51 protein-coding genes, 5 pseudogenes and 2 other annotated features are annotated in these 56,986 nt (G+C 60.7%); of the genes and pseudogenes, 22 read left to right on the top strand and 34 right to left on the bottom strand.

Features of this window, described 5'->3' with window-relative positions; genetic code table 11:
- The first annotated feature begins 334 nt into the window (after positions 1–334).
- Complete coding sequence (locus OKW41_RS25805; RefSeq protein WP_429452226.1) at positions 335–1,462, top strand: porin; 1,128 nt, start codon at positions 335–337, stop codon at positions 1,460–1,462.
- Between the two features lie 99 nt (positions 1,463–1,561).
- Here OKW41_RS25805 and OKW41_RS25800 read toward each other — a convergent pair whose 3' ends face one another.
- Positions 1,562–2,941 carry an IS4 family transposase gene (locus tag OKW41_RS25800; RefSeq protein ID WP_429443705.1) on the bottom strand — a complete coding sequence of 460 codons (1,380 nt, stop codon included), beginning with the start codon at positions 2,939–2,941 and terminating at the stop codon, positions 1,562–1,564.
- Positions 2,942–3,080: 139 nt separating this feature from the next.
- Positions 3,081–4,318, bottom strand: a protein-coding gene (locus OKW41_RS25795; RefSeq protein WP_246530497.1) for an IS3 family transposase whose coding sequence is annotated in 2 segments (ribosomal slippage) — positions 3,081–4,015 and positions 4,015–4,318 — 1,239 coding nt in all. Because the reading frame shifts where the segments join, the coding sequence is not laid out codon by codon here.
- Positions 3,912–4,028, bottom strand: a sequence feature (AL1L pseudoknot). Its footprint overlaps the gene before it by 117 nt.
- Positions 4,319–4,731: 413 nt before the next feature.
- Between OKW41_RS25795 and OKW41_RS25790 the strand changes: the two are divergent.
- Positions 4,732–5,995: pseudogene (locus OKW41_RS25790) on the top strand (IS110 family transposase).
- 403 nt (positions 5,996–6,398) lie between these two features.
- On the opposite strand, the gene OKW41_RS25785 reads toward OKW41_RS25790, so the two are convergent.
- A complete protein-coding gene (locus OKW41_RS25785) occupies positions 6,399–7,358 on the bottom strand; it encodes a GlxA family transcriptional regulator (protein WP_429576478.1) in 960 nt (319 codons plus the stop codon).
- Positions 7,359–7,467: 109 nt separating this feature from the next.
- On the opposite strand from OKW41_RS25785, the gene OKW41_RS25780 reads away from it, so the two are divergent.
- From OKW41_RS25780 to OKW41_RS25770, 3 genes are all read left to right on the top strand, one after another.
- Positions 7,468–7,773: a putative quinol monooxygenase gene (locus OKW41_RS25780; protein WP_429574427.1), complete on the top strand. Its 306-nt coding sequence runs from the start codon at positions 7,468–7,470 to the stop codon at positions 7,771–7,773.
- Between the two features lie 89 nt (positions 7,774–7,862).
- Positions 7,863–8,621, top strand: a complete 759-nt coding sequence (locus OKW41_RS25775; protein ID WP_184070408.1) for an alpha/beta fold hydrolase — start codon at positions 7,863–7,865, stop codon at positions 8,619–8,621.
- Positions 8,622–8,792: 171 nt separating this feature from the next.
- Positions 8,793–10,517, top strand: a complete 1,725-nt coding sequence (locus OKW41_RS25770; protein ID WP_429574426.1) for a cytochrome c biogenesis protein DipZ — start codon at positions 8,793–8,795, stop codon at positions 10,515–10,517.
- Between the two features lie 407 nt (positions 10,518–10,924).
- On the opposite strand, the gene OKW41_RS25765 is transcribed toward OKW41_RS25770, so the two are convergent.
- Together OKW41_RS25765 and OKW41_RS25760 are read right to left on the bottom strand one after the other, a co-directional pair.
- On the bottom strand, positions 10,925–11,134 hold the full coding sequence (locus OKW41_RS25765; RefSeq protein ID WP_429571784.1) for a hypothetical protein: 210 nt from the start codon (positions 11,132–11,134) through the stop codon (positions 10,925–10,927).
- A gap of 553 nt (positions 11,135–11,687) precedes the next feature.
- A complete protein-coding gene (locus OKW41_RS25760) occupies positions 11,688–12,005 on the bottom strand; it encodes a DUF4148 domain-containing protein (RefSeq protein WP_429443982.1) in 318 nt (105 codons plus the stop codon).
- A 740-nt stretch (positions 12,006–12,745) separates the two neighbouring features.
- Here OKW41_RS25760 and OKW41_RS25755 point away from each other — a divergent pair.
- Positions 12,746–13,090 carry a BON domain-containing protein gene (locus OKW41_RS25755; protein ID WP_429452238.1) on the top strand — a complete coding sequence of 115 codons (345 nt, stop codon included), beginning with the start codon at positions 12,746–12,748 and terminating at the stop codon, positions 13,088–13,090.
- Between the two features lie 804 nt (positions 13,091–13,894).
- Here the strand turns inward: OKW41_RS25755 and OKW41_RS25750 are convergent.
- The 8 genes from OKW41_RS25750 to OKW41_RS25715 are packed head-to-tail and all read right to left on the bottom strand — an operon-like array spanning position 13,895 to position 23,754.
- Complete coding sequence (locus OKW41_RS25750) at positions 13,895–14,830, bottom strand: electron transfer flavoprotein subunit alpha/FixB family protein (protein WP_429452240.1); 936 nt, start codon at positions 14,828–14,830, stop codon at positions 13,895–13,897.
- 13 nt (positions 14,831–14,843) lie between these two features.
- Positions 14,844–15,593: an electron transfer flavoprotein subunit beta/FixA family protein gene (locus tag OKW41_RS25745; RefSeq protein ID WP_429574425.1), complete on the bottom strand. Its 750-nt coding sequence runs from the start codon at positions 15,591–15,593 to the stop codon at positions 14,844–14,846.
- On the bottom strand, positions 15,590–17,230 hold the full coding sequence (locus tag OKW41_RS25740; protein WP_429574424.1) for a GMC family oxidoreductase: 1,641 nt from the start codon (positions 17,228–17,230) through the stop codon (positions 15,590–15,592). Before OKW41_RS25740 ends, OKW41_RS25745 begins: the two co-directional genes overlap by 4 nt.
- A complete protein-coding gene (locus OKW41_RS25735) occupies positions 17,227–18,450 on the bottom strand; it encodes a CaiB/BaiF CoA transferase family protein (protein ID WP_429574423.1) in 1,224 nt (407 codons plus the stop codon). The genes OKW41_RS25740 and OKW41_RS25735 overlap by 4 nt, the downstream gene beginning before the upstream one ends.
- Positions 18,443–20,221: an FAD-binding protein gene (locus tag OKW41_RS25730; protein WP_429574422.1), complete on the bottom strand. Its 1,779-nt coding sequence runs from the start codon at positions 20,219–20,221 to the stop codon at positions 18,443–18,445. The genes OKW41_RS25735 and OKW41_RS25730 overlap by 8 nt, the downstream gene beginning before the upstream one ends.
- Before the next feature lie 12 nt (positions 20,222–20,233).
- Positions 20,234–21,415 carry an acyl-CoA dehydrogenase family protein gene (locus tag OKW41_RS25725; protein WP_429452250.1) on the bottom strand — a complete coding sequence of 394 codons (1,182 nt, stop codon included), beginning with the start codon at positions 21,413–21,415 and terminating at the stop codon, positions 20,234–20,236.
- A 20-nt stretch (positions 21,416–21,435) separates the two neighbouring features.
- The gene (locus OKW41_RS25720) at positions 21,436–22,260 is read right to left on the bottom strand and encodes an HpcH/HpaI aldolase family protein (protein WP_429452252.1); all 825 of its coding nucleotides are present in this window, start codon (positions 22,258–22,260) and stop codon (positions 21,436–21,438) included.
- A gap of 12 nt (positions 22,261–22,272) precedes the next feature.
- Entirely contained in the window at positions 22,273–23,754 is a 1,482-nt protein-coding gene (locus OKW41_RS25715; RefSeq protein ID WP_429574421.1) for an NAD-dependent succinate-semialdehyde dehydrogenase, read from the bottom strand.
- A gap of 247 nt (positions 23,755–24,001) precedes the next feature.
- Here OKW41_RS25715 and OKW41_RS25710 point away from each other — a divergent pair, with 247 nt between their 5' ends.
- The 4 genes from OKW41_RS25710 to OKW41_RS25695 are packed head-to-tail and all read left to right on the top strand — an operon-like array spanning position 24,002 to position 28,668.
- Positions 24,002–25,030, top strand: coding sequence for a TRAP transporter substrate-binding protein (locus tag OKW41_RS25710; protein WP_429574420.1), 1,029 nt, complete (start codon positions 24,002–24,004; stop codon positions 25,028–25,030).
- A 35-nt stretch (positions 25,031–25,065) separates the two neighbouring features.
- Positions 25,066–26,979 carry a TRAP transporter large permease subunit gene (locus tag OKW41_RS25705; RefSeq protein ID WP_429574419.1) on the top strand — a complete coding sequence of 638 codons (1,914 nt, stop codon included), beginning with the start codon at positions 25,066–25,068 and terminating at the stop codon, positions 26,977–26,979.
- 31 nt (positions 26,980–27,010) lie between these two features.
- Positions 27,011–27,721: a GntR family transcriptional regulator gene (locus OKW41_RS25700; RefSeq protein WP_429452260.1), complete on the top strand. Its 711-nt coding sequence runs from the start codon at positions 27,011–27,013 to the stop codon at positions 27,719–27,721.
- 17 nt (positions 27,722–27,738) lie between these two features.
- Positions 27,739–28,668 (top strand): D-2-hydroxyacid dehydrogenase, encoded by a 930-nt coding sequence (locus OKW41_RS25695; protein WP_429574418.1) that lies wholly within the window; start codon positions 27,739–27,741, stop codon positions 28,666–28,668.
- A 132-nt stretch (positions 28,669–28,800) separates the two neighbouring features.
- On the opposite strand, the pseudogene OKW41_RS25690 reads toward OKW41_RS25695, so the two are convergent.
- Positions 28,801–29,047, bottom strand: a pseudogene (locus OKW41_RS25690) (hypothetical protein); the annotation flags it as partial.
- 316 nt (positions 29,048–29,363) lie between these two features.
- On the opposite strand from OKW41_RS25690, the gene OKW41_RS25685 reads away from it, so the two are divergent.
- Both OKW41_RS25685 and OKW41_RS25680 read left to right on the top strand, forming a co-directional pair.
- A complete protein-coding gene (locus OKW41_RS25685) occupies positions 29,364–29,690 on the top strand; it encodes an HdeA/HdeB family chaperone (protein ID WP_429452264.1) in 327 nt (108 codons plus the stop codon).
- Between the two features lie 321 nt (positions 29,691–30,011).
- A complete protein-coding gene (locus OKW41_RS25680) occupies positions 30,012–30,338 on the top strand; it encodes a hypothetical protein (RefSeq protein ID WP_429574417.1) in 327 nt (108 codons plus the stop codon).
- 636 nt (positions 30,339–30,974) lie between these two features.
- Here OKW41_RS25680 and OKW41_RS25675 read toward each other — a convergent pair.
- Positions 30,975–31,172 (bottom strand): annotated as a pseudogene (locus tag OKW41_RS25675) (hypothetical protein); the annotation flags it as partial.
- 104 nt (positions 31,173–31,276) lie between these two features.
- Between OKW41_RS25675 and OKW41_RS25670 the strand changes: the two are divergent.
- A protein-coding gene (locus OKW41_RS25670; RefSeq protein ID WP_246530497.1) for an IS3 family transposase occupies positions 31,277–32,514 on the top strand; the annotation gives its coding sequence in 2 pieces (ribosomal slippage) (positions 31,277–31,580 and positions 31,580–32,514; 1,239 coding nt in all).
- Positions 31,567–31,683: a sequence feature (AL1L pseudoknot), on the top strand. Its footprint overlaps the gene before it by 117 nt.
- A gap of 59 nt (positions 32,515–32,573) precedes the next feature.
- On the opposite strand, the gene OKW41_RS25665 is transcribed toward OKW41_RS25670, so the two are convergent.
- The 5 genes from OKW41_RS25665 to OKW41_RS25645 all read right to left on the bottom strand — a co-directional run bounded on the left by OKW41_RS25665 (position 32,574) and on the right by OKW41_RS25645 (position 39,261).
- On the bottom strand, positions 32,574–33,953 hold the full coding sequence (locus OKW41_RS25665) for an IS4 family transposase (protein WP_429443705.1): 1,380 nt from the start codon (positions 33,951–33,953) through the stop codon (positions 32,574–32,576).
- Between the two features lie 128 nt (positions 33,954–34,081).
- On the bottom strand, positions 34,082–36,112 hold the full coding sequence (locus tag OKW41_RS25660; protein WP_429574416.1) for a filamentous hemagglutinin N-terminal domain-containing protein: 2,031 nt from the start codon (positions 36,110–36,112) through the stop codon (positions 34,082–34,084).
- A 487-nt stretch (positions 36,113–36,599) separates the two neighbouring features.
- Entirely contained in the window at positions 36,600–37,244 is a 645-nt protein-coding gene (locus tag OKW41_RS25655; protein WP_429574415.1) for a hypothetical protein, read from the bottom strand.
- A gap of 298 nt (positions 37,245–37,542) precedes the next feature.
- Positions 37,543–38,346, bottom strand: a complete 804-nt coding sequence (locus OKW41_RS25650) for a transglutaminase-like domain-containing protein (RefSeq protein ID WP_429452282.1) — start codon at positions 38,344–38,346, stop codon at positions 37,543–37,545.
- Between the two features lie 42 nt (positions 38,347–38,388).
- Positions 38,389–39,261, bottom strand: coding sequence for a transglutaminase family protein (locus OKW41_RS25645; protein ID WP_429452284.1), 873 nt, complete (start codon positions 39,259–39,261; stop codon positions 38,389–38,391).
- 813 nt (positions 39,262–40,074) lie between these two features.
- Here OKW41_RS25645 and OKW41_RS25640 point away from each other — a divergent pair.
- Entirely contained in the window at positions 40,075–40,230 is a 156-nt protein-coding gene (locus OKW41_RS25640) for a hypothetical protein (protein ID WP_429452286.1), read from the top strand.
- Positions 40,231–40,497: a DUF1488 domain-containing protein gene (locus tag OKW41_RS25635; RefSeq protein WP_429452287.1), complete on the top strand. Its 267-nt coding sequence runs from the start codon at positions 40,231–40,233 to the stop codon at positions 40,495–40,497. It abuts the gene before it with no gap.
- A gap of 681 nt (positions 40,498–41,178) precedes the next feature.
- Here the strand turns inward: OKW41_RS25635 and OKW41_RS25630 are convergent.
- A complete protein-coding gene (locus tag OKW41_RS25630; RefSeq protein ID WP_429574414.1) occupies positions 41,179–42,084 on the bottom strand; it encodes a lipid A biosynthesis lauroyl acyltransferase in 906 nt (301 codons plus the stop codon).
- Positions 42,085–42,546: 462 nt separating this feature from the next.
- Complete coding sequence (gene ltrA, locus OKW41_RS25625; protein ID WP_429574413.1) at positions 42,547–43,884, bottom strand: group II intron reverse transcriptase/maturase; 1,338 nt, start codon at positions 43,882–43,884, stop codon at positions 42,547–42,549.
- Positions 43,885–44,452: 568 nt separating this feature from the next.
- Between ltrA and OKW41_RS25620 the strand changes: the two genes are divergently transcribed.
- Positions 44,453–45,223, top strand: a complete 771-nt coding sequence (locus OKW41_RS25620; RefSeq protein WP_429574412.1) for a tyrosine-type recombinase/integrase — start codon at positions 44,453–44,455, stop codon at positions 45,221–45,223.
- Positions 45,224–45,262: 39 nt separating this feature from the next.
- Here the strand turns inward: OKW41_RS25620 and alc are convergent, their stop codons facing one another.
- The 8 genes from alc to OKW41_RS25580 are packed head-to-tail and all read right to left on the bottom strand — an operon-like array spanning position 45,263 to position 51,298.
- Complete coding sequence (gene alc / locus OKW41_RS25615; protein ID WP_429574411.1) at positions 45,263–46,267, bottom strand: allantoicase; 1,005 nt, start codon at positions 46,265–46,267, stop codon at positions 45,263–45,265.
- Positions 46,268–46,316: 49 nt separating this feature from the next.
- Complete coding sequence (locus OKW41_RS25610; protein ID WP_408147280.1) at positions 46,317–46,985, bottom strand: DUF1989 domain-containing protein; 669 nt, start codon at positions 46,983–46,985, stop codon at positions 46,317–46,319.
- Positions 46,982–47,785 (bottom strand): amino acid ABC transporter ATP-binding protein, encoded by an 804-nt coding sequence (locus OKW41_RS25605; protein WP_429574410.1) that lies wholly within the window; start codon positions 47,783–47,785, stop codon positions 46,982–46,984. The genes OKW41_RS25610 and OKW41_RS25605 overlap by 4 nt, the downstream gene beginning before the upstream one ends.
- The gene (locus tag OKW41_RS25600; protein ID WP_429574409.1) at positions 47,782–48,465 is read right to left on the bottom strand and encodes an amino acid ABC transporter permease; all 684 of its coding nucleotides are present in this window, start codon (positions 48,463–48,465) and stop codon (positions 47,782–47,784) included. Before OKW41_RS25600 ends, OKW41_RS25605 begins: the two co-directional genes overlap by 4 nt.
- Entirely contained in the window at positions 48,462–49,145 is a 684-nt protein-coding gene (locus tag OKW41_RS25595; RefSeq protein ID WP_429574408.1) for an amino acid ABC transporter permease, read from the bottom strand. Before OKW41_RS25595 ends, OKW41_RS25600 begins: the two co-directional genes overlap by 4 nt.
- Positions 49,146–49,163: 18 nt before the next feature.
- On the bottom strand, positions 49,164–49,799 hold the full coding sequence (locus OKW41_RS25590; RefSeq protein WP_429574407.1) for an urea carboxylase-associated family protein: 636 nt from the start codon (positions 49,797–49,799) through the stop codon (positions 49,164–49,166).
- A gap of 12 nt (positions 49,800–49,811) precedes the next feature.
- Complete coding sequence (locus OKW41_RS25585; RefSeq protein WP_175164613.1) at positions 49,812–50,429, bottom strand: DUF1989 domain-containing protein; 618 nt, start codon at positions 50,427–50,429, stop codon at positions 49,812–49,814.
- Positions 50,430–50,449: 20 nt separating this feature from the next.
- Positions 50,450–51,298, bottom strand: coding sequence for a transporter substrate-binding domain-containing protein (locus OKW41_RS25580; protein ID WP_429574406.1), 849 nt, complete (start codon positions 51,296–51,298; stop codon positions 50,450–50,452).
- Positions 51,299–51,517: 219 nt separating this feature from the next.
- Between OKW41_RS25580 and OKW41_RS25575 the strand changes: the two genes are divergently transcribed.
- Positions 51,518–52,462, top strand: coding sequence for a MurR/RpiR family transcriptional regulator (locus tag OKW41_RS25575; RefSeq protein WP_429574405.1), 945 nt, complete (start codon positions 51,518–51,520; stop codon positions 52,460–52,462).
- 184 nt (positions 52,463–52,646) lie between these two features.
- Here the strand turns inward: OKW41_RS25575 and OKW41_RS25570 are convergent.
- Positions 52,647–52,829 (bottom strand): annotated as a pseudogene (locus OKW41_RS25570) (transposase); the annotation flags it as partial.
- Here OKW41_RS25570 and OKW41_RS25565 point away from each other — a divergent pair.
- Positions 52,817–53,287, top strand: a pseudogene (locus OKW41_RS25565) (transposase); the annotation flags it as partial. The pseudogenes OKW41_RS25570 and OKW41_RS25565 sit on opposite strands and share 13 nt — an antisense overlap.
- An 18-nt stretch (positions 53,288–53,305) precedes the next feature.
- Positions 53,306–53,611 carry an IS3 family transposase gene (locus OKW41_RS25560; RefSeq protein WP_429574404.1) on the top strand — a complete coding sequence of 102 codons (306 nt, stop codon included), beginning with the start codon at positions 53,306–53,308 and terminating at the stop codon, positions 53,609–53,611.
- Positions 53,612–54,122: 511 nt separating this feature from the next.
- Here the strand turns inward: OKW41_RS25560 and OKW41_RS25555 are convergent.
- Positions 54,123–54,539 (bottom strand): DUF4279 domain-containing protein, encoded by a 417-nt coding sequence (locus OKW41_RS25555; RefSeq protein ID WP_429574403.1) that lies wholly within the window; start codon positions 54,537–54,539, stop codon positions 54,123–54,125.
- Between OKW41_RS25555 and OKW41_RS25550 the strand changes: the two genes are divergently transcribed.
- Positions 54,538–54,780 carry a hypothetical protein gene (locus OKW41_RS25550; protein ID WP_429574402.1) on the top strand — a complete coding sequence of 81 codons (243 nt, stop codon included), beginning with the start codon at positions 54,538–54,540 and terminating at the stop codon, positions 54,778–54,780. The two genes, OKW41_RS25555 and OKW41_RS25550, sit on opposite strands and share 2 nt — an antisense overlap.
- Positions 54,781–54,811: 31 nt before the next feature.
- Positions 54,812–55,213, top strand: coding sequence for a VOC family protein (locus tag OKW41_RS25545; protein ID WP_429574401.1), 402 nt, complete (start codon positions 54,812–54,814; stop codon positions 55,211–55,213).
- A gap of 2 nt (positions 55,214–55,215) precedes the next feature.
- Here the strand turns inward: OKW41_RS25545 and OKW41_RS25540 are convergent, their stop codons facing one another.
- Together OKW41_RS25540 and OKW41_RS25535 are read right to left on the bottom strand one after the other, a co-directional pair.
- Entirely contained in the window at positions 55,216–55,515 is a 300-nt protein-coding gene (locus OKW41_RS25540) for a hypothetical protein (protein ID WP_429576569.1), read from the bottom strand.
- Positions 55,516–55,718: 203 nt separating this feature from the next.
- Complete coding sequence (locus tag OKW41_RS25535) at positions 55,719–56,219, bottom strand: GAF domain-containing protein (RefSeq protein ID WP_018419924.1); 501 nt, start codon at positions 56,217–56,219, stop codon at positions 55,719–55,721.
- 290 nt (positions 56,220–56,509) lie between these two features.
- Between OKW41_RS25535 and OKW41_RS25530 the strand changes: the two genes are divergently transcribed.
- The coding region (locus OKW41_RS25530) for a lysozyme (protein WP_429574400.1) at positions 56,510–56,986 on the top strand (477 nt) is incomplete at its 3' end.

Genomic DNA, 56,986 nt, shown 5'->3' with positions numbered 1-56,986 from the left:
CGCGGGGTTTGTGCGATAGGTGCGAGACCGTGCGCGATTCGTGCACCTTCGGCGCACAGACGCGCGAAAAATTAGTTCACCCGGAGTCAAATTCAGTGCTAGGCGGCGCGAATTTTGTTCCGCAAGAATCTGCTCGAAGACGGTGGAAGCGCTGATTTTTGCCCACCGAGTTGCAAGCCGCGTTCACATTCAAGCCGCAGTGACTCAGGCGTGCAGCGGAGCAGGATGAAGTTCGCAGAAGCGTCTTTCAGCCAGCCATTCACTTCGTCATCCTAATTTACTGAGCGGTTCACATACTAATTTTCACGTTTGCATACAAGCACCCAGGGGAATCATGAATCGACGTGTCTTTGTTGCCGCCGTAACCGCACTTGCCTGCCAGGTCGCATCCGCCCAAAGCAGCGTGACGCTGTATGGCCTGATCTCTACCGGCATCGTCTATGCGAACAATCAGAAAGGAACCGACAAGCAGGGGCACGCCACGTGGCAGTTTGCAAGCGGGCCGATGCAGACGCCTCGCTGGGGCATGAAAGGCGTGGAAGATCTCGGCGGCGGCCTGAAGGCGATCTTCACGCTGGAAGGCGGCTACAACGTGGGCAACGGCACCCTGTCGCAGGGCGGCCGGCTATTCGGGCGGCAGGCTTTCGTCGGTTTATCGTCGAACGCGTTTGGCACGGTGACATTCGGCCGCCAATACGACGAAGCCGTCACGCTATGTGTGTTCTCATCGGCCTGCCAGTTTGCCGCTTACGGCGCGCCTATCGGCGACAGCGACAACGTGTTCGACACCTTCCGCATCAACAACGCAGTGCAGTACAAGAGCGTCGAATACCGTGGCCTCCAGTTCGAAGGGCTGTACGGTTTCTCGAACAAGGCAGGCGGCTTCTCGGACAACAGCGCGTACAGCGCGGCCGCGCAGTATAAGAACGGACCGCTGTCGCTTGGGGTGGCGTACCTTCAGGTCGATATGCCGAATGACCCCAACAATCCCAACGGCGCGGTGGTCGGCGATTACGGGTTCTCATCACCGTTCGTCACGAATCCGGCTACCGCTGCCGGCGTAAGCAAGCAACGGATGTTCGGCGCGGGCGGCGCATGGGCGTTTGGATCAGCGAACCTTTCGCTGCTCTATACCAATGTGCGATTCGAATATCTCGATGCCTCCCGCCTCACGCTTCAGAACGCTCAGATTTCATTGACCGATTACGTGCGTCCCGATCTGATGCTCGGCGCCGCGTACATCTTCACGACTGGACAATATCATCCGCAGGACAATAGTCCGAAGTGGCACCAGGTGAACGCCGGTGTCGACTACCTGCTAAGCAAGAGGACCGATTTGTTCCTTGTCGGCATTTACCAGAAGGCAGCCGGAGACGCGCAATACGCGCAGATCTACACGCTGTCGCCGTCCACCACCAAGACGCAGGTTTCCGCGGTGATCGGCATGAGGCATAAGTGGTGAGCTTCGGACCAAACGGAGAGCGAGCCACCGCGCCCTTCCCCCGCGAACTGAACCGCCCCGGGTTTCCCCTCAGGATTACCCACAAGTAATGTGATGGTGCTATTCGTTTTGCCTGAATATTCGGTACATCATCGTGATTTCGTGCAGGACAAGAAATCCACGCCAGATGACGGTAGGACCAGGTGGACGATCATGCTTTCGAGCGAGATATCCGCCGAGTCTGGCGATCCACAAGATGACCTGCGCGAGTGACGGCGGTTTATCAGGTATTTCGGTACTGCCATGCGTACGACAGTAGAGGGCTCGCCACTCGATTGGCTGCAGCAATACTTCGCATGGCAGGTTGCCATCAAGCCTGGCAAGCAACATGGAGTACAGGATCCTCCAGCTTACGACGGCGAACAATGCGGTGGCGCGGACGAATCGATCGAGATTGCCAAATTGGCGGGCTTCAATGCGACAGCCACTTTTAAGCACACGATGCCACGATTCAATCGTCCATCGGCGCGCATACCATGCAAGACGCTCGAGGGCCTCTGCGTGTGTTTGCGTAGGCACCGAAGTCAGTAGAAGCCATTCCAATGGCTCTGCTCCTTCGTCCAAGTTCGTTTCCTGTGCATGAATTGCAAACACTTCAATTTCGGGAAGCTTCTCGCGACGACGATTTTGCGGCGGACGAAGGCGTACGGGCATGCAGCGCACAACCAGCCGTGCGGTGCGTGCCTGGCGGTTTTCGCGTGCAGGCACCTGCAGTTGCGCCTCTCCAAGCACTGGCGAGGCCAGCACGGTTTCCCACAAATATCGATCGGGGTGAGCAACGCGTCGGTTCCACGACGCGCGCACCAACCAGTCGACACCGGCAGGCCGCTGCGCCAGGAACACGTCATAGACATCGCCTTCACGGTCGCTCACGCCGATGACATGCGTGCACGGACAGTGCGTCTTGAGTACGCCCAGTTGCTCGATGCCTTCGAGCCATTTCGCGCTCTCTTTCTGTTGTACGGTTCGTTGCCCACGCAGATGTTTCTTGCCCAACTCCTCGTGCCTGCGTATCCAGGTCTTCATCCCGATCACCCCGAGTGGCAGCCCCTCTGGCGTGAGCGCAAGCAGACTGTGTATCAGGAAACCACGCACATGTGGATCGGAGCCATATCCCAGACCTTCGGTTGCCCGCAGATGAGACAAATTGAACTCGGTGGTGTCCTGAACAGCAAGGACGACTGGCACCTGTTGCATACGACACAGCGTTTGACCGATGTGCCCACCCAGCACGCCATCGACATCCACGTGCGGGTTGTCGAAAAAACGATATGCCGCCTTCAGCTCCGAACCATTGAACGACTGCGGAAAAGAGCAATGTGGGCCCAACGAAAGCTTGCGTGCCAGCGTCACGAGCCGTCTGGTCAGGCGAGCGTCGCCGAGCTCGGCGGCGCCAAACTCTTCATTTGCCCAATCATCAAGGTCAGATGTGTCCGACAATGCCCGACATCACAGATCACGAACCGGATCAAAGTTAACATCGGTCGTCACCGTTTACAAGCCATCGCCCTTCAATCGCACAGTCGCGAGCGACTTATGGGTAATCCTGAGGGGTTTCCCGGAGGCTGTTTTGCTTGAGTCACGCCGCGATGGCGGACCCAGCGAGTTTTGAATAATAAGCGGCTTCTGCCTCAGCAGGTGGAATGTTGCCGATGGGGCCGAAGAGCCGACGATTGTTGAACCAGTCGACCCATTCGAGCGTCGCAATTTCAACGGCCTGCGGATTGCGCCACGGTCCGAGGCGATGGATCACCTCTGCCTTGTACAAGCCGTTGATCGTTTCCGCCAGTGCGTTATCGTAGGAGTCGCCCACGCTGCCCACTGACGGCTCAATGCCAGCCTCGACCAGCCGATCCGTATAGCGGATCGATACGTATTGCACGCCGCGGTCGCTGTGATGTATCAACCCGTCCTGCTGCGCCGGCTGTCGCTCGTACAAGGCCTGCTCCAGTGCGTCCAGAACGAAGTCCGTGCGCGCCGAGCTCGACACACGCCAGCCGACAATGCGTCGGGCGAACACGTCAATGATGAACGCGACATAGACGAAGCCCTGCCAGCTCGATACATAGGTAAAATCTGACACCCACAGCGCATTGGGCCGTTCGGCGGTGAATTGCCGGTTCACGAGATCCTTCGGGCACGGCGTCGAACCATCGCTCACTGTCGTGCGTACCGTCTTGCCCCGCACCACACCGCGCAGGCCCATCTGCTTCATCAGCCGCTCGACCGTGCAGCGCGCCGCGACAATGCCTTCCCGCTTCAATTGCGTCCAGACCTTGTCTGCGCCATACACCTGGAAATTTTCTTCCCACACGCGCCGGATCTCATCCTTGAGCATCCTGTCGCGCTGGGCCCGCGGCGGCACCAGGCCTGGATTGACGCGGCGGGCCACATGCGTGTAGTACGTCGACGGGGCAATTGGCAGCACCCTGCAGATCGGCTCGACCCCGTAGACGTGCCGGTGATCATCGATGAACGTGATCATCACTTCGGTCGGCGGTCGAGCTCCGCCTGTGCGAAATATGCTGACGCCTTGCGCAGGATTTCATTAACCTGGCGCAGCTCACGGTTCTCCCGCTCCAGTTCCTTGAGCCGATCCTGCTCCTGCGTGCTTGTGCCCGGGCGCAAACCCCGATCCCGCTCTTCCTTGCGCACCCAGCTACGCAGCGTTTCACCCGAGCAGCCAAATTTCGCTGCGATCGACGCGATCACTTTCCATTGCGATTCGCGGTCGCCCTGGTGTTCCAGCACCATTCGCACAGCCCGCTCACGAACTTCCGGCGAGTACCTTGGGGACTTCTTCTTGGTGTTTTCCATAGCTCCATTTTCTCAAGAAGTGGAGCCTCCGGAAATCCCGGGCCGGTTCAGTGGGCTAGCCGAGATTACATGTTATTGGCGATCGTGGCACCTGTCCGGACGAGCGCTCATGACCGACTACTGCCCGATGCCGAAGGCCGTGATCGACCCGATATAGATAGTCCGTTCCGCTTTCATTGATACTGGTGGGACTGGCAGCTCGCTGCCAGTCAATGCGGAACATGCACCCGTGGACTACGAATAAGTCGACCCAAACGCCTGGACGATTGCCGCTTTAGCTTCGAGTCCACGGGTGCGCTTGCGTCCGATAACGAATACTCAGGGTTCGCCGTCGCAGCGGCTCACTATATTGCCTTCGCTGAACGCAAGCATGCATGTCCCTACCGGGTAATCTATCACTTGCGGAGGTTCGCATGGCGCCGCTATCGAATCAGCATTTCAAGGCTTTTGTCGGCATCGACTGGGCCGATACCAAACATGACATCTGCCTGCAGCAGGCTGGCGACGACAGGCGCGAGTTCGACTGCATTCCTCACCAGGTTACACGCATCGATGAATGGGCAAAGGTATTACATCGGCGCTTTGGTGGCCCCATCGCGATCGCGCTTGAGCTGGCCAGAGGGCCGATCGTCTCTGTGTTGCAGAAACATACGTTCTTCACACTGTTTCCCGGTCAATCCCGCAATGCTTGCGAAGTACCGTGAGGCGTTGAAACCGAGCCGGGCCAAGGACGATCCCACCGATGCCGAGCTGGCACTCGACCTGCTGCTGCGCCATCCTGAGCGGTTCAGCCCGCTCAGGCCGCAGAGCGCCGGCATGCGTTCCTTGCTGAGCCTGATCGAACAGCGTCGTGAACTGGTCGGCGACAAGACCCGGTTCACCAACCGGCTAACCAACGCACTCAAGCAGTATTACCCTCAACCCCTGGAATGGTTCGACGATATCGACACGGTACTGTTCTGTGATTTCCTGACCCGCTGGCCAACTCTGCCAGCAGTCAGGCGCGCGAGCAGAAAGACCCTTGAAACGTTCTTCCATGCGCACAACTGTCGGCGGGCCAAACTGATTGAGGGACGTCTGGAATCGATCCGTTGTGCTGCATCGCTCACTGATGATCCCGGGATCGTTGCGCCTCACCGCTTGCTCGCATTGATGTTGGTTTCGCAACTGCGCACAGCGCTCGCTGCGATCGACGTGTTCGACAAGGAGATCGCGGCAGTCGCACGCACGCTGCCCGACTTCGACCTGTTTGACAGCTTGCCCGGCGCAGGTCCGCATCTGACACCGCGCCTGCTGGCTGCATTCGGTGAGCAACGTGACCGCTTCAGCGGCGCTGATGAACTGCAGAAGTACTCCGGCATCGCGCCGGTCACCGAGCGCAGCGGCAAGAAGTGCTGGGTGCACTGGCGCTGGCAATGCCCGACCTTGCTGCGCCAGACCTTCGTCGAATGGGCCGGCCAGACCATCAACAAATCGTTCTGGGCCGGCGCCTATTACCGGCAACAGCGGGCGAAGGGCAGCTCGTATCAGGCCGCCGTGAGGGCGTTGGCGTTCAAGTGGATACGGATCCTCTACCGCTGCTGGCAGACCGGCACACGATACGACGAGAGCGTCTACCTCAACGCCCTCAGGAAGCGTGGCTCGTCACTCCTCAGGAACCTCGAACTTCCGGGGTAACCCGTTCCGGTCGACGATTACGCAGCTGGTTCCGGGGCCGTGGGTTGCCTTCATTTGACGTGATGTCGCGAGTTGTCCACGGCCGGCCGGCGGGTCGCCTGTTATGACCATGACGCTGGCCGGCGGTGGGCAACTCGCCAGGTGGCGTGCGACGTTTCTTGGACATACGCCGTTTCATGAATGAGCGACACCCGAGACTACAGGGTCAAGGATGTGGGCTGCACATGCCCCCGGAAAAACCTTGACGGACCGCCTCAGGGCGTGAAGCGGTCTTACCTGCTTACTCTGAATGACGGCCGTTTCCAGGGCGAAGCCGTCATTCGACCCCTCGCTTCAGCTGGCAAATCCTCCCGGTGGGATCGGTCGAGCACGACCACCGGCATACTCCATTGGTCGATAAGACTCATGACGCCCGCAACTCACGGACCCCCTTACCTATACGCCGCCGCAGCAGCGTGCGCAAGGTGACGCCGTCGGCGTAGCCGACCTGCTCGGCGATGCGATCCACGCTGGCCTTGCTCGTTTTCAGCAGATGAACGGCGCGCTCGACCCGCAGATCCTGGATGTACTCGATGGGCGTTTTACCGAGCACTTCATTCAGACGTCGCGTCAATGTCCGCTTGCTCGTCGCCAATGCGTCCGCGACGTCGTCGAGTGCGATTGCCGTGGCGAGGTGTTCGCGCACCCAGCGGTCGAAACGCTCGACGAGCGGGTCCGAATGGGACAGGTGATCGGAGATCGCATAGGCAGACTGCGACAGCCGCGAATCGAATACGAGGTAACTGGCCACGAGCGCCGCAAGCTCAGGGCTGTTGTTGCGGATCAGCCAGAGCGCAAGGTCGAGATGGCTCAGGGCGGCCCCTGCCGTCACCGTGCTGCCGCTGGGAACGATAATGCGATGCGCATCCAGGTGCACTTCAGGGTAACGCTGCCGGAACATCGGCGAGAGCCACCAGGTGGTGGTGGCTTCACGCCCATTGAGCAAGCCGCTTTCGGCCAGCACGAAGGTACCCGTACAGGCGGCCCCGATATGTGCGCCGGCACTGTGCCACGCGCGCAATGCGCCAAGCGCATCGATCACGTCGGCCCGGCCGAGCGAAGGCACGAGCAGGTCCGTCGTCGTCCTGTTGAGAGCCGGTACAACAACCCAATCCGGGGCGGGTCCGTCTGTCGTGTCGCGGACGGGAACCTGCAGCCCGAGCGCGGTGCGCACCTGTGGCCGCATCCCCGCAACGGTGATTTCGAAGCCCGGTGTGGCCATCCCCGTCGCGCGCGCCAGTTCGTTGGCCGTCGTCAAGGCATCGAGCACGGTGGAGAGGCCGGTGTCGAACACCCCCTCCAGCGCAAGGACAAAAATCCGCATGGCAGGATCGATACCAAAATTGTCGATTGAGACAGTATCTCCAAGGACGCTCTGTTTGTAAAGTCTGGACCAACGCGCGAACTCGTCGCGCGCAAACTGGAGAGCAAAGATGATCAAGAAAGCACTATTCGTACGACTTGAAGCCAGGCCGGGAAAGGAGCAGGCGGTAGCAGACTTCCTCGACGCCGACCTGGAGATGACGAATCGGGAGGCGACCACACCGATCTGGTTCGCCCTGAAGCTCTCGGCGACGACGTTCGGCGTCTTCGACGCCTTCGCGAGCGAAGAGGATCGCCAGGCACACCTTGCCGGCGACATGGCCAACTCGCTGATGACGCGAGTCGGGGAGATGCTCGCAAGTCCACCGTCGGTCGAGCTGATCGACGTTCTGGCTATGAAGCACGAGCTGGCCTGATTCCCGGTTATCTATCACCGATCAATCCTCGCCCGTCAAGTGTGATTGCGCGAAACGACGGGCAACTACAGACAATCCTGGAGAGTAAAATGTTTGCACTACGAAAGAACCTGGCGATCGCCGCCCTGATTGCCCTGGGCGCCACGATGGCTCACGCCGAGGCAAAGGCGGCTGCGAAAGATGTTGTCATTGTTCACGGCGCACTGGTGGATGGCTCCGGCTGGCGGGCCGTCCACGACATCCTGGTCAAGGATGGTTACCATGTGGCGATCGTGCAGGAGCCGCTCACGGGCCTTGCAGAAGACGTCGATGCCGCCAGGCGCGTCATTGATCAGCAGCAGGGCCCGGTTGTGCTGGTCGGCCATAGCTATGGCGGCTCCGTGATCACGGAGGCAGGTGCGGACCCGAAGGTCAGCTCGCTCGTCTATGTGGCCGCACTGCAACCCGACGCCGGCGAAGCCAGCGGTCAGCTGTTGCAGAAGTTCGCCGCGCCCAACGATGCGATGCGGGCGACGCCGGACAAGTATTTCTTCCTCCCGCCGGCGAAATTCCGTGAGAACTTTGCAGCGGACGTCTCGCCATCGGACGCGCAATTCCTGGCGGACTCGCAGGATCAACTCGCCGAGAAAGCGTTGGGCGCACCGGTCTCTGTGGCGGCATGGCGAACCAAGCCCAGCTACGCCATCCTGACTACCCAGGATCATATGGTGAGCCCCCAGCTTCAGCGCTGGATGTATCAACGCTCGGGTGCCAAGGTGACCGAAGTGAGCGCAAGCCACGCTGTCTTTATCTCGCAGCCGGCCGCGGTCGCGCGAGTGATTGAGGTTGCCGCGAAGTCGACGAACTGACCGGTAATCGTCTCGATGGGGCACCTGTCGGCTTGGCGCCGACGGCCGACACCGTCGCCAGTCGGCCCGCCCCCATCGCAGATACCCACGTGGGTTGTCAAATCGCGGCAATCGCGGCTGGATGTCGCTCAGCTCGGCACATACCCCTAACCCTTCACGGATGTCGCCACCATGCTCTTACTGATCCTTGCCTACCTCGGCGGTGCACTGACCATCCTCAGTCCGTGCATCCTGCCGGTGCTGCCTTTCGTATTTTCGCGAGCCGACCGCCCGTTCGCGCGCAATGGACTGCCGATGCTGGTGGGCATGGCGCTGACTTTCGCCGTGGTCGCCACGCTGGCCGCCGTCGGCGGCGGCTGGGCCGTCCGCGCCAACCAGTACGGCCGCTTCGTCGCCTTGGCGGTGCTTGCCGTGCTTGGCCTGACGTTGCTCTCGGAGCGCGTCGCGGAATGGATCACCCGTCCGTTCGTGGCGCTCGGCAACAAGCTCACCGAGCACACCGGGAGCCAGGACGATTCGGTGCTCTCGGCGGCCGGGCTGGGCGTGGCCACAGGGCTGCTGTGGGCGCCCTGCGCCGGCCCGATCCTGGGCCTGCTACTCACGGGCGCCGCTCTCAAGGGCGCCAGCGTCCAGACGACGCTGTTGCTGCTCACCTACGCGGCGGGCGCGGCGACCTCGCTCGCGCTGGCGCTGCTGATTGGCGGACGCGTCTTCGCCTTGATGAAGCGCTCGCTGGGCGCTGGCGAATGGGTGCGCCGCGCCTTGGGCGTGCTGGTGCTGGCAGGTGTGGCCGCCATCGCGCTGGGGCTGGATACCGGGCTGCTGACACGCGTGTCGCTGGCCAGCACGGGCGGCATCGAACAGAAGCTGATCGACGCGGTGCGTCCTCCACCTCTCGTGCAGATCGCTGTGAAGGCCGGCGACACGCTGCCGGTGGAAGGCGATCTGCCCACGCTCGATGGCGCCACCCAGTGGCTCAATAGCCCGCCGCTCACGGCGCAGTCGCTGCGGGGCAAGGTGGTGCTGGTCGATTTCTGGACCTACTCCTGCATCAACTGCATCCGCGCGCTGCCCTACGTGCGGGGCTGGGCTGACAAGTACAGGGATTACGGCCTGGTGGTGATCGGCGTGCACGCACCCGAGTTCGCGTTCGAGAAGGATCCGGGCAACGTCATCCACGCCGTGAGGGACCTGGGCGTGGACTACCCGGTCGCAATCGACAACGGTTACGCCATCTGGAAGGCCTTCGGCAACGAGTACTGGCCCGCGCATTACTTCATCGACCCGCAGGGGCATATTCGTCACCACCACTTTGGCGAAGGCGACTACCAGCAAAGCGAGGACGTGATCCGCCGGCTGCTCACCGAGGGCGGCCAGAAGGACCTGCCGGGTGGCTACGTGCAACCGAACGCGCAGGGCGCACAGGCCGCCGCCGGCTCAGGCGATGCCAGTCGCTCGCCGGAAACCTACGTCGGCTACGCACGCGCGCAGAACTTCGCCGGCGGCCAGATGACGCAGGACACGACCTCGACGTATCATGCGCCCCCGACATTGATGGCCAACCAGTGGGCGCTCGACGGGCGCTGGTCGGTGAGCGACGAAAATGCGCGGCTCGACAGCCCCAACGGACGTATCGTCTATCGCTTCTGTGGCCGCGACTTGCACCTGGTGCTGGGCCCCGGTCGCGACGGCCAGCCCGTGCGCTTTCGCGTGCTGATCGACGGCAAGGCGCCGGGCGCCGACCGCGGCACGGACATCGATGCGTATGGCAACGGCACGGTCACCGCGCAGCGCCTCTACCAGCTCGTGCGGCAGGCCAGCGGCAGCGGCGAACGCACCTTCGAGATCACGTTTCTCGACCCTGGCGTGCTGGCTTACGCGTTCACGTTCGGCTGAGTCCCACCGTTGCCCAATGCCCGTCTCTATGCACCAACGCCGTCACGCATGCGACTGCAGGCCGAATGGCCGTATTCTGAGTCGAGCCGACGATTGATCGTCCGGGCCAACCCGCCAGCCAGTGACCGTTCATGGCCGAACCCGGTCCGATAGCTGAATTGAGAACCGCTTGCCGGCCCGCAGCGGAGGATCGTCGCAAGTCGACCCGACCCGGAGCAGCCCTTCGATCCGGCGCGAACTCAACGTCAGTTGCCAATGGTGTAGCGGCCGCTCGTTAGACATGTGGGATGGCAAGTGATCGGTCAAACGGGATTTCATGCTCTTGGACTGCAGCCGGTCATCCATGTCTGATCCTGGCGATCACGAACAATGGTTCGGACCGCCTAGCAGCGGATCAACGTCGCATCTCAGCGGTTGGCGAGGGCGGCCCGTTGAAATGGCTGACTATAGAGATAGGACATTCGGAAGTAACGTCGAATATGTGCGCATGGGGCATCCACATTGGAGCCGACGCCGAGCGATTCGAAGCAGTTGCCGTAAATCGATTCGAACTGCAATTGCCCATTTTTTTTATTTCTTGCCGCTTTGTCGAGCCCGTTATGCACTTCAAGCTGCACGCCGATTATCGGTCATTGAGGGTCGCGCGATCCGGGGCGGAAATACGCACCAGCAACCGTCGTCGTGCCGAAAGAAAAAGATTGCATGCGAGCCGTTCGGCGCTGATGCCTCGACCTGCACGTAGCGCCTCCGGTCTTCCCGTATATGCCCAAACTGGAGTACGCGAATTTGCGTGTGCGGAGCGGGCGCAAGCCACTATTCCACCAGATAATGCAGGGACTTCTCGGCAGTGTTCATGACCATCTCCTTCGATCGCGTCCCTCAGCCTGCTAGCGGCTCAAGCGCTGCGACCTGAGCACAATGCGACGGGATGATTAAAGCGTAGGGCCGGACGTCAATTTACGATAGTTAATGTTTTTTACGATAACGATAATATGTTATTTATACGTCCGTCTTTCAGACGGACGTTGCACTGCCCTAACCGGGCGGGTCGCACATTTCTGACTCCGCTCGCCGACGCGATTGTTCGACTCGAAGCATCCCGCGTGAACGATCACGCCCTTAGCAGGCCGAGGTAAAATCGCCGATCATAGCTCGCAGGACATCCGGGCATCAGTGACCGAAGTAGATCGAGTGAGTACCTTCGGTCGCCGTTGGCGCACCCGCCTGCGAGGAGCCATCCGACACTCCGCCTTCGCCTGTGCTCCCCGACATCGTGACGTTCTGCGCTTGAAGCCGCGCCTCAGCCGCCTGGATATCTGCCGGGTAGTGCACATCATTGGCGGCCGGCCGGTACCCGGCGTGTTCTAGCCGAACTAGATCAGCGCGCACTTCGGCACGTGACAACGGCGCGGTAGCGTCCTGTGCAAAAGAGACCGCGGGAGCGACAAGTACGCCGGCAACCAGCGCTGCATAGATAAGAGCCTTCATAGTGAATCACCTCCTGAATTTAGGGTATGGTGAGCTTCACGCGCGATGATTGAAGCCCCCGATCTCACCATCTCGTCGGAAACGGGAGTGAGTAAGCTTCATTCTGTACAACGAAGGTTGATGCACGCTGACGCTCACATTACATTGATGTCATGTTCGGATTGCCTGCGAAGCGTAACCAGCAGAAATCATCGGCAAGAGATACGTTTGGCTGCAACCGTCGAATGGTCTATCGAACGCTTTTTGGCCACGCTTGCGATGCGGCAATCTGAACTGTCGTTTGCTAGATCAGGGACGACCATCGCGACGTAGTTCGGGAGGGTCAAACACGCTGTTACTGAAGCACCCGCGCGGTGAAAGCGGGTGCTCGACACGGGCTGCGGATGCGGGGGGCGAGTTCCTGCTTCGGCCGGAAACGCAATGATGGTGTCTTGAATCCGAACGTCTGTTGGCAGGGGCGGAGAAGACGTTCGAATGTCCGTTTGGAAGCTCGGACCAACGACCGTAGTTGGCCGAACTGAGCCGTACCACCCGCCTTACCGGCCCGCGACCTCGCGCCACTTCCCGGCCGAACTGAGCAAAAGACTCGCCTCGCAGCATGAACAGAGTTGGCGGAGTCGGCTCGGTCGCAAGTTCGCCACCCTGCACTATCATGGTGGACTCGACGAGGGCGCACATGTGCACCTCGAAGCCAACCCGAATGACGCCCGCTGTTCACGAATCAGGATCTCATAGCCGACATGCGAGACGTGCCACACATCAAAAGCCGGTTGCTGATGGTCGCGGCATTCGCGCTCCCCGCGTTCGTGTTCATCAACGGCTGCAAGTCGACAGCGACGCAGGCCGTGACCGCGCCGGGGAAGGTCGCCACTGACGACGCTGCGCTCGCCGCCAGGATGAAGCAGGCGCTCGTCGCAGACCCAGGGCTGAGATCCTTGCCGATCAGCGTCGCCACGTATCGAGGCGTCGTGCAGTTGTCAGGATACGTGGATGCAGAGGTACAGATTCAGCAAGCGCTTGCCGTGACGCGCGGCGTGGCGGGGGTGCAATCCGTGAGCAACGATCTACACCTGAGGCCGCAATAACGCGCGCTCGCCGGAAAACAGATGACGGACGAGACAGCGATGCCTGGGGTGCGCGCGACCAGCGGTTCCGTCAAAGGAACAGTGCGTCTGCGCCTTGACGGGCATTCCCCTGCGCTCTATCACGTTCGCCGGTTTCGGGGCCGACCGTGATCGACCCGGAACGGTCACAGCAAATGTCTGTGTATCAACGGCTGCTAGCAAGGGACCAGCGGACGCCCAACGTCTGACTGCTGCACTGGGGGCTGCAATATCCGATCGTGCAGGGGGGCGCTCCGAAATACCATCGTGTTATCGCATTATTAACGGGTGCCCCGTTTTATACCCCATAGCCGAGTGGGTGCAACCTTATGGAATTTGGCTGGTGCAGTGCGCAGCGGACTTCGGCTACCCCCTTCGGCGCCGCGATCTCTGGACATAAGGCCAAAGCCGTCAATGCTCAACCCGCGCTATTTACAACTCTTCTGTAGTTTGCATAACGATGCCTAGTGGAAATTCGCGGGATCGATGTACAGGTGCCTGCTGACGCGTTTGACGGTTGCAACCCGGTCTACGACGAAAGAGATCCACGCGAGGCTGGATGCATGGCACACCGGCGTCAAGTTCCAAGATCTGTTCATCGCAGATGACAATGAGGCGAACAACGAAGCGTTCCGCAGGATCGGCGAAAGGGCCCAACCGCTCCATCTTCGGGTATATGGGGGTCTGCTGTTCATATTCCCGTCGGTCGGATATTGGCCTACAACCTCAAGTGGGTCGTGAACACACTTAGCCGCAACCTTAGTCGTGTGAGCGATGAGGGCTTAGCTACTTCAGTGCATCGCGAAGTTGGGGCACGACCGTGAACAGATCGCCAACGAGGCCGTAATCGGCCACGCTGAAAATCGGCGCTTCTTCATCCTTGTTGATCGCGATGATGACCTTCGAGTCCTTCATGCCGGCCAGATGCTGGATCGCACCCGAGATGCCGACCGCGACGTACAGTTGCGGCGCGACGATCTTGCCGGTCTGGCCGACCTGATAGTCGTTCGGCACGAAGCCCGCGTCGACCGCCGCACGCGATGCGCCCAGTGCCGCGCCGAGCTTGTCGGCCAGTGGCTCGAGCACCTTCATGTAGTTCTCGCCATTGCCCAGACCACGGCCACCCGACACGATGATCTTTGCGCTCGTCAGTTCCGGACGATCGAGCTTCGTCACTTCGCGGCTCACGAACTGCGAGAGGCCTGCGTCGGCTGCCGCTTCGATCTTCTCGACCGCTGCGCTGCCGCCTTCGGCCGCGACGGCATCAAAACCGGTCGAGCGCACGGTGATGACCTTGATCGGGTCAGCCGATTGCACGATCGCGATTGCGTTGCCCGCGTAGATCGGACGCTCGAACGTGTCGGCGCTATCCACTGCGGTGATGTCGCTGATCTGCGCGACGTCGAGCTTCGCGGCGATACGTGGCGCGATGTTCTTGCCGTAAGCAGTGGCCGGCGCGAGGATGTGCGAATAGTGCTTCGCGATGTTCAGCACCGTTGCTTCGACGTTTTCCGCGAGGCCTTCGGCCAGTTGCGGCGCGTCGGCGAGCAGCACCTTCGCGACGCCGGCGATCTTCGCTGCCGCATCGGCGGCAGCCTGCGCGCTGTGACCCGCGACCAGCACGTGAATATCACCGCCGATCTTCCGAGCCGCTGCGATCGTGTTCAGCGTCGCGGCCTTGATCGACGCATTGTCGTGTTCTGCAATTACCAGGTTCGTCATTTCTTGGGTCTCCTCACAGCACCTTCGCTTCGGTCTTCAGCTTCTCGACCAGCGTCTTCACGTCCGGCACCTTCACACCGGCCGAGCGCTTCGGCGGTTCGGCGACTTTCAGCGTCTTCAGACGCGGCGTGACATCGACGCCGAGATCTTCGGGCTTGACCGTTTCCAGCGGCTTTTTCTTCGCCTTCATGATGTTCGGCAGCGTTACGTAGCGCGGCTCGTTCAGGCGCAGATCGGTCGTCACCACGGCCGGCAGCGTCAGCGACAGCGTTTCCGCGCCGCCGTCCACTTCACGCGACACCGTCGCCTTGCCGTCCGCCACGACAAGCTTCGACGCGAACGTCGCCTGCGGCAGATTCGCGAGCGCGGCGAGCATCTGGCCGGTCTGATTGGAGTCGTCGTCGATCGCCTGCTTGCCGAGGATCACCAGTTGCGGCTGCTCCTTGTCGACGAGCGCCTTGAGCAGCTTCGCGACTGCGAGCGGCTGCAGGTCTTCGTTCGATTCGATCAGGATCGCGCGATCCGCGCCGATCGCGAGCGCGGTGCGCAGGGTTTCCTGCGCCTGCTCAACACCCGCCGACACGGCGATCACTTCGGTCGCGACGCCCGCTTCCCTCAGACGCACGGCTTCTTCAACCGCGATTTCGTCGAACGGATTCATCGACATCTTCACGTTCGCGATGTCGACGCCCGTGCCGTCCGACTTGACTCGAACCTTCACGTTGTAGTCGACTACTCGCTTTACACCCACCAGCAGTTTCATATCGTCTCCTTCGAATACGTCGACGCCGCGTGCGCCGCCATCGGCGAACGGATCATGTCCGCTGCGCGCTCAGCCAGCATTAGCACCGTCGCATTGGTGTTGGTCGAGGTTATCGACGGCATCACCGAGCCATCGACGATGCGCAGGCCTGTCATTCCGCGCACCCGCATTTCAGAATCAACAACGCTCATTGCGTCATCGCCCATCCGGCACGTGCCAACCGCGTGGTACACAGTTGAGCCATTGTCACGCACGTATTGCAGCAGCGCTTCGTCGGTCTCGGCCTGACGGCCCGGTACGGTTTCATCGACGATATAACGGGCGACCTCGGGCTGCGCGAAGATCCGCCGGCCAATCTTGAGTCCTTCCACCATCGTGTTACGGTCGAGTTCAGTGCTAAGGTACGATGGTGCAATCGTCGGCGCTGCCGTGATCTCGCTGCTGGTGAGGTGCACATGCCCACGGCTTTCCGGGCGCATCTGCCAGACGCCACACGAGACACCGGGCTCCGACTCCAGCACGCCAATCCGTCCCGCGACGAAGCTGCCTGGTGCGATGACGAACTGCACGTCGGGACGCGTGGCGAGGCGCGTCTGCGCAAAGCCGCCGACGATCGCCGCGCTATAGGTCAATACGCCGGTCCCTGACACGACGTAGCGCATCAGCTCGCGCGCGAGAGCAAGTCCGTGCGAGCGCTCGTTCGCGGTACCCGCGCCGCGCACCCTATAGCCGAGCCGAACGACATAGTGATCCTGCAAATTGTTGCCCACGCCCGGCAACGCGATCCGCGTTTTAATGCCTGCATTGTCCAGCACATCCTTGTCGCCGATGCCACTCATTTCGAGCAGCCTCGGCGTGCCGATCACACCCGCGCTCAGAATCACCTCGCGGGTCGCGCGAATCTGCACCGGAATGTCCGCGCTCGTCGTCCCATTGATGCCGCTCACGTGCGTGCCGCTCACCTCGAGCCTGGACACCTGAAGGCCGGTCACCACCGTAAGATTCGGCCGCGCCATTGCCGGCCGTAGATAACCCCGCGCTGCACTCGACCGGCGACGTCCGTCGCGCGTTTGCTGGTAGTACCAGATCGACGGACCGCGCGTGTCGCTGTTTGGATCATCGACGAAATCGAGACCCGTCTTCTGGGCGGCCTGGACGACCGCACCGCAAATCTCCGGCGGGTTGTTCACCCGGCTGACCTGGATCGGACCGTGAGTGCCTCGTTGCGGGCTGCTGCCCTCGGTCCACGTTTCGGAGCGGCTGTAAAACGGCAGACAGTTGTCGAAGTTCCAGCCATTCGCGCCCGACTGCTCCCAGCTATCGATATCCTCCGCAAACGGGCGCACATATAGCAGGCCGTTGATCGCGCTGGACCCCCCGAGTCCGCGTCCACGCGGAAACAGGATTGCACGGCCGCTCGTCTCGGCGTCGGCCTGAGTGTGATAGCGCCATGTCACAGTTGGATGATCGAGCAATCGCACGAAGCCGGCCGGCACGTGGATGAACGGGTGACGATCGCGCTCGCCGGCTTCGACCAGAATCACTTTGATGTTCGGATCTTCGGTCAGGCGGTTTGCAAGCACGCAGCCCGCCGTCCCCGCGCCGACGATCACATAGTCCGCTGTGTACGATTTCATGACTTCGCTCCGGCAACGACCAATTCACGACCTTCGAGTGCTGCGATCTCCTCCTCGTCGAAGCCGAATTCGGCAAGTACTTCAGCCGTATGTTGTCCGAGCGTAGGCGGCGGATGGCGGTAGGCGACGGGGCTGCCGTGAAAATTCACCGGACTCGCGATGTTCGTTACCCTACCCGCGACCGGATGCTCAATCTCGACGACCGCATGGTTATGCGCGATCTGCGGGTCCTGCGTCAGCGCGGTGTGATAGTCCTGCACGATCGCGCATGGCACGTCCGCGGCGCTCAGATGCGCTACCCAGTATTCCGCGGTATGCAGCAGAAAGTGCTGCTCGAGGATCACGTCGAGTGCATGCCGATTCGCAGTCCGCGCGGTGTTGCCGATGAAGCGTTCATCGCTCAGCAATTCTTCGCGGCCCAACGCGCGGCAAAGGTTCTGCCAGAATTTCTCGGTGAAGCAGGCCGCAAAGAAATAACGGCCATCGGAGCCCTGATAGTTGCGGTACGGCACCATCGTCGGATGGCCGCTACCGAGGCGCTCGGGCGCTTTGCCGCTTCTCAGCGTCTCGCCGTCTCGCGGGATGGTGCTGAAAAGCGCAGCCGACAGCAGCGACGTATCAATACGCTGACCTTCGCCATGCCGTTCGCGATGTAACAACGCGGCCGAAATACCAAACGCGAGCAGCGCCGCCGCGCCGAAGTCCGGCAACGGCGCACCGAGCCGGACTGGATTGCCGCCAGCTTCACCCGTCATGTCCATGAGACCGGCCACTGCCTGTACGATCGGATCGTTCGCGGGCCATGCGGCGTAGGGACCGCTTTGTCCGAACGCCGACACGCTGGCGTAGACGATCTTTGGATTGCGCGCCTTCACGGCCGCGTAGCCGATGCCGAGCCGATCCACCGTGCCCGGCCGGAAGTTCTCGACGACCACATCCGCCTGCTCCGCCATGCGCAAAAACGCATCACGCCCTTTCGGCGACTTCAGGTCGAGGCGGATGCTGCGCTTGTTGCGGTTCTGCGAGAGGAACTGCACGCTTTCGCCTTGGACGAATTGATTGCCCAGATTGCGCGAGAGGTCACCCGCCATCGGCTCCTCGACCTTGACCACGTCCGCGCCGAGGTCGGCGAGCAGCACAGTACCGACCGGACCAGCGGTCATGACGGTGAGATCGAGAATGCGGTAACCCGACAACGGGCCGACTTGTTGCTTATCCATGATGTGTCGCCTGCAAATGCGATGCGTCCGTGAATTCGGCACGCGGGTAATCGAGCACGTCGAAGGCGAGACGGAACGGGTCGGCCTCACCACGCGTGATGGTCGACGCATGGCCGAAACGGGCGTCGTCGCGCTGGGGAAAGTCGGTGCGGTAGTGGCTGCTGCGCGATTCGCGCCGCTCGATACACGCCTGCAAGATGACTTCGGCAGTGGTCGCCATGTTGTCGATCGTCAACGCATCGATCACTTGCGGCGGCGTGGCGGCACCCCCCGCGGCGAACTGCGCGCGCGCCTCGCGAGCGGCGGCTAACGCGATGTTCAGACCGCTTTCCGTCTTCTCGACGAGGCAATGCGCCTGCATCGCCGCGCGCAGAACGGAGGCGATACGTTGAGCGTCGAACCAGACATTCGGTTTTAGCGCTGTTCCGAGGCGCGTTGCGAGCGGCGTTACCTCGGGCTTCCCCGGCGCGCCACTGTCGCGCACAAATGCGGCCGCGCCGACGCCTGCGCGATGACCGAAAACCTGACCTTCGGCAAGCGAGTTGCCGCCCGGACGATCCGGGCCGCGCACGCCGCCCGCGAGTTCCCCTACTACGAACAGCCCCTCGATGGTCGACATCGCGTCGGTGTTGATCATCCGCACGCCACCGTTCAGGCATTGGAACGCAATCCCGACGTCGAGCGGATCGCGCTTCGGGTCGAGTCCCTTCGCGCGCATCCAGCGCAGGGTGTTGGGAATAGTGGCCGCCAACCGCTCCTCTGGGATGTCGGCGAACGAGAAGTGCACCGCACCGCGTTCCGTACCTCTGCCCTGAGCGATTTCCGTTGCGATCGCGATATCGATGTAGCGCGATTCATTCGAGATCGTGAACGGGAACACTTTCTCGTCCATCGCGGCTTCGGGCGTCACGCCTACCGGCAGGTAGTCCGCGAGGAATTCATGACCGTCGCGATTGAGCATCCTCGGATGCAGAATGAAGCAGGACTTGCTGAAGAGTTGCACGTAAGGGTGCACCATCGCCGGCCCGAACTGGTGGAACTCCATGTTCACAAGTTCGGCGCCATGGCGGAAGCAGACGGCCTGGCCGTCACCGGTCATTTCTGCTGTCGAGACTTGCTGCGAGAACAGACCGTGCGCACCGCCGGTGCCAAGCACAACGGCGCCCGCGGAAACCTCCAGCAGCCGCCGCGAAGCCAGATCCATCGCAACCACGCCGCTCACGCGCCCACTTGAATCACGCAGAAGGTCGATCAGCGCCACCGGCTGACGCGTCTCGACGCCGAGCTTCCTGGCTTCGTCCGCGAGCGCGCTCACGAAGGCTTTGCCGGTTTTTCCCTCCACGCCGAGCGCGCGCGCATACGTGCCGAAGTCGCTGCGGATGAGTTTATAGCCATCGCTGACGCGGTCGAACGGCACGCCGAGTTCGATCAGGTCAGCAATGCGCTTCGGTGCGTCCTCCGCCAGCACGCGCACCAGCTCGCGGTCGATGAAGCCGCCCGCCGCACGCATCGTGTCTTCGTAATGCACCGTGGCGCTGTCGTCGGCGCTGCCATAGCCGGCCGCTCCCATGCTCATGATTTCGCTCGCGCCGTGCACCGTGCTGCCGCCCTGCCCGACCGGCGCCTTTGCCAGCAGGAGGACCTTCGCACCCGCCTGGGCCGCCGACACCGCCGCACGCGAAGCCGCGCCGCCACCGCCAACCACTACTACGTCGGCTTGCGCGTAGTCGACGCCAAAGCCGAGTTTCTCCAATGTCTGAACTGCCGTCACGTCTGTCTCCGCTTACGATTTAAGCGCGCGCGCCACGATGTTGCGCTGGATTTGATTGGTGCCACCGAAGATCTGGAACATCTTGGCTTCGCGGTAATGGCGCTGCATCGCGTATTCGGCGGAGTAGCCATTGGCGCCCATGATCTGGATGCCGTCGGTGGCGACCTGCACGTACGTATCCGATGCGAGGTACTTCGCCTGCGACGACTCGACGTCGCACGTTTCGCCTTGTTCGAGCAGTTTGGCCGCGCGAAATGCCATCATGCGGGCGGCATCCACGCGCGTCTGCATGTCGGCGAGCAGGTGCGATACCGCCTGAAAATCGATGATCGACTGCCCGAACTGCTTGCGGTCGTTCGCATACCAGCGCGCAAGATCGATCGCCGCCTGCGCGCCACCCACACACATCGCTGACAATGCGATGCGTTCCTTCGACAGCACTGTGGTGAGCTTTTTCCAGCCCACGTGCAGGCCGCCCACGATCATTTCCTTTGGGACGCGGACGCCGTCGTACACCACTTCGCAGGTGCGAATGGCGTGGCCGCCGAGCAGATCGATCGGATTGATCGTGAGGCCTTTAGATTCCTTCGGTACCAGAAAGAGGCTGATCCCGTCGTGCTTCTTCGCTTCTGGATTGGTGCGCACAGCGGTCAAGATATAGTCGGCCTGCATCGCGCCGGAAATCCACATCTTGGTGCCGTCCAATATGAAGTCGTTTCCGTCAGCCACGCCGCGCGTCGTCAGCGAGGCAGCATCCGAGCCGGAGCCGTTTTCGCTGAGGGCGAAGGCGAAAAAGGCACGGCCTTCAGCCAGCTTCGGCAACAACTCGCCCTTGATATCGTCTGGCGCGAAACGCGCCAGCGCGCCGCCCACCATGTTCACGTTCGCATTCCAGAAGCGCGCGAGCGCGATCGTGTGATACGCGACGATCTCCAGATAAGCGGCCATGTCAAGATAGCCACCGACGCCGCCGTACTCTTCGGGCAGCGTGATGCCGAACCAGCCCTGTTCGGCGGCCACCTTTACGAGTTCCTCTGGGAAGCGCTTTTCTTCGTCGCACTGGCGGACATATTCCGGCGACGCATGGCGCGTCAGCACACGATTCACTGAATCGCGGAACTCGAATTGATCGGCGTTCAGATACGGTTTAAGGTCGCGCCGGTTGACCAGATTGCCTGCGTATTCGGGATTCACTCTGTCTCCTCCTTGTCCGATCAGGACACCTTGCGTTGCGCCACGACTTCTTCAACTTGCCCGAGCGGAATTGCACGCAACATTCCCGAACGCGACTTCGCCCCCGTCATCAGGAACGCAAGATCCGAGCCGCAGAGAATGAAACGCGCGCCTTTCCGCACGTACGCGGTCATCAGTGCTTCGTCGTACACCCCGCCCACGCCCGGCACCTTGCCGTGCCAGTGACATGCGGCGCACACGGCGTCGATGGCGGCCGCCACACGCATATGGCCAAGTTGCCCAGTAATACCGAGATCCGCCGCGAGATCGGTCGCGCCGACCAGCAGCACGTCGATGCCCGGCACCGCCGCGATCGCGTCGGCGTTCTCGAGCCCTTCGCGGGTTTCGATCATCGCCACCACCAGCACCTCGTCGTTGATCGCGCGAACCACATCGGCGATCGGGAGAGACTGGAAGCCGACCTGTGGCAGCATGCCAGGGATCGACCGTCCGCCGGCAGGCGGGAAGCGGCACATATTGGCGATCCGCGCGGCCTGTTCGGGCGTACTCACGTGCGGCACCACGATGCCCATCGCGCCGGTATCGAGCAGTCGTGTGGCGTGGAACGGCTCGTGCCCTGGCACCCGGATGATCGGCGTCACACCGCCCACCAGCGCGGCGGCGCAAATCTGTGCGGCCGTGTCGATGTCCATCGAGTTGTGTTCCATATCGATGAACAGCCAGTCGAAACCGGCCGTCTGCGCGATCTGCGCGATGTCGACGGTGCGGGCCTGGCGCAGGCCCATGCCGAGTGCCAGCTCACCCGCGGCCAGTTGCGCTTTTGCGTGATTCTTGATGCTTTGCATGATGGATTCCATTCAGGCGGTGGCGTCGAGAGGCTCGTCGTTCGCCAGTTCGAGGTTGATGAATTTCGTGTCCATGTAGTCGCGGATCGCGTTCGGGCCGCCTTCGCGTCCGAACCCGCTGTCCTTGCTGCCGCCGAATGGCGTCTCCGCCGTCGACGCCACGAACGTGTTCACGCCGACCACGCCGGCCTGCAAGCGTTCGGTGGTTTCCAGCGTGTTGCGCATCGAACGCGTGAAGACATAGGCTGCAAGCGCGAACGGCAGCCGGTTCGCCTCGGTGATGACTTCGTCCATCGTCGTGAACGGGGTGAGCGTGCCGACCGGGCCGAACGGCTCGTCGTTCATCAGACCAAGGTGCGGAGCGGGGTTGGCGACGAGCGTCGGCTCGTAGAACCAGCCGCGGCCGAATTGCGATGGACGCCGGCCACCGCATAGCACGCTGGCGCCTTCGCTCACGGCTTCATCGACGAGGCGTTCGATCGCCTCGCGGCGTTTCGACGTGGTCAGCGGACCGAGATCGGTGTTCTGCTGCAACGGATCACCGACGCGTAGCGATTCCGAACGCTCGACCAGCGCCTTCACGGTCTTGTCGAAGATCGATTCGTGGATATAGAAGCGCGTCGGCGATGCGCAAACCTGGCCCGCATTGCGGAACTTGCCTAACGACGCGAGATGCGCGAAAGCGCCAATGTCCGCGTCGCGATGCACGATCACAGGTGCATGGCCGCCGAGTTCCATCGTGACCTTCTTGAGGGTCTTCGCGGACATTTCGACGATCTGACGGCCGATGGGCACCGAGCCGGTGAAGCTGATCTTCGCCACGCGCGGATCGGCCATGATCGTCGGCGTAATCGCATCGGCTTTGCCGATCACCAGATTGATCGCGCCCTCGGGAAACCCTGCGTCGACGAAACAGCGCACCAGTGCCATCGTCGCGCCGGCCGCTTCGTTTGACGGCCGGATCACGATCGCGTTGCCGCCGGCCAGCGCCGGGCCCATCTTGCGGGCCAGCAGCAGCAGCGGGAAATTCCACGGCGTGAAAGCGGCGACCACGCCGAGCGGCTCGTAATGCACCAGATACCGTCCGCCCTTGACGCGACTTTCGTATGACATGCCGAACACGCGGCGTGCTTCGTCGGCAAACCAGTCGACCGACTCAGCGGACGCGTTAACTTCCCCACTGGCCTGCGCGATTGGTTTGCCGGTTTCCAGCGCCACGATTCGTGCGAGTTGCGGCGTGCGTTCGCGGACGAGTGTTGCGGCCCGGCGCAGTAACGCTGAGCGCTCCCACGGTGTGAGCTTGCGCATTGCGGCCGAAGCCTCGGTCGCGGCGTCGATGGCCTCGGTGACCTGTGCCTGCGTAGCCAGCGGCATATAGCCCAGCCGCTGTTCCGTCGCCGGATTGATCGAAAGCTGGCCGTTGTCAGCCGTCGCGGCCTGCCAGCGACCGCCGAGCAGCAAGCCGTGCTCGCGGTAGTGCGCTTCTAGTTCCATTTGCCTCCTCCTGATAGGTATCGCGGACATTCCCCGACTTTCCTAGGTGCTTTCCCGGGGTGCCCTCTTGCATGCACTCTTTTTCTTATATCAACACCTTGACAGCTAAGTGTCAACACTTTTAGAGTGTGTGTCAGCGAAATATGATTTGTCGCATGCACTTGCGAAGCCGACGAATCGCTAAAAAGAACGCCGCGGCGCCGCCGAATGCGTCATGCAGCCCTCCCTTTCCATGGAGCGAGACAAAATGAGTTCGTATTCCCGTCGTACCTTTCTTCAAACCCTCGGAGCAGCCGCGGTGGCGACAACCGGGACCGGCTTCTTTCCGTCGCTCGCCCGGGCCCAGACCGCGCAGTTCAAGCTGAAGTACGCGAACAATCTGGCGCTGTCCCATCCGCTCAATGTCCGCGCAAAAGAAGCGGCGGACGCCATCAAGAAAGAAACCGGCGGCCGTGTCGAGTTGCAGATCTTCCCGAACGGTCAGATGGGAACGGATACCGACATGCTGTCGCAGGTTCGTTCGGGGGCCATCGACTTCCTTACTCAGGGTGGCGTGGTGCTGTCGACGCTGGTGCCGGTCTCCGCGATCAACGGCATCGGCTTCGCATTCAAGGATTACAACCAGGTATGGGCGGCAATGGACGGCGAACTCGGGAGCCACATCCGCACGGCGATCTCGAAGGTCGGGCTCGTCGCGATGGAAAAACCGTGGGACAACGGCTTTCGCCATCTCACGAGTTCGGTCAAGCCGGTGCAAAGCCCGGCCGACCTCAAGGGCCTGAAGATCCGCGTGCCGGTCAGCCCCCTCTGGACCTCGATGTTCAAGGCGCTCGACGCCTCGCCCACCAGCATCAACTTCAGCGAGGCGTATTCGGCGCTGCAAACCAAGGTGGTCGACGCGGAAGAAAACCCGCTCGCGCTGATCGAAACCGGTCGCTTCTATGAAGTCCAGAAGTACTGCTCGTTGACCGGCCATATCTGGGACGGCTTCTGGTTCCTCGGCAACGCGCGTTCGTGGGGCAACCTGCCGCCGGACTTGCAGACGATCGTGGCGAAACACCTGAATGCGGCCGCAGTGGCTGAACGCGCGGACGTCGCCGCACTGAGCACGTCGCTCGTCGGGCAGTTGCAATCGCACGGCATGGCGTTCAACAAGCCCGATATCCAGCCGTTCCGCGCATCGCTTCAAAAAGCCGGCTTCTACGATCAGTGGCGCAAGAAATACGGTGATGAAGCCTGGGCGTTGCTCGAGAAGTACACGCAGAAGTTCGCATGAGCGCGGACCATCGAAGAGTTTCTGGAGAACGAGTCATGACTTCCCGAGTTCATCCCGAGCAGGTGTTCGCCCACGACATGGGCGCGCCGAAGGACCGACATGCGATATCGAAGGTCGTGCGCGTCGGCAGCGCACTCGAAACGGCCATCAAGTGGATCACCGAAGTGCCCGCTGCGTTGCTGCTGGTGGCCGAAGTGGTGCTGCTCCTCACCAACGTTACCTGCCGCTACGTGTTGCAGGATCCGTTGATCTGGGGTGACGAACTTGCGTCGATCCTGTTCATCTGGCTGTCGATGCTGGGCGCAGTGGTGGCGTTGCGCCGCGGCGAACATATGCGACTGACGATGTTCGTCGTCAGAATGTCTCCGCAAAATCGTGCGTTTGCGGAGACGGTTGGAAATTTCATCGTGATGACTTTCGTGCTGCTGCTCGTACGGCCGGCAACCGACTGGGCGATGAACGAATGGATCATCAGCACGCCGGCGCTCGATCTGCCGAATGCCATTCCCGCGGCCGCGATTCCCGTGGCGGCTGTGCTGATGCTCGTGCTCGCCATTACGCGGTTGCTCGAGCGCTCGTCGCTTCGCGATTGCGTGAAGGCTTTCGCGCTCGTGGCGGGTGTTGCAATTGCGCTCTACATCGTACGGCAAGCGCTCGCGCCACTGACCGCGCTCAGCCTGATCCTTTTTTTCGCCGTCGGCGTGATTACGATCATCTGTCTCGGCGTGCCAATCATGGTCGCCTTCGGCGTGTGCACGTTTGCTTATCTCGCAACCGTCACCGGCGCACCGTTGACGATTGTCGTGAGCACGATGAATCAGGGGATGTCGAGCCTGATCCTGCTCGCCGTCCCGCTGTTCATCCTGCTGGGCGCGCTAATGGAAGCGATGGGACTTGCCGAAGCGATGATCCGTTTCCTCGCTTCGCTGATCGGGCACAAGCGTGGCGGCCTCGCCTACGTGCTGATCGGCGCCATGTACCTCGTCTCCGGCATCTCCGGCTCGAAGGTGGCGGATATGGCTGCGCTCGCGCCGGGCCTGTTCCCGGAGATGAAAAAGCGCGGCGCGAATGAAGGCGACCTCGTCGCAATGCTCAGTTCGGCGGCGGCCATGTCGGAAACCATACCGCCCAGTCTCGTGCTGATCACGATTGGTTCGGTGACCGGCGTTTCGATCGCGGCGCTGTTCACAGGTGGCTTCATGCCGGCCGTGATCGGCGCGGTAGCGCTCGCGGCACTAGTCTGGTTCAAAAGCCGCCGGGAAATCATGCAAGGCGTACACCGGGCCTCCCGGGCCGAAGTCGGCCGCGCCTTCCTGATCTCGCTGCCTGCGCTCGCGCTGCCCTTCGTGATTCGCGCGGCCGTGGTGGAAGGCATCGCGACGGCGACGGAGGTGGCGACGATCGGCGTGGCTTACACCTGTGTGGTGGGTTTGCTACTGTATCGCCGGTTCGACTGGAGCCGGCTCTATCCTATTCTGGTGGAAGCGGCGTCGCTGTCCGGCGCGATCCTGATCATCATCGGTTGCGCAACGGCGATGGGATGGGCGCTCACGCAGTCGGGCTTCTCCGCGCAACTCGCCACGTTGATGATGGCAGCGCCCGGAGGCAAGCTCGGGTTCCTGGCGATCTCCGCCATTACGTTCGTGATGCTCGGCAGCTTTCTTGAAGGAATCCCGGCGATCGTACTATTCGGGCCGCTACTGTTCCCGATCGCGCGCGCGATGGGCATCTCGGACGTGCACTATGCAATGGTCGTGGTGTTCGCGATGGGACTGGGCCTGTTCGCCCCCCCGCTTGGCCTTGGCTTTTATGCGGCGTGCGCGGTCAGCAAGGTCGACCCGTCCACCGCGATGCGCCGCGTTTGGCCGTATCTGGGGGCATTGGCGGGGGCCCTCATCGTGATAGTGCTGGTTCCGTGGGTATCGGTAGGTTTTCTGTATGCAAAATAGGGTAACAAATGGCACAGACAAGGAAATCGTCATGAAAAGCGCGCTCAATGGTGCACCGAACGGCAAGGTGAACGCCCGCGCTCCGGAGGTGATTGCGTCGAAACTCGACGACATCCGCGATCAGGTGCGGGCCATGATCCAGCGCGGGGATTTGCGCCCGGGCGAGCGCGTGAACGAGCAGGCGCTCGCCAATCAGATCGGCGTCGGCCGTAATTCGGCGCGCGAGGCGTTGCGCTCGCTTGAACAGGCCGGACTCGTTCGCATCGTGCCAAATCGGGGCGCGGAAGTGCGGCGACTGTCTCTAGAAGAGGCGATGGATCTGTATGAGATTCGCGCAGGGCTCGCACGCACGGCGGGACGTCTCGCTGCGCTGCGTCTGGCCACTGAAGAGGAGCGCTTGCTCGATATGCTGCTCGACCAGATGGATGCGGCTCTGGCCCAACGCGACAGCCGCGTGTATCAGACCCTGAACACCGAGTTCCACCGTCAGGTGATGGCGGCGACCAAGAACCCCCGACTGATCACGATCAATCAGGCCGTTGAAGATGAACTGACACTCTACATTCACAAGGGCGTGTATTCGTTCACGCAAATGCAGCGTTCCTCAAAGGAGCACCGGGAACTTTTCGAGGCGCTGCGCGCGGGCCAAGCCGACGCGGCTGCGGACGCTTTTGAGAATCACGTGCAGACCGGAAAGAAACGCATGCTCGACACCGTGTCCACGAGCCCGTCCGAACGTTAATGAATTGGAGCAGCTTGTTGAAAACCATCGTGTTTCTGGACCGCGCGACGCTGTCGGCCGATCTACCGGATTTTCCGTTTCCGCATCGCTGGGTCGAATATCCGTCTACGACGCCGGAACATGTGGTGGAGCGTTGCCGCGATGCGCATATCGTCGTGACCAACAAGGTTCCACTGTCGGGCGATGTGCTCGAGCAGTTGCCGCAACTGGAACTGATCGGCGTGCCGGCCGCAGGCGTCAATCATCTGGATACCGAAACATGCCACAAACGGGGCATCGGTATCGTCGCGTGTCCGGGCTATTCGACGATTTCCGTGCCCGAGCACGCGTTCGCATTGATGCTCGCGCTCCGCCGCAACCTTATGCCTTACTGGCACGACGTTTATGCTGGCGGCTGGAGCGGATCACCCACCTTCTACGCCGAACTGCATCCGATCCAGGATCTGCACGGATCGACGCTCGGTATCGTCGGTGCGGGTCATGGTGGAAAGCGTCTCGCCGAACTGGCCGGCGCGTTCGGCATGCGGGTGCTGTTCGCGGAGCGCAAGCGCGCGGGCTGGGTGCGCGACGGCTATGTGGCATTTGACGAGGTGCTGCGTGAGGCCGATACGATCAGCCTGCATTGCCCGCTTACCGACGAAACGAGGCATCTGTTCGGTCTCGCCGAATTCGAGCGAATGAAGCGCAGCGCGTCACTTGTGAACGCCGCGCGCGGCGGTATCGTCGACGAGGGGGCGCTGATCGAGGCACTCGACCGCAAGCTGATCGCAAATGCCGCGCCCGACGTCCTCGAGCAGGAACCGCCCACGGCCGATCATCCGCTGCTATCCAGCGCGCGCACCGATCTGATCGTGACGCCGCATGTTGCATGGCGGACCCAGGTGGCCATGACGCGGCTCGTCACGCAACTCGCACAAGGCATCGAAGAGCATTACGCGCAGCGTTGAGAACAGCACTTGAACAGGCCGTGCCGCGTCAGCGCCAACGTGCGAGCGGCGCACGTACAGGTCGAGACGGCCAGCGTCGTCCCAGAGGAGATCCGCCAGCCACAAGCGACTGTCGAAGAGCGCAAGCAGCAGGGCCGATCGGTAATGCTCCAGGGCTTCGGCGGCATTTCCGGCATCAAGCCGCGGCACCCAGCCGCATGCGATGCACGACGGTCGGCGCGCGATCGAATTCCGTGCGCGCCTCGCGCACCGCTCGGATGGGATCGACAAGCTGGGAGATGGCCCTCGTTGCCGCCCTCGCACCACGCGACTGCCGCAGAGTGGGCAAGTAAATGACAAAGAAGTAGACCAAACTGCCAAGGCCAGGGAAAAGAAACATTTGGCGCGCGCCTGACGCCGACTGCTGGGACGTGGGCGGCGTTATCGCTCTTCGCGTTCGTTACTGGAGGCGGGCAATTTCGGGGGAGGCCACGCCGAACCGACGCCGCCTAGGTTCTGAGTCAAGTTGACGCGATATATACCAAAGTCCCATTGTCTTCACTCCCGACGGCGTCGATACTGCTTGAAGGAAATTCCGCACGCTGCACGCAGACCTTGCGGAATCGCCGAATCGGTCAGTTCCCTTGTTCTTTCCGAGGGTCATCAATAGCGGGCGGCCTTTTTTGCCGTCCCCCGCGTGAGTCTGGGAGTGTTACATGAAGCGCTTTGTGACTGCCACCTGTCTTCTGGGAGCCGTTATCGTGATGCCGGCATGGGCGCAAGCCCCGACAAAAATGAATCCGCTGAAAATGAAATGCGAGGACTTCGTGGCGATGGATGAAGCTTACCGACCCACTGCCGTCTACTACGTGGCGGGAGTCGACAAGCTCGGCGTAACGGAAACTGACACGATGGTGGAGGACACTGCGACACCAATCGGCGTGCTTGTTGCCGAGTGCCAGAAGTCGCCGAAGGCGTCGTTTCGTACGAAGGTCCGGCAGATGTACAAGAGCGGTCAACTCGCTCTTTTCGACCATCACTGAGCGGGCCGGTCGGGTCCATGTCAGTGCACGTGAGAGGACGAGGCGGCCGCGCGGACTGCGGATGCCCGCGGTTGCGTGGATGAGGTCGGCGCGCGAACGGCCGCTTGCTGGTGCAAAATGTTCACCCGAAAGTCTGCCTGGCGATACAGGCGACCGGCGCTTCCTGGCCGGAAAGAGCCCGCACGCGGTGATGGGTCAATATCGACTGGCAAGGGCCCCGGATATGGCAGCCAGGGGACTTGCAATGGTGATGGTCCTGCTATCACTATTGCGTGTACTGGGCTACAGATGCTTTTTGAGCTTCGGATTAGGACGGACGCCGTGAGTATTCTCTGCCGAGTTCAGATTGCCGTAACGATTTCCGGGGTTGTCACCGGATGCGTGTCGCAGCCAATTGGGCCGGCGGTAGCTGTGAAGCCGGGGCGCGACAAGCCATTCACCGTCTTTCTGCGGGACGATGCGCAGTGCAAACAGTATGCGAGAGAGCAGCTGGCGCGCGGCGTGGACACCCGCGATCAGAGCGATGCCAACGTGTCACGGGCACAACTGAATGTGCAGCAAAGATACTATCTCGCGTACCTGGAATGCATGCGCGCGAAGGGAAATGAGGTGTCGGACGGTGCAGCGCCAACTACGCAGTTTGAATAGGCGATCTTCAATGTGTTGTACTTTCCCAGATGCATCGGTTACGAGCCCATGCAATTTTTCTGGGAAGACTTCCTGAATTCGCTTCCCCGACTACCTGTCAGGTCCGGTCCAGGCTAATACACATAAGGCGACTTGGCGGCCGAAATACAGCCATTGAGATAAGAAGAGAATCTTTATAGCCATGTCCCTGCGACCGTGTAACCTGGACCCAGTCAGGCCGGGCTGTCGAACGGACGATGCCGGCGACGGCGACCGGCTCAAGTCGACCCCAAAGAGACCTTCGACTTTGGGGCTGACAGCCGTCCGTTGCCAAGCGGGGTCCGGCCATTCAGGAAACCGGTTCCGCGCATTAGCGATAACTCGGTAACCGAGAGCCGCGCCGGCCTGTGCGTGGTTCCAGTCCAGAAGCACGACACCGATCGCAAGAGCCTTTGGACCCAAGCGCCTCAGCCAAGGCTACATCTGCGTACCTGGGGTCGCCGTGTCTGAAGAGTAGTGCTGCGTGGTTTCCCACCAGTCCACCCTGAGCGTGGTGATCATCCGGTCAATGGTAAGCGACCGTCTCCGCTTGCGAGGCTATTCAAACTTATCGCAAGAGAGCCTAAGGTGCCCCGGCGCGCGCCGGGGCACCAACATTCACTGCGCGGTGACTTGCCAGCGCAGAACCGGTTGCCTGGCCCCGCTCGGCATCACCCACGGGCCGTTCGGGCTGAAGTCCCAGCCCACAAAGCTGGCTGGATTGCTCATCTGTGCGGATGTGAGCCCGTTTGCCGCGGGCAGACCGCCGCCGCTCGAAGCTTGCCCTGTTGTCTCCACGTTCCAATAGACATCGTTATCGGGCGCGCAGCCTATGCATATGCCGCCGATGAAGCCGGCTAACGAATGCACTGAACCGGCCCGGGATTTCCGGAGGCTCCACTTCTTGAGAAAATGGAGCTATGGAAAACACCAAGAAGAAGTCCCCAAGGTACTCGCCGGAAGTTCGTGAGCGGGCTGTGCGAATGGTGCTGGAACACCAGGGCGACCGCGAATCGCAATGGAAAGTGATCGCGTCGATCGCAGCGAAATTTGGCTGCTCGGGTGAAACGCTGCGTAGCTGGGTGCGCAAGGAAGAGCGGGATCGGGGTTTGCGCCCGGGCACAAGCACGCAGGAGCAGGATCGGCTCAAGGAACTGGAGCGGGAGAACCGTGAGCTGCGCCAGGTTAATGAAATCCTGCGCAAGGCGTCAGCATATTTCGCACAGGCGGAGCTCGACCGCCGACCGAAGTGATGATCACGTTCATCGATGATCACCGGCACGTCTACGGGGTCGAGCCGATCTGCAGGGTGCTGCCAATTGCCCCGTCGACGTACTACACGCATGTGGCCCGCCGCGTCAATCCAGGCCTGGTGCCGCCGCGGGCCCAGCGCGACAGGATGCTCAAGGATGAGATCCGGCGCGTGTGGGAAGAAAATTTCCAGGTGTATGGCGCAGACAAGGTCTGGACGCAATTGAAGCGGGAAGGCATTGTCGCGGCGCGCTGCACGGTCGAGCGGCTGATGAAGCAGATGGGCCTGCGCGGTGTGGTGCGGGGCAAGACGGTACGCACGACAGTGAGCGATGGTTCGACGCCGTGCCCGAAGGATCTCGTGAACCGGCAATTCACCGCCGAACGGCCCAATGCGCTGTGGGTGTCAGATTTTACCTATGTATCGAGCTGGCAGGGCTTCGTCTATGTCGCGTTCATCATTGACGTGTTCGCCCGACGCATTGTCGGCTGGCGTGTGTCGAGCTCGGCGCGCACGGACTTCGTTCTGGACGCACTGGAGCAGGCCTTGTACGAGCGACAGCCGGCGCAGCAGGACGGGTTGATACATCACAGCGACCGCGGCGTGCAATACGTATCGATCCGCTATACGGATCGGCTGGTCGAGGCTGGCATTGAGCCGTCAGTGGGCAGCGTGGGCGACTCCTACGATAACGCACTGGCGGAAACGATCAACGGCTTGTACAAGGCAGAGGTGATCCATCGCCTCGGACCGTGGCGCAATCCGCAGGCCGTTGAAATTGCGACGCTCGAATGGGTCGACTGGTTCAACAATCGTCGGCTCTTCGGCCCCATCGGCAACATTCCACCTGCTGAGGCAGAAGCCGCTTATTATTCAAAACTCGCTGGGTCCGCCATCGCGGCGTGACTCAAGCAAAACAGCCTCCGGGAAACCCCTCAGGATTACCCACAAGTAATGTGATGGTGCTATTCGTTTTGCCTGAATATTCGGTACATCATCGTGATTTCGTGCAGGACAAGAAATCCACGCCAGATGACGGTAGGACCAGGTGGACGATCATGCTTTCGAGCGAGATATCCGCCGAGTCTGGCGATCCACAAGATGACCTGCGCGAGTGACGGCGGTTTATCAGGTATTTCGGTACTGCCATGCGTACGACAGTAGAGGGCTCGCCACTCGATTGGCTGCAGCAATACTTCGCATGGCAGGTTGCCATCAAGCCTGGCAAGCAACATGGAGTACAGGATCCTCCAGCTTACGACGGCGAACAATGCGGTGGCGCGGACGAATCGATCGAGATTGCCAAATTGGCGGGCTTCAATGCGACAGCCACTTTTAAGCACACGATGCCACGATTCAATCGTCCATCGGCGCGCATACCATGCAAGACGCTCGAGGGCCTCTGCGTGTGTTTGCGTAGGCACCGAAGTCAGTAGAAGCCATTCCAATGGCTCTGCTCCTTCGTCCAAGTTCGTTTCCTGTGCATGAATTGCAAACACTTCAATTTCGGGAAGCTTCTCGCGACGACGATTTTGCGGCGGACGAAGGCGTACGGGCATGCAGCGCACAACCAGCCGTGCGGTGCGTGCCTGGCGGTTTTCGCGTGCAGGCACCTGCAGTTGCGCCTCTCCAAGCACTGGCGAGGCCAGCACGGTTTCCCACAAATATCGATCGGGGTGAGCAACGCGTCGGTTCCACGACGCGCGCACCAACCAGTCGACACCGGCAGGCCGCTGCGCCAGGAACACGTCATAGACATCGCCTTCACGGTCGCTCACGCCGATGACATGCGTGCACGGACAGTGCGTCTTGAGTACGCCCAGTTGCTCGATGCCTTCGAGCCATTTCGCGCTCTCTTTCTGTTGTACGGTTCGTTGCCCACGCAGATGTTTCTTGCCCAACTCCTCGTGCCTGCGTATCCAGGTCTTCATCCCGATCACCCCGAGTGGCAGCCCCTCTGGCGTGAGCGCAAGCAGACTGTGTATCAGGAAACCACGCACATGTGGATCGGAGCCATATCCCAGACCTTCGGTTGCCCGCAGATGAGACAAATTGAACTCGGTGGTGTCCTGAACAGCAAGGACGACTGGCACCTGTTGCATACGACACAGCGTTTGACCGATGTGCCCACCCAGCACGCCATCGACATCCACGTGCGGGTTGTCGAAAAAACGATATGCCGCCTTCAGCTCCGAACCATTGAACGACTGCGGAAAAGAGCAATGTGGGCCCAACGAAAGCTTGCGTGCCAGCGTCACGAGCCGTCTGGTCAGGCGAGCGTCGCCGAGCTCGGCGGCGCCAAACTCTTCATTTGCCCAATCATCAAGGTCAGATGTGTCCGACAATGCCCGACATCACAGATCACGAACCGGATCAAAGTTAACATCGGTCGTCACCGTTTACAAGCCATCGCCCTTCAATCGCACAGTCGCGAGCGACTTATGGGTAATCCTGAGGGGAAACCCGGGGCGGTTCACACGGGGCCGGACGTATACGACTGCGTGATCCTGCCGTTGCCGTCTGCGATCAGCCCTCCTGCGCCGCCGTGCGACGAGAAACTGGTGACTGGTCCTGTCGAGTACGACTCAGTGATGGCACCCTGATTCTCGAGGACGAGTCCGGCGGCAGTTCCGTCGGCGGTGACCGTGGCATTACTGCCCGAGCGGGCGACCAGCCCGTAGTTAGTGCCGACGAGGCCCGCGAACGCATCTCCGGAATCACTGGAGGTCGCGACCATTGACCCGGACGTAAAGACATTCGCAATCGTGCCGTGATTGGCGGCGGCCAACATCCCGGCGCCAGTGCCGAAGCTCTCGGTCGCCGTAACGTTCTCTTCCAGGTTCAGATTGCGGACAACACCCGTTGAGCCTATATCGGCAAATACCGCGTCCTCACTCGGGGAGAGATGCGAGATCATATTGAATCTACCGTCGAACTGACCGGTGAACGGCCTGCCGGGATCGGGGCCGGGATGGGGATAGAAGCCAAGCGTGGTAAAAACTGCGTTGCTCGCGTCGATGTTTTTGCCAAGCGCGTAGTTGCCCGCGAGATTGTTAACGATGTTCTGCAGGTCTGCGACCGAATTGACGAGCTGGTAGCCGGTTATCTGCGTCAAGAGCCCGCTGTAGAGCGGCGCGCTCCAGGCCGCATTGGCGATGAGCGTGCCGGGGCTGTAGCTGCCGGTCGCGTCGTAGAGCGTGGTGACGATGCCCGTGCTCTTCGACCAGTCGATGGTGCCAGCGTCGATCACGCTGCCGCCGTTGTCGATACCGGAGGCGTCGGCGCGCAAGGTCAGATTGCCCGCACCGTTGTTGGCAATGGTGGTACCCGGTGTCACGGAGACGTCGTGGTACGCGGCGAGCGTGAGCGAAGCCGGACCGGACCAGCGCAGGCCCGACGCGACGCCGAGGTCGCCCGTCGCGCCGTTCGCGCCAGTCGTGGTGACATCGACCGAGGTGCCCGCGTTCAGGCTGCGCTGCAACGCGTGGGCGATGACATCATCGATCGTGAAAGCAGGCGTTGAGAGATTCCATTGGCCTGCATCGACCACCGCGTGCTTGCCGAACGTCAATTGCGCCGCTTGCGTATCGACGGTTCCGCCGCTGCCGTCCACGTTGCTTGCGGCGATCTTGCCGAGTTGATCGACACTGCCGCTGTCGGCAATGAGCCAGACGTGCCCGTCGCGGCTGGCCGTGCCGGTTGCGCGGATACGCGTGCCGCGGCCCGCAAGCGCGTACACGTTGCCGTCGGCGGCCTGCAGGCTGACCTGCGCGGCCGATATCCGCCCCTTGTTGACGATCGTGCCCTGACTGCCCGTCTGCACGAACACCTGCCTGCTGCTGGCCGAGTCCTGCAACAGCACCTGCCCACCTGCGGCCAGTTCCGCCGTGCCGTTGGGTGCTGCCACGGTGCCGGCGTTGATGACTGCGTCCCGCGCAATCAGGAACACATCGCCGCCGCTCGAACTGATCCGGCCAAGGTTGATCACCCTTGCATCGGAGTCGCCCGAGAGTGTGAGCGTGCTGCTGCCGCTCATGAATGCATCGTTGCAGACATCGAGCGTTGAAGCGACGAAACGGCCTCCCGTGCTGATCACGCCCGATGGTCCTACGACGATGCCCTGCGGATTGATCACATAGAGGCTGCCCGTTGCACTGAGCCTGCCAAGAATGGCCGAGGGCGAGCCACCCGTTACCCGGTTCAGGGTCGCGCCGGCGCCGTTGTCAAACATCACGCTGTTACTCCGGCCGACCGAGAAGCTGTTCCACTCAATCACACCGCGCGTCGAACCTGGTTGGGTGATTACCAGCCCGTTCCCCTGGCCGGCTATGGTGCCCGTGCCGGCGACGTAACGGCCGCCTTGCGGAAGGCTGCCCGCCGCGAACGCCACGGGAGTCAGGGACAGCCCAGTCAGCGAAATGCCGACGGCGAGCCAGATGCGTCCGCGCAACTGCTGTCGACGCAGTGCGCGTCGCGGGGGGCGAGGTAGTTCCGGATGTGACATACAGCCCCCTTTCCGCTGCGTGCGGAATGGCTGCCGACGACCCGCAGAGCCGGCCGGAAACGCGTGAGTCGCTATGTCTGAAGAATAGCAGTCGGCGTCGCGAATGCGCGCCGATATCTCAGCGTATTGCGCCTTCCTGTTCGGACTTTTTGCGGCATCTGCTGCGTGGTGAGACTGATGGTGCGCGTCGGCAAAATCCGACGCCAGATTGCGCCAAGGCATCAAGAGCAGCGACTGTGTCTTCCACTGTTTCGGTCTCAAGGTGAGCTGTCGACAGCGGAAAATATGGCGATCGAAGATAGGCGTTCGTGTTCTGGAGGCCAATGGCCGCTTGCGATTGCAGAGCCGACGTCTGAACGTCTGTTCAACAATAGGGGCGAATGACACTTCCTGGCCGAGGCCGGAAGCTCAATCAAGCGGTGAGCCCCGCTTTCGCTTTCGTCCAGCAGGCGTAGTTTGTCGCGACGACGGCGCGCCAGAAAATGGCTTAGTTTTGGACGTTTTTCCCGTAATCTTCCCAGTACCGAAGCGGATCGCGATATTGTGGATAGTGCAAGTTGAGCCACGCCGACAGTCTGGCCCAGTCGGGATGGTTGGTACCGGTTTGGGCAGACCATATTGACGATCTTTCAAGAATCTGACCGTTCAAGCGATCACGGACAACCAGGCTGCCCAGCCCGCTTGAACTGTTCGTCTGTGATTCAACCAGATACCGCGGCAGAATCCTGAGCTCCGCGTCCTCCGCCCACCCGTATACCGCGCGAACTACGCCGGTGGAATCTCGCAACTCCGTGGGTCCACTTCCCGGCCGAACGGCTGTCCAGCCCTCAGGAAACTCAGCGACAACCTCGTTTTTTCCTTCCCTTACCCACTTCGCGTGCCATGCTTTCGCCATCGCCTCGCGTACGTGAGACACCGACTCGTAGCCAGTAGGCAGCTCGATCGCCATCGGAAGAGTAATGAGGTTGTCCTTCCAGAGCTTGGTTTCGTTGTCGACGCGCTCGACTACGTCGAACGCCCCGGCTTCGAATGGGTTCTCGGGCCGGCCGCTTACTTTCACGTTCCCGCTGGGCAGGCCTTCGAAAAGGTGCTCGGCATCGTGGCGGGTGAGTTTTGTCTTTCCTTTCTTCATGGTCTCACTACAGCAAGGTTGTCTCACTAACATGGAGGCTCTGACGTCCAAACTCGGGCGCCACGTCCTCTCGCGTGCGCGAACATGCGCGCGATTCCATTCTGCGCCATTTGACTGTTACCGGCTCGCGGGGTGGCAATGGCGCGGCTTATGCCTGTTCATACTGCCGGACTTCAGATGGATCGAGCGATCCTTCCAGGCAAAGTACCGCTCCCGAACGAGGGCGTCCAATGCTTTGCTTTCGCCTTGTTCACGAATTGCTGCCTTGGGAGCGACGTAGTCCGAAAGTCGCACGAACTCATTCAGGCGCGCAGTGGACGTCGAATTTGATGAGCTTCGTCGGACCGAATGTGTTGCTAATCGCAACGTCGGCGGCATCGCGGCCGCGCGCCATCAGCACGCGACCAATACGCGGCACATTGTTGCGCGGATCGAATGTCTGCCAGGAGCCGCCAACGTAGGCTTCGAACCAGGCCGCAAAATCCATCGCGCTCCACGGCGGCGGCACGCCGACATCGCTAATGTATCCCGTGCAATAGCGCGCCGGAATATTCATCGCGCGGCACAGCGCCACGGCCAGATGAGCGAAGTCGCGACACACGCCCTTGCGTTCCTGCCACGCCTGAAAGGCGGTCTTGGTCGGTCGTGCAAATTCGTATCCGAACGTGATATGGCGATGCACGTAGTCGCAAATCGCCTGCACCCGGTGGCGGCCCGGAGGCGTATTGGAAAACAGTTTCCAGGCAATGTCGGACAGCAGATCTGTTTCGCAATAGCGGCTGCCGAGCAGGAACACCAGACATTCATCCGGTAGCGTTTCAACGGCATGCTGATAGTCGAACGGCTCGCGTGTCTCGGGTTGATCGGAGATGTTGAGCAGCGCGGTGGTGGAGAGCGAAATCAGTCCCTGCGGCGCGACGATGCGGCTGCAAAGATTGCCGAAGCTATCGCGATACTGCGTGATCGCCACAGGCGGATCGACCACCAGCAGATCGGCAGACAGGACATCCTGCACGCGGGAAAAATGCGTGTTCAACATCAACATCATCGGTGTCGGCTGCGCGCACTCGTAGATCAGTTCATAGCCCACGCGAAGTTTCATCTGACCATCCTTCCATTGATAAAGGCGTGACGCGCTGAGCGCTCAGGCGTCTTCGGTCACGCTCACGTCGACCTCAAGACTGCGGAACGAATGCATCGCGCCGTGCCATGTGCCCCAGAGCGGCAGCGCCTGATCGTAATTCCACGCTACCGCCACACGAATCAGATGCCGGTTGCCGACGATGCTGTTGGTCGGATCGAAATCGACCCAGCCTGCACCGGGAAGATAGATCTGCAGCCATGCGTGGGTCGCGCCGCCGCCCAAGGTGGCGTCATGGTCCGGCACGAAGATATAGCCGCTGACAAACCGGGCCGCGAGGCCAAGCGAGCGGACTGCATCCATCATCAGCACCGCGAAATCGCGGCAACTGCCGCTGCGTAGGAGTAGCGTGTCGGCAGGACGATTGACACCCTTCTCGATACGCCGCACGTACGTGAAGCTGTTCTTGATCTCGAGCGTCATGCTGCGCAACAACGTCATCGTGCCTGTCGTGCCGCCGGGTTCGATAAAGCGTCGCGCCCATAGGTCGACGTCGTCGTCCGGGTACTGCCGGCTTCGCGCGTTCACCAGATCAGAGGCATCTTCGCTCGTGTACGCGAACGGCCACGTCGACGCATAGGCTTCCAGCGAATAATCGGGCAGCGGCGCCTCGTAATGTTCGAGCGTCACCTCGCTTCTGAAGAGCAGTTCGGATGCTTCGACCGAAAACGTCGCGACTGCGACCGAGTTGTCGAAGACATCGTGCAACCAATGCAGCCGTTCAGGTGTGGGCGTGATCAGCAACTGCGCGGTGAGAAGCCGCAGATCATGACTCGCACGCGGGCGGAACATCATGCGATGCTCGCCGAAGCGCACTGGCTCCGAGTAGTGGTAGACGCTCTGGTGCCGCACGGTTAGACGTTGCGGCGATGTCATTGCGTTTCGCCGCGAACAAACTTGCTCACCATTTCGCCCCCAAAAGGAAAGCCCACCGCGACAGGACGAACTGGGGCGGCAATCGTTAACGACTCAGACACGCGTTGAATGCGACCAACAATGAGAGGCAACAAGGTGCACGTCGATCACAGCGGCGCTGCTTCTACCGGGCGGATACGGGACCACTGTCGAAAGTGCGCGCACTTAAAGCGAAACCACCGCGCTCCCACGTGCGGGCGCCGGTTACTTCTTCTTCGTCACACTGCTCGACACAGAAGTCTTCGGGGAAGGCGTCTTGAACAGATCTGCCCCGGGAGATGGCAACTTTTTGGGTTGTTTAGGCTTTTTTGCCTCGCGGTTACTACGAAGTTGACCTTTTGCCATTTCGCTCCCCATTTCGGCGGCCACGGAAGGGGCTGCTCTCTGACTCATTCTGGGCGCATTTTGAATTACTGTCGCGATCTATTTAAAAGACTCGATCACACACCTTAAACGGTAAGTGCACAAGTTTTCTGACAGTGCATGCCCTCTTCGTGCGCTCAGCCGCCGCTTTGCCGATTGTTCTTGCTTTGTCGCGTCATGCGGCGCACTCTCGGATAGCCAACCTGAGTGCGCAAGCCGCTTCCATCGGCTCGCCACCCGTGTTTCGATCGACAGTCCCAGCGGGAATCCCGCACGCGAATGAGCATGGTAACCTTGATGTAGCGCGTCGCGGTGCTCAGGCGTGCTTTCTGGCCTCAGGCCGCTGCTTTGAAGTTGCACTCTCTTTTTTCGGGCATCCAGATGCTGAAGCGAACCCCAATGAGCTCGGTCATGCCGAGCAGACAGCAAGACTATGTGGCGACCCAGAAAGCTCGTGCCGAAGCCTTGCGGCAGGCGGAGTCCGACCGCGCCCAGAAGCGGCTTGACGATGATGCGCGCATCGATGTCAATGCCGCAAAGTGGCGCTACGTCTGTTCGAGAGAATAGATGGCAAAAAACAAGATCGTGCTCAGCTTTCCCAATCCCAGTCGCTCTTACGACGCATCCAGGCATTGTGTATGTTTCTGGGGTTACGACAATTCTCGCGAGATCGCGTTTCTTGTCGATGACCAAATGCTGACGAAGCTCAACCCCGGAACCTGCAGCGAGGAAACCGACCTGCTCGCGGCGTTCGATCGCAATCGCGACCGGATACTGGAACTGGCCAAAACGTTATATAAGGGTGGCCCGCAGATCAGGTACATGATTTCCTGAATCGAAGATCCGGCGCGATCACTTTTCATTTGCGGGCATGCGAGGCGCGAGCAGGGTTCGAACACATAGCCATTATTATTCGGCCCGATCGTCCTCATACGTCCAATATGAAGCATATGCGCATAGTTGAGACCCGCGCAGGGGGCAGGAAGGAGCACTCAGATTTCTCGCAACCGGTCGCTCGTGCGCGATGAAATCCGTAGACGCGCGGACGGCAGAAATGCCCAAAGACGCGACGGCCCGTCAAGCATCGTAATCGCTCTTTAAGTGTCTTCAAAGGCGTTCGGGGCTGCCGACTTCAAAAACTCGTGGCCATTCCAGATTAGCCGCCAGTCGCTACCCATCGAGCGCACGAGATTTGCGTCAGCAAGCAGGTTCAACTGATACCACACGCCCCGGTTCGAAACATCGAACGCATCCTTCAGCGCACCTTCAATGTCAGATTCGCTGAGGTGCGGGGACCTGTTTTCTGCACACCTTTTGTGCATCCGCACAGCTCCGTAGAAAGCGCGGCACAGCGCGACCTGTGTAGCTCTGAGATCGACGGTTGCCGGACAAAAGCCACCTGGCTTTTCGTCTGGAAGACTCAGATAGCGGACCTATGCCTGTCAGTCGAGCTCATTGCGTTACCTGACGTAAACACACAACCAGGAACGGTCGCATGCCTTACGGACGGTGTGCTCAGTACACACCTGGCACGCCCGGTGGACGATTCTTGAAGCGTCGATGCACCCAGTAATATTGCTCTGGGCACCGATTGATCTGCGTTTCAAGAAATTCATTCATTCGGCGCGCGTCGATCGTCTCACTTTCTGAAGGAAAGTCGCTGAGCGGCTCGAAGATGGTCAGCTTATACCCGCGGTAGTCGGGCAATACTTCAGTCATGAATGGTACAACCCGCGCATGGGCCAGTCGAGCAAGGCGCGAAACCGAAGTGAGTGTGCACGCGGGGACGCCAAAAAACGGCACAAAAACGGAGTTGTGTATGCCGTGATCCATGTCAGCAGCCAGCATGACTGGTTTGCCTGAACGAAGTAAGCCGACGATCTTTCTGGCGCTTGTCGAACGTTCAATCATCTCGGCGCCAAATCTGCCGCGTTGCCGCTTGGCTAGATTGCAAAGGCGCGCGTTCGACATGCGTGTATATAGTGAGGCGGCGGGCACGCGCGTTGAGTAGAGTATGCAGCCGACCTCGATGCTCACGAAATGGAAGCCAAGAAAGATGGTCGGCGAAGCGTTCCTGTCTTCCAGATCGATTCGACTTTCGATGTGGACCAGCTTTCGTATCCTCTGCGCGCTGCCGAACCATTGAATGCCTCGTTCGAGATAGCTTCGAACGACGTGGCGAAAATGGTTTCTGGCAAGGTCGTTGTACTCGCACTCGCTTTTGCCCGGAAAACAGAGACGCAGATTGACGAGAGCGATATGTTTCCGGGAGCTTGGAAGTGCATATAACATTGCCCCAAGCGCGCTGCCGAACCTTGCGACGAGCGTATAGGGAAGGACTGCGAAGACGCGCAGCAGCACTACAATCAAGACATAGCCTAATCGCCCCAAGAACCTCCCCCGCTCGCGAGAATCACTCATCGCGACACGGAAAAATACGAATACTTACGGCTGTATAACAAAATTCGAGATCCTGGTGGCATAGCATGGCGATGGCCGGGAAGTATCGCACGTACTGCTTTGTGACGGGCTACCCAGGTGGACGCTAGGGGTTCTCGGTTCTCCCTAGCGAAAACGACTGCGTATGGGCGGCAAGCGCCTGCACCGCGGATGCACCACCAGGCGGCCGTTCTACTTTGAAAGCCGCCGCCGAGTCCGCATTGGGGCGAAGGGCAGATCCGGGTCGGCAAGACTCATCCATCCATGACTTAGCTGACATTCATCGACACCGGGTTGTGAAGGTCAGCAAAGCGACCTGCTGCCGCCGCACGCTGCCCGATCGGCAACCGACCGCTATGGCCGACTGGATAGGGGTAGGAAACGGCGGTCGCCGTCCCCTCCCTCCGAACCCGGTGTGCAGTTTTCCCGCGACGGGCTCTCCAGTCAGTTGTTTCCACATCGGGATTGGCGCGCCAATCGATGAGCCTCGGACATCGTGAACAGCCCAAGATTAGCGAAGAAGGCATTAGGCCATCGGGTGTGATCGCGCAAGCATTTACCCTGGCCCGGACGGTGTAACTGTCGGCGCAGGATCGCTCGCAGACGGCGGCGGACGAAGCCGTCAACCGACGAGAAAGTGTATCGGTGGGCATTCGGGAAATAGCCGAACCAGCCGCGTAGGATCGGGTTGATCGACGCAATGATGCCCTCGATCGAATCGCCCCTGTTACGCCTGGTCAGGGCGCGGATCTTGTCCCGCAGCCCCATGAGACTCTTCTTGCGCACCCAACGTTGGCCCGCCTCGAACCGGTAGCCCAGAAATTCGAACCCATGACCCTCCAACCGGCAATCCCCTGCGTGGGTTTTGTCGGGATGAAGTGTCAAGCCGTTCGCATCCACCCAAGCCCGCATGCGAGTGAGCGCAGCTTCCGCTTCCTCACGTGTGCGGCATAACACCACGGCGTCATCCGCGTAGCGCACCATTACCAGCCCGGCTTCGCGCATTTCCACGTCAAGCTCGTGCAGGTACAGATTTGCCAACAAGGGGCTGACAACCGCCCCTTGAGGACTGCCGGAAGTCGGCGTCCAACGCGTCATGTCTTCCATGATGTCCTGCTTGAGAAAGGACTGGATCAGTTCCAGTACCCGGCCGTCCGCGATTCGCCCGGCCACTCTCGCGAGGAGAGGTAGGTGCGGAATCGAGTCGAAATAGCTTTGCAGATCGGCGTCGACCACCCAGCAGTAGCCCGCTTTCACATGCCGGTCCACTTCGCGCAGCGCATCCTTGCAGCCCAAGCCCGGACGGAAGCCGTAGCTTCTTGGCTCGAACTCATGCTCAAAGATCGGCTCGATCACCAGCTTCAGGGCCGCCTGAACAACGCGGTCCTTCACAGCGGGTATACCGAGCGGGCGGCGTCCTTTCCCTTTCGGTATGTAGACGCGCCGCACCGGCTGCGGGCAATAGCTACCATCCTGCAATGCATGCGCCAGTTCAGAGAGGTATCGGTCCCGCGCTTGCGCGAATCGCTTCACGCTCATGCGGTCCACTCCCGCCGCCCCGGCGTTCTTCTCGACCTGAGCCCATCCCAGCGCGAGCGTCTCCAGGCGAAACACCTTGTCGATCAGACTGTGCCATTTGCCTCCTTTAACTCCGTTTTGTAGAGCAGCCAACATAGCGTCCGTCCAGATTGAAGCCGACGCGAATTTCCGCTGCACGCAGCTTCCCGGCGCGTCTGCATCTTGTTTAGTCGTTTCCGACACTGGCGATGCTTCGATCTTCACCTCTGCTTCCTTCCGGTCTTTTGCTATCAACTTTCCTGCCCCGCTTCCCTATTGCGCCTTTTGCTCTGACGCAGGTCTCCACGGCTTGACGCTGCCGTGTGCAGTACTATCGGGACTCTGACTCCTGCCAGCGTTCACCTCGCTGACAGGTCTCCCCGTTTGCTTCGCACTACCGTCCCATCGTTCCGTCCTCAACCACGTGGTACGCCACCGCACCGCTTTGTCCGCCACGACAGCGTGCTGTGTTGTTTCCAGGCTTCGCCACTTTAGTGCAGGCTCGCCGCCATACCCCGCCGAAACAGGTTCGTTAACCTACGGACCGACAGTTCGCTTCCGGTTACTCCCCACCCCGCCTCACGACGACGCAGTTACCTTCAGCTACGGAGCTGTGGCCAACTCCGGCGGGGACTTACACCCCGCAGATAGCACGCCATCACGGGCGTACACTAAACCGCTCTCGCGGTAGGGGGCTCCGTCCCGCCTCTGGCAGCGAAAGACAGGTCAGTGGCGCCGGTGCTTATGTTGGTGAATGAGGCAATCCGCCTTGTCCTCCAGCCGGAGCCCCATCATGACCTTCTTCGATCCGGGCGTCAGCCCGCTGCGCCGGCGCATGGTTGATGACATGCGTATGCGCAGGTTCGCGCCCAAGACCCAGTCCGGCTATCTGCGTGCCGTACGCCAGTTTGCCAGGTTTCTCGGGCGTTCACCCGATACCGCCGCCGTCGAAGACCTGCGGTACTACCAGCTGCATCTGGTCGATCATGGTACCTCGCCGACGTCGCTCAATGCCGCGATCAGCGCACTGAAGTTCTTCTTCGACGTTACACTCGGCAAGCCTGAGCTGATGGCCCGGATGCAGCCGGTTCGTGTACCCCGCAAGCTCCCGGTGGTACTCAGCCCCGAAGAGGTGCGGCGGCTGATCGCAGCAGCCGGCAACCTGAAGCACCAGACCGCGCTGTCAGTCGCCTATGGCGCCGGATTGCGCGCGAGCGAGGTGGTAGCGCTGAAGGTCAGCGACATTGACAGCCAGCGCATGACACTGCGCATCGAGCAGGGTAAGGGCCGCAAGGACCGCTACGCGATGCTCTCGCCGGTGCTGCTCGAACGCCTGCGGCTGTGGTGGCGGGTCGCGCGTGCCCAGGGCACCATGCTTGATGGCGGGTGGCTGTTTCCCGGAATGGATCCCGTCGACCCGCTCAGCACCCGGGAGCTGAACCGCGCCGTTCATGCCGCCGCCGAGGCCGCGCAGATCGGCAAACGCGTCTCCCCGCACACCCTGCGCCGCTTCGAGAGTAAAACGGCCGTTCGATCGCTGCGCATGAGTCGTGAGTTCTCGTGAGCAGACTGCGGATTAATGCAGGTGAAGGCTTGCCTTGGATCAAGTCAAGATGCGTCCCATCAGACTCAGCCGCGAGACGCCACCATCCGGCAATATGTTGAAGCGCGCATGTGTAACAGACATGCTTCGGCTCGGCGCAAAGGTATGTACCCTGTCCATCTCCAGCTTCTGCTCGTCGAGCAATACCGGCCAGAACATCGATTGCGTAATCAGGGACTCGTCCGTTCCCGCGCTGACGAACGCGCCTTGTAGCGAGCATCGGTCCGCAAAATTCCCCTTGAAATGCGCGGTGTCAACGTTGACCTGACTAATTTCACCGGGCGTCGCCAATTCGATGATGCACCAGTCGCAGCCTGGTTCGCGTCGTCGCCGGGTTTCCCAGCCTTCGCCCATGTTGGCCGCGCGCGTCGGCAGCAGCAGGTTCGACGCTGAACCGTAATGCTGGTTGTTCGCGGCGACGATTCGCGCACCGTTCATCGCGGACGCGAGATCCAGTTCGGCGCGTGGCGCGAGTTCCGGGCGCGGCCGGCCGTACACCCGAAAACGCGCTACGCCGCCATCCGGATAGATATTGAGGCGCACGTGCGTATACACTCCGCGAGTGGCCGGATCGATCGCGTGATAATGATGCGCGTTGCCGTTGAGCGCGGTCGCGGGCAGCACTTCAGTCCATTGTGCGTCGGCGGGCGGCATATCGTCGTCGCAACGGCACGCGTCGATCGACGCAGCCGGCGGAAAGTTGCCGGTGAAATGACTCGTGTCGATATCGACGCCCGTCAATTCGCCCGCCACGCCCAGTTTGACGATGCAGAAATCGTGGCCGGTCTCGCGCTTGCGGCGCGATTCCCAACCGTCCATCCATTTGCCGTTGTCGTCGTATTTGCCGGGAATGAAGACGGCCGGGTTCGGGTCAAGCATGCGCGCCATCGGTGCAAAAAAATCGTCGCTGGCGAATACAGCCTGCGCGCCGAGTCGCGGGTCCGCGAGGTTGATACCCGTGCGTGTGAAGGCGGGTGCGTCGGGATCGAAAGTGGGGAGTGCCATCTGTCTTTACGCGAAGTGATCGGTTAGATCGGTTAATGGACCGGGATGCTCAGGCGGCAGGCACCCACGATTGCGTGCCTTGCAGATCCGACTCGAAGTTGTCGAGCACTGCAATTTCCACCGGCTTTGGCGTGTTGTCGCCTTGCCCCTGAATCTTGACGATGTCTTGCGGACAGGCGGAAAACGCGACGAAACAATCCATTTCCGCGCGCAACGTGATGTACTCGCCGGGTTTCGTCACGGTGGGCAAGGTATGGAGCGTGATGCCGTCGGGCTGCACGCGAATATTCATGAAGATGTTGAAGGACGCGAGGTTCTGCCGCGGCGGCGTGACGCCGAGTTCGAACATGCCTTCGAACATGTTGTCGCAGCAGTTGCGGTGATAGCCGCGCACGCCGAGCAGTTCATAGCGTTTGCGATCACAGGCCGCCATGAAGGTGTCGTGAACGCCAGGCGTCGTATCCTCGACTACGGTCAGCACCGGATGACGTTGATTGGTCACGAAGCTGTCGCCGACGATCGGGTTCAGCCGCTGATTCCACACGCGCGTGGTTTCCATGCACATGTATTCGTTCAGGTCGTACGCATTCCAGGCCCAGCAATCCACCACCTGGGTGCCATGCGTATTGATGACGCGCACGGCTTGGCCTGCTTTCAGTCGAACGGCTTTGCCGTGGCCGGCGGGAACGGTCGATGTGGGTTGATTCGTGTAGCTCATGAGCTTTTAGATTCCAGGTTGAAGCGATAGAGAAATTGCTGGAGACGGGGCGACAACGGTGCGTCGAGCACCTGTGCAGGCGGCCCCTGTTCGACGATGCGTCCGCCGTCCATAAAGATCACGCGGTCGGCGACATCGCGCGCGAAGCCGATCTCATGCGTGACGACGATCATCGTCGTGTCGTTCGCGGCGAGACCGCGCATCACCGCGAGTACTTCGCCGACCAGTTCCGGGTCGAGCGCGCTGGTCGGCTCGTCGAAGAGGATCACTTCCGGCGCCATCGCCAGGGTGCGCGCGATGCCCACGCGTTGCTGCTGTCCGCCCGACAGGTTCGCGGTCATCGCTGTGTGCTTGCCACTCAACCCCACTTGCCGCAGCGCTTCGACCGCGAGGTCGCTGGCGGCAAGGCGGCTCATCCGCTTGACCGACAGCAGGCCTTCCGTCACGTTTTCGAGCACCGTCATGTGCGGCCACAGATTGAAGCTCTGAAACACCATGCCGATCCGGCTGCGCTGCGCGCGTATCTCGCGGTCGGGACGTGGGCCGGTCGAGCCGTTCGCGTTTTCACGCAAACCGACCCGCTCGTCGCCGATCCAGACCGCGCCCTCATCGGGCGGAGAAAGCCAGTTCAGGCAGCGCAGCAGGGTCGATTTGCCGGAGCCGGACGGGCCGAGTACGCAGATCGTTTCGCCGCGCGCGACTGTCAGGTCGACGCCGTCCAGGATGCGATTCGGACCAAACGACTTGACGATGCCGCTCGCCTTCAACGCAACGGGCGTCGTGTTGTCGGATAGGTTCATGCTGTTCCCCGGGGCAGGGCGACCCGTTGGGCGCGCCCGAGGCGGCGTTCCCAATGACGGGTCGAGAGATGGATGACGGACGTCGCGGCCCAGTAGACCATCGCGACGACGAAATAGACTTCGAGTGGAGCGTAGGTGTCGGACACGACGGCTTTCGCGGCGAACATGAACTCATGAACCGAGATCACGGACAGCAGCGCGGAATCCTTGACCAGACCGATCAACAGGCCGGTCAACGTGGGAAGCAACAGCGGCAGCGCTTGCGGCGCGATGATGCGTCGCGCGATTTTCACCGGCGACATGCCGATGGCGACACCCGCTTCGACGGTGCCCGCCGGCACGGCGGCGACGGCGGCCTGAATCACTTCCGCGACGTACGGGCCGTAATAGATCGCGAGCGTGACGGTGCCGACGAACGGAGCAGGCAGCAGCACGCCGAAATCCGGCAAGACGAAGAACGTCACGTAAAGTAAGACGAGCAAGGGCAAACCAAGCGTCAGCGCCGTATAGCCGCGAATCAGCGCGACGAGCCACGGCGCGCCGCGCCGCTGACCAATCGTCAGCAACACACCGAGTACGCCCGACATCGCCGCGCCGGCCGCACAGAGCCAGATCGTGCCGCCGAGTCCTTGCACGAGTTCGGGCCAATAACCCGACAGAACGCCGAGGTCGAACGTCATCGTGCGACGCCGCTTGCGATGCGCGACGCGCGCGGTAGGCGCGGCTTACGCTGGATGCGTCGCGCGGCGTAGATGACGGGAAGCGCGACCGCCAGATAGCCGACGCTGACGAGCAACATCACTTGCGTCGACGTGTAGGTGCGCGCGATCACCATTTGCCCCGCATACGTAAGTTCGGTGACAGCCACGACCGACGCCAGCGGCGTGGTCTTCAACAGGATCGTGAATTCGTTGATGAACGCGGGCAAGCTCGCTGTCAGCATCTGCGGCAACGCAATGCGCAACGCGATACGCCACGGCGCCATGCCGAGAGCAATCGCCGCTTCATACTGACCGGCCGTGACGACCCGGAGATTGCCGCGCAGGATTTCGGCCGTGTACGCGCCACTGTTCAGGCCGAGCGTCAGCGCGGCGGCCAGCATCGGCCGGCCGCCCAGTCCGATCAGCGGTAGCGCGAAGAACAGCATGAACAGTTGCACGAGCGCCGGCGTGCCCCGCATGAAGCTGATGTAGAGGCGCGCGACCCAGCGCAATGGCGCGATGCGCGTCAGTTGCATCGCCAGTGCGAGATGGCCGAACACGACGCTGCCGGTCACGCCGAGCAGCGTCAGTTCTACGGTCAGCAACCAGCCGTCGATCAACGTCGGCAGGCTATGGATCACTTGCGGGTCGAAGCCCATTGCGGCGTTTTTCCGGAATCAGAGTTCGTCGAGTTCTTCCGCGGTCGAGAGTTCGAGCGCACCAGGCACGTCGTTACCCGCGATTCCGGTGCAACACGCCGACACGATGAACGTCATATCCGTGACGACGCGACACGCGATGAAATCGCCCGCGCGCGTGGTGTTCGGCAGCGGTTCGATGCGGCCGTCACGATGCAGTGCGACGTGCATGAACAGGTTGACCGGATCGGGCATCTTCGGCGGCTTGAGGCCGAGCGTGTCGATCACCGCGCCGACCGATTCGAGGCAACCGGTCTGTCCGGCGTAGCCTTGTTGGGCGAGATACGCGGTCGTGGATGCGGGCAGCAACAAGTCGTGCTTGCCGCTCGAATCCTTGCCGAGCACCATCATCGCGCGACGACGGTTGCTGACGATTCGCATGCCGGCCTGCAACACGTACGAATTGCTGAAGACACGCGTGTGATGGACCGACATGTAGACGTCGCCGTTGATGCGGCTGAAGCCGAACATCGAGGCGACCGCACCGGGTTCCTTCGCTTCGATGCGCAGGATCTGGCCGGCCTTGACTTCGATGGCGCCGCTTTCACCGGCAGGCACGGCGATGGTTTGCGGCGGCAGCGCGGCGCGTGAGGGCGGTTCTTTGAGAAGCAGCATGGTTGAGTCCGTTCAGGCGGCGACCGGCGTCGCGGGCAGGATGGAAATGGCGATGTCGGTGACCTTGAGGCCATTGCCGGGAATGATGTCCTGCGGACACGACGACACCGCGCAAACCAGGTCTTCGAGCACATCGAAGGTGATGTGGTCGCCCGGCTTGCTGGTCGGATCGGTGACCTGCATCCGGCAGTCGGCGGTGACCGGGCCGTTCTGAAACAGATTGAACGGCTCGGGCACGTCGAACGGCGACAGTCCGTACAGCGCGAGGCCCGCGTGCATGTTGTCGAGACAGTTGCGATGTCCGATCACGTTGAAATCGACCGTGAAACGCGTGTCGTCGCACGCGGGTACGTTGGCATCGTGAACCCCGACCGTGTCCTCGACGACCCGCAACAGAGGCCGTCCCAACGACGAATACAGCGCGTCGCCGACATTGAAAAACAGCGTGCGAAGCTGACGACGCGTGTGGGTCGGCGACAGCTTCTCGGTATGGTTCGAGGCGACGACCGCGACGAAATCGGCGGCCTGCTGGCCTTCGACGTCGATGATCGTCAGGCGTTGGCCGGCCTTCACTTCGAAGGTACGGCCATGTCCCGCCTTGACGGTGAGAGTCTGAACTGGATCTGTCATTTGATTCGGCCTGCTTACGCTTACTGCTGGGGAATGAAGTTGGACGTCGGCGTATCGAAGCTCACGCCGAGATTGACCTTTTGCAGGCGTGCGAGTTCGCCCGATTTCTTCATGGCGATGATTTCGTCGCTGATCGCCTTGTTCAGACGGGTATCGTCCGGGCGAGTCGCCCACGCGATCCATTGCGACGGGCCGAGTTCACCGGTCGATTTGAGCTTGCCGGGGTTCTGCCTGATCACACCCGCCAGCACGGTCATATCGTCGAACACGAAATCGGCGCGACGCGTCATCAATGCGGCGACCGTCTGATCCACGCTATCCACGCTGATCAGCGTGATGGGCGTGAGACCCTTGGCCTTCAGCGTGTCGTTGAACTGCTTGAGGATCTGCTCGGGCGCGCTTGCGCTCTTGACCGCCGCGGTCAGGCCCGCGAGCGATTCGACGGTGGCGTTCGCCGGAATCTTCCTGAAATCGGCGCGTACGAGTGCGCCGTTGACGGTCTTGCTGGTCGGGACGACATACGCGAGACGCTTCGCGCGTTCGGCGGTCACGTTCAGAGCCGACCCTTCGATATCGAACGAATGCGCGAGCAGGCCGGGAATGATGCCGCTGAACGCCATACGCTGATATTCGATCTTCACGCCGAGCTTTTTCGCGACGGCCGCCAGGATGGCCGGATCGAAGCCGACGATGTTGTTGCTGGCGTCCGTGTATTCGTATGGCGCGAAGGTCGGATCGATGGCGACCGTCATCGTGCCGCGACTCTTGATGTCGTCGAGCGTATCGGCGCTGGCGGCGACCGGGTGAATCAACGCGGCAAACGGTAACAACGCGGCAAGGGCAAGGCTGGAGAGGCGGCGCTTCGACATCGATGGGACTCCCGTACACAGGTGGACAATGCAGGATGCAATGCATGATCCATACCAGTGGGATGACTGAAACGCATGTTTCACGAATTTATCGTTGAAAACATGTGTTTCTATATAGATTCGAGAGAAACATCGATTTCACGTTTCCGGCGCCGGACCTATAATGCAGCCGATGCGGAATAGCACCTACATGCACCTGCCACGTGCAGGCAAGCCCGGATGCACGTTTGCGGTGCCGACATCGCACCATCACGGGCAACCCATTTATCACATGCCGAAATGTCAAACGCTCATACCAAAAAAGAGAAGCGATCCCCACCGTCGATCGAAAGCCGGATTGCGGAATGCTATGACGAACTGTCTGAAATCGATCAGCGGCTTGCCGATGTGATTCTGAGTGCACCGGGACAACTGGCGATGCAAACTGCCACCGAACTGGCGACGACCGCGCAAGTGTCGAAGGCAACCGCCACACGGTTCTTTCAGAAACTGGGGTATGCGTCTTATGACGATGCCCGAGCGATTGCGCGTGCGGCACAGGTCGGCGGTTCGCCGTTATATCTACAGGACAGGGGTCGCAAGACGGCAGGTTCGAAACTCGACGACGTAATCCAGGCCCATCTGCAGCACGAAGTCGAAAACATGGCGAACACATATCGTTCGCTCGATACGCAAGTGCTAAGCGAGGTGGTCGACGCAATCGCGCAAGCACGACGCGTGGCGATCATCGGCTATCGACATAGCCACACGATCGCCACGATGATCCGGCGCGAACTGATTCAGGTGCGTTCGGACGTGATGCTATTGCCCGCGCCCGGCGACACTATCGGCGAGTATCTTGCCGATCTGAACGCGAAGGATCTCGCGATCATCATTGGCTTGCGGCGCCGCGTGTCGGCGGTGGGCCTGACTGCCACCGCGCTGGCCGAGGCAGGCGTGCCGGTTCTGTATATGTCGGATGTGATCGCGGGCAAACCTGCGCGGCTGGCGCGCTGGGTGATCCGATGCCATACCGATGGCTTGATGCTGTTCGACAGCAAGGCGGGCATGACGTCAGTGGTCAACCTGATTTGCTCGCTCGTCGCGGAACGGTTGCTCGAGCGCGGCAACAGTCATTTGCAGCGCGTCGAAGTTCTGCACGACAGCTTGCGTGAACTGGAGTGAACCGGGCGTCAGTGGAAACAGGCATCGGGGATCAGACATCGTCGCGAGCCTTGAACTTGATTAAAACTTTCCGAGATTGCTCTATTCCAGAATTGAATCCGCCGACGACCGCTTCTAAGTAAATGAGCAGCCGTTCAAATTCGTTGGAAATTCTTCGTTCGACTGTCTGCTCTTGGCGGCGGATTCAACCGGTCGATGCAATAGTTCGATGGAACCGTTCAGCCGGCGTTTCGTAATCCAACGTCTTCCTTGGACGCTCGTTCAGCCTTCGAGCCACGGCATTGAGTTTGGCCTGTGAGTAGACCGACAGATCGATGCCTTTCGGAAAGTACTGTCTTAACAAGCCGTTGGTATTTTCTTCGCTTGCTGGCCAAGCGGTGGGTGGCTTTGGAGGAAGAACTGAAGACGCTCGATGCAATGCTGGAGAAGCTTACCAACCAGTACGCTCGTCGGCTTAGGGGGCGCTTCGGTGTCGGACCTCACACCGCCGCGATACTCGTTACTGTTGCCGGCGACAACCCTGAACGCCTCAAAAATGAAGCGTCTCTCGCAGCACTTTGCGGAACGAGCCCCCTCCAGGCCTCATCCGGGAAAACAATACGGCATCGACTGAATCGCGGGGGAAACCGTTCCGCGAACAACGCGCTATGGACAATAGCGATGGTCCGGATGCGTAGTGACCCGAGGACGAAAGCGTACATGCAACGTCGCAGCCATGAGGGTATGTCGAAGAAGGAAATTCACCGCTACCTGAAGCGGTACTTAGTGCGAGAACTTTACCCTCTCATTCTCGCCGATCTAGTGGACTCTACAGCCTTCGCTTGACATAGGAGCGACAACGCGATGTGCGAGTCGTTCTTCGGCACACTCGAAGCCGAACTGCTCTGTCGCGAACACTTCGCGACCCACGAACAGGCACGGCGGCGTCTGTTTTCGCTTCTGGAGAGCTGGTACAACATACGCCGCCTGCACAGCAGCATCGGCTACTGTTCGCCGCTCGAGTTCGAAAACCTGCATGCGCAAGATCAAAGCTTATCGCCGCGCGGGTTGCCCACCGCCGGGCAGCGTCGTGGTCGCGACAGGCGACCCGCCGCCCGACCGTGGACAACCCGCAATTCAACCTTATCGGGAGGTGCCACACCGCATTAAACTCAACTGCAAATCTATCCGTCGAACCGGGTCAACCTCAGGGCACATTGTTGGGGCCAAGGCGAACGACAAGAAAAAAGACTTACGGCTTGCACCGTAAGTCCTTGATTTCTTTGGTCGGGACGGAGAGGATTTGAACCTCTTTCCACCTGCACCCCTTCAAAAATTAGCGCCCGCCCATCACGCGACAATCTACACCTTCGGGGGTGATCGGCACGATGATCCCGGCTCGTTCCGAGACATGCCATAGGTGACCGCTTGGCAAATATGTAGCTAGATGTGTAGCTGAAAGGGTTTCTCATTCAACAGGCAGCCTCAAATCCCTTATCGGACTGGGATCACGACAGCTAGAAGTGAACAGTACGACATTGTTTTAATGTGAGGTGATTGACGTTTATTCACGTTCATCGAAAGCCGCTCAAACCCTTTACTGGCGAGTCGCTGCGAGCGTGGAACGGTGCGGATGGCGCTTAGAGTTCGATTGCCACTAGCCCCTCCATTCGTGCCTGCTCTAGCGGTACTCGTCAATCTCTACGGTGCCGCCCAGTGCTTCCATCATGACGCGAATGTCTGTTGGCACGTCAGACACCCGGTCCCCGCTCGCGTTGTACCAGTAGCAGAAGAAGCGCACTTTCGCATTCTTGTCTGCCGGCAATCGCTGGAAATCGTCCCTTGGAAGATTCAAGTGGCTAACGAGATAACGAAGATGCGGCTCCAGCAAATCGCTACGGACAGACTCCTTACTTCGCACACTCCACACTCCGGTGCGCCGCGTCAAGACTCGCCCCTTTCCCGTTGGATCGACTACCGAATCACCCTTCGCAATCGCCACGTCGGGCGCAACGGCAAAATATTTTGTCCAAAACCCAGGCACCGCATGTTCGCCCGAGATTGAAAGAGTCGCGTGTGCAAGTTGATGAACACTCATGTCGATTCTGCGCTCAATCGTCGTGTATGTTATCGATGATCTGCCGTTTGAATTCCACGTCGCCGTCAGGCAGGCAACCGGCAAATATCAGGTTGCGCTTGATATTCGACGGTTCGTTCACGAAAACCGACCGGAGGACGAACGCTATCTGATGACCCTTGAACTGAGCGGCCCGCCGCTTATGGAGGAAGACCTTGGCGATTGGGTCGGAAATGCCTGTTGGAGCGAGTTGCGCGTATAAACTCAGTGCAACTTCAATAGGGAGACATCTAATGCAGCTTCTTGATCACGTGTCGATCGGCGTTCCCGACATCGAGGCAGCACGACGTTTCTACGACGCCATCATGACGGCTCTCGGCGCGAGCAAAGTCTTCGACCGCCCCACCGCGTTAGGCTACGGCGAGCGTTGCACGACCGACGACATCTCATCGACCTATCTGGCCGTGTATCTCGATCCAAATGAAATAAGAGAAAACAAACGTCACTGGTGCTTCAAAGCGCCGTCCCGTGAGCATGTCGATGCATTCTTCAAAGCGGGACTCTCGGCTGGTGGCAAATCCGACGGCCAGCCCGGCTTGCGACCTCACTATCACTGCGACTACTACGCGGCATTTCTGATCGACCCGGCCGGCAATCGCGTCGAGGCCGTATGTCATGCCCCTACTAACCCCTAACCCTAAGCCGCTACCTCACACCCCGCCAGTTCCAACACGGACTGCGCCCTGTCATGCAGATCGCCGCCAACCAACGACGCATCCGGCGACCTGACCCACGCGGCGATTCTCAACGTCGCGCCGCCATCCGCCGGATAATCCGCAACCGACACCACCGGTGCAAGCGTCGAACCGCTCAGCACGCGCGGCTCGACGGCCACGAGTTTCTGCAGTTGCCCGATCGCCGCATCCACGTCCTTGCGCTGCGCGAGTTCCACCTCGACCTCGATGCGCTGAGTGCCGCCACAGTTGTCGTTGATCACCGGATTGCTCCAGATCTGGCTGTTCGGCACGAACACGATGTTGCCGTCGCCGCATCGAAAGCGGACCCGCACCTACGAAGTGGCAAGCGAGAAAAGCGCCAGACACGCGGTGCATCGCGGTGATGCGCTAGAGCGTCTCAAAGATTGAGATGCACGGTCTGCACCTCAGTGCTGCGCGCCGCGCTCGGCGCGATTCGGCAACGCTACACGCCGCGCGGCAGCGCTGCCTCGATGAACACCGCGCACAACGCTTCCATGCCCTTCGCGTCCTCCTCGTCGAAGCGCGCGACGACCGGGCTATCGACATCCCACACGCCGATCAGCGTGCCGTCGGGCGCGACGAGCGGCACGACGATTTCCGATTGCGACGCCGAATCGCATGCGATATGGCCGGGAAACTCGTGCACGTCGCGCACAACCTGGGTCTGACGGGTTTGCGCGGCCGTACCGCAGACGCCCTTGCCGAGCGCAATGCGCACGCACGCGGGCTTGCCCTGGAACGGGCCGACCACCAGTTCGCGGCCGTCGTGAAAGTAAAAGCCGGCCCAGTTCAGATCGCTCAACGAATGAAAGACGAACGACGAGAAATTCGCGGCGTTGGCGATCCAGTCCGTTTCGCCGGCCAGCAGCGCGCGCGCCTGCGCGACCAGTTCTTCATATTGCGCGGCTTTGGGCAGATGCGAGGTGGAGGAAACTTCGAACATGACGGCGTCCGTGATCAGAGCGGGATGGAAAGCGGTAAGGGGTGAAGTGTAAATCAAGCGCAATCCCCGCGCGCGGGTGTCGAACGCTGTGACACGCGCCGCGCGTCTACGATGCCGCCCCTTCGGTTCTCGACTATCCCTTCTTGTTTCTATCTTAATATAATAAATATTCATTTGGCATTAGTTTAAATCGAACGGGTTCCTGCGACTCTGTTTTTGCTATATTACCCACTCCATTCGAGTTGTTTTTTTAAGATATTTCGATGCCGAACGCAAATTCAGATAAATCCATGAGTGAAGCAGGCTATACCGCCCTTCGTCTAAATGAAGGTGTCGTTATGCACTACTACAACGATGCGCCAAAGAATGGTAATTGCACCTGGGGCATCGGCACATTAGCCCACTTCGGTCCGTGTACGGCGGAAGAACTGGCGCGAACGGTTGTTCCCGAACAGGCAAACGCTGTCCTGCAAAATCGGATTCGTGACGCTGAGGCAGCAGTTAAAGCTGTGGTCACGCAGCACGAATTGACTCAGGCACAGTTCGATGCTGCCGTGTCTTTTGCTTATAACTCGTCACGCCAGAACACACGTGACGCGTTAGGTCCAGCAAATACCGGAGACATGATAGCGGTAGCAGAAAAAATGATGCTTAATGTGATGATTACCCCGCGTGATCGCAATGGCCGAAAGATAGGTCCCGCGAAGATAAGCCGGGGACTAATGAGCCGCCGTCAACGAGAATCCGCGCGCTTCCGGCGGTCAGCA

Origin of the sequence: Paraburkholderia sp. UCT70 (genome assembly GCF_050434085.1) — a bacterium.
Classification (GTDB): Bacteria; Pseudomonadota; Gammaproteobacteria; order Burkholderiales; family Burkholderiaceae; genus Paraburkholderia; species Paraburkholderia tuberum.
The sequence above is the reverse complement of the archived record's forward strand: the minus strand, read 5'-3'. Positions and strand labels throughout refer to the sequence as shown.

Excerpts from the sequence above, each read along its gene's own strand:
- OKW41_RS25775 (WP_184070408.1), top strand. The coding sequence starts at position 7,863 with ATGTTTGCACTACGAAAGAACCTGGCGATCGCCGCCCTGATTGCCCTG.
- OKW41_RS25575 (WP_429574405.1), top strand. The coding sequence starts at position 51,518 with ATGCACGTTTGCGGTGCCGACATCGCACCATCACGGGCAACCCATTTA.
- OKW41_RS25660 (WP_429574416.1), bottom strand. The coding sequence starts at position 36,112 with ATGTCACATCCGGAACTACCTCGCCCCCCGCGACGCGCACTGCGTCGA.
- OKW41_RS25635 (WP_429452287.1), top strand. The coding sequence starts at position 40,231 with ATGGCAAAAAACAAGATCGTGCTCAGCTTTCCCAATCCCAGTCGCTCT.
- OKW41_RS25555 (WP_429574403.1), bottom strand. The coding sequence starts at position 54,539 with ATGAGTGTTCATCAACTTGCACACGCGACTCTTTCAATCTCGGGCGAA.
- OKW41_RS25650 (WP_429452282.1), bottom strand. The coding sequence starts at position 38,346 with ATGAAACTTCGCGTGGGCTATGAACTGATCTACGAGTGCGCGCAGCCG.
- OKW41_RS25700 (WP_429452260.1), top strand. The coding sequence starts at position 27,011 with ATGAAAAGCGCGCTCAATGGTGCACCGAACGGCAAGGTGAACGCCCGC.
- OKW41_RS25580 (WP_429574406.1), bottom strand. The coding sequence starts at position 51,298 with ATGTCGAAGCGCCGCCTCTCCAGCCTTGCCCTTGCCGCGTTGTTACCG.
- OKW41_RS25590 (WP_429574407.1), bottom strand. The coding sequence starts at position 49,799 with ATGCTGCTTCTCAAAGAACCGCCCTCACGCGCCGCGCTGCCGCCGCAA.
- OKW41_RS25560 (WP_429574404.1), top strand. The coding sequence starts at position 53,306 with ATGTGCGAGTCGTTCTTCGGCACACTCGAAGCCGAACTGCTCTGTCGC.
- alc (WP_429574411.1), bottom strand. The coding sequence starts at position 46,267 with ATGGCACTCCCCACTTTCGATCCCGACGCACCCGCCTTCACACGCACG.
- OKW41_RS25630 (WP_429574414.1), bottom strand. The coding sequence starts at position 42,084 with ATGAGTGATTCTCGCGAGCGGGGGAGGTTCTTGGGGCGATTAGGCTAT.
- OKW41_RS25760 (WP_429443982.1), bottom strand. The coding sequence starts at position 12,005 with ATGAAGGCTCTTATCTATGCAGCGCTGGTTGCCGGCGTACTTGTCGCT.
- OKW41_RS25710 (WP_429574420.1), top strand. The coding sequence starts at position 24,002 with ATGAGTTCGTATTCCCGTCGTACCTTTCTTCAAACCCTCGGAGCAGCC.
- OKW41_RS25550 (WP_429574402.1), top strand. The coding sequence starts at position 54,538 with ATGTCGATTCTGCGCTCAATCGTCGTGTATGTTATCGATGATCTGCCG.
- OKW41_RS25785 (WP_429576478.1), bottom strand. The coding sequence starts at position 7,358 with ATGCGGATTTTTGTCCTTGCGCTGGAGGGGGTGTTCGACACCGGCCTC.
- OKW41_RS25735 (WP_429574423.1), bottom strand. The coding sequence starts at position 18,450 with ATGGATAAGCAACAAGTCGGCCCGTTGTCGGGTTACCGCATTCTCGAT.
- OKW41_RS25645 (WP_429452284.1), bottom strand. The coding sequence starts at position 39,261 with ATGACATCGCCGCAACGTCTAACCGTGCGGCACCAGAGCGTCTACCAC.
- OKW41_RS25655 (WP_429574415.1), bottom strand. The coding sequence starts at position 37,244 with ATGAAGAAAGGAAAGACAAAACTCACCCGCCACGATGCCGAGCACCTT.
- OKW41_RS25715 (WP_429574421.1), bottom strand. The coding sequence starts at position 23,754 with ATGGAACTAGAAGCGCACTACCGCGAGCACGGCTTGCTGCTCGGCGGT.
- OKW41_RS25595 (WP_429574408.1), bottom strand. The coding sequence starts at position 49,145 with ATGGGCTTCGACCCGCAAGTGATCCATAGCCTGCCGACGTTGATCGAC.
- OKW41_RS25620 (WP_429574412.1), top strand. The coding sequence starts at position 44,453 with ATGACCTTCTTCGATCCGGGCGTCAGCCCGCTGCGCCGGCGCATGGTT.
- OKW41_RS25805 (WP_429452226.1), top strand. The coding sequence starts at position 335 with ATGAATCGACGTGTCTTTGTTGCCGCCGTAACCGCACTTGCCTGCCAG.
- OKW41_RS25745 (WP_429574425.1), bottom strand. The coding sequence starts at position 15,593 with ATGAAACTGCTGGTGGGTGTAAAGCGAGTAGTCGACTACAACGTGAAG.
- OKW41_RS25770 (WP_429574426.1), top strand. The coding sequence starts at position 8,793 with ATGCTCTTACTGATCCTTGCCTACCTCGGCGGTGCACTGACCATCCTC.
- OKW41_RS25640 (WP_429452286.1), top strand. The coding sequence starts at position 40,075 with ATGCCGAGCAGACAGCAAGACTATGTGGCGACCCAGAAAGCTCGTGCC.
- OKW41_RS25545 (WP_429574401.1), top strand. The coding sequence starts at position 54,812 with ATGCAGCTTCTTGATCACGTGTCGATCGGCGTTCCCGACATCGAGGCA.
- OKW41_RS25755 (WP_429452238.1), top strand. The coding sequence starts at position 12,746 with ATGCGAGACGTGCCACACATCAAAAGCCGGTTGCTGATGGTCGCGGCA.
- OKW41_RS25705 (WP_429574419.1), top strand. The coding sequence starts at position 25,066 with ATGACTTCCCGAGTTCATCCCGAGCAGGTGTTCGCCCACGACATGGGC.
- OKW41_RS25780 (WP_429574427.1), top strand. The coding sequence starts at position 7,468 with ATGATCAAGAAAGCACTATTCGTACGACTTGAAGCCAGGCCGGGAAAG.
- OKW41_RS25685 (WP_429452264.1), top strand. The coding sequence starts at position 29,364 with ATGAAGCGCTTTGTGACTGCCACCTGTCTTCTGGGAGCCGTTATCGTG.
- OKW41_RS25750 (WP_429452240.1), bottom strand. The coding sequence starts at position 14,830 with ATGACGAACCTGGTAATTGCAGAACACGACAATGCGTCGATCAAGGCC.
- OKW41_RS25585 (WP_175164613.1), bottom strand. The coding sequence starts at position 50,429 with ATGACAGATCCAGTTCAGACTCTCACCGTCAAGGCGGGACATGGCCGT.
- OKW41_RS25720 (WP_429452252.1), bottom strand. The coding sequence starts at position 22,260 with ATGCAAAGCATCAAGAATCACGCAAAAGCGCAACTGGCCGCGGGTGAG.
- OKW41_RS25740 (WP_429574424.1), bottom strand. The coding sequence starts at position 17,230 with ATGAAATCGTACACAGCGGACTATGTGATCGTCGGCGCGGGGACGGCG.
- OKW41_RS25600 (WP_429574409.1), bottom strand. The coding sequence starts at position 48,465 with ATGACGTTCGACCTCGGCGTTCTGTCGGGTTATTGGCCCGAACTCGTG.
- OKW41_RS25610 (WP_408147280.1), bottom strand. The coding sequence starts at position 46,985 with ATGAGCTACACGAATCAACCCACATCGACCGTTCCCGCCGGCCACGGC.
- OKW41_RS25605 (WP_429574410.1), bottom strand. The coding sequence starts at position 47,785 with ATGAACCTATCCGACAACACGACGCCCGTTGCGTTGAAGGCGAGCGGC.
- OKW41_RS25535 (WP_018419924.1), bottom strand. The coding sequence starts at position 56,219 with ATGTTCGAAGTTTCCTCCACCTCGCATCTGCCCAAAGCCGCGCAATAT.